The 56784-nt window shown below is 50.1% G+C and carries 63 protein-coding genes (2 of these 63 cut by a window edge); 46 read left to right on the top strand and 17 right to left on the bottom strand.

Annotated elements, in window-relative coordinates; translation table 11 throughout:
* From ABD843_RS08400 to ABD843_RS08415, 4 genes are all read left to right on the top strand, one after another.
* Window positions 1-460, top strand: partial view of a sigma-70 family RNA polymerase sigma factor gene (locus ABD843_RS08400; protein ID WP_345081410.1) — the 3' portion only. 122 nt of this gene lie to the left of the window's left edge; 460 of the gene's 582 nt are visible here — the last part of the coding sequence; its start codon lies off the left edge, out of view; the stop codon is at window positions 458-460.
* 58 nt (window positions 461-518) lie between these two features.
* Complete coding sequence (locus ABD843_RS08405; protein WP_345081413.1) at window positions 519-1199, top strand: RsmE family RNA methyltransferase; 681 nt, start codon at window positions 519-521, stop codon at window positions 1197-1199.
* On the top strand, window positions 1199-1882 hold the full coding sequence (locus tag ABD843_RS08410) for a DUF4159 domain-containing protein (protein WP_345081416.1): 684 nt from the start codon (window positions 1199-1201) through the stop codon (window positions 1880-1882). Before ABD843_RS08405 ends, ABD843_RS08410 begins: the two co-directional genes overlap by 1 nt.
* A 78-nt stretch (window positions 1883-1960) precedes the next feature.
* Window positions 1961-2515 carry a DUF4468 domain-containing protein gene (locus tag ABD843_RS08415; RefSeq protein WP_345081419.1) on the top strand — a complete coding sequence of 185 codons (555 nt, stop codon included), beginning with the start codon at window positions 1961-1963 and terminating at the stop codon, window positions 2513-2515.
* 109 nt (window positions 2516-2624) lie between these two features.
* Here ABD843_RS08415 and ABD843_RS08420 read toward each other — a convergent pair whose 3' ends face one another.
* The 3 genes from ABD843_RS08420 to ABD843_RS08430 form a co-directional block, all read right to left on the bottom strand.
* Window positions 2625-3023 (bottom strand): DUF4783 domain-containing protein, encoded by a 399-nt coding sequence (locus ABD843_RS08420; protein ID WP_345081422.1) that lies wholly within the window; start codon window positions 3021-3023, stop codon window positions 2625-2627.
* 321 nt (window positions 3024-3344) lie between these two features.
* A complete protein-coding gene (locus ABD843_RS08425) occupies window positions 3345-3533 on the bottom strand; it encodes a hypothetical protein (protein ID WP_345081425.1) in 189 nt (62 codons plus the stop codon).
* A 148-nt stretch (window positions 3534-3681) separates the two neighbouring features.
* A complete protein-coding gene (locus tag ABD843_RS08430) occupies window positions 3682-4584 on the bottom strand; it encodes a rhomboid family intramembrane serine protease (RefSeq protein WP_345081428.1) in 903 nt (300 codons plus the stop codon).
* A gap of 138 nt (window positions 4585-4722) precedes the next feature.
* On the opposite strand from ABD843_RS08430, the gene ABD843_RS08435 reads away from it, so the two are divergent.
* Both ABD843_RS08435 and ABD843_RS08440 read left to right on the top strand, forming a co-directional pair.
* Window positions 4723-6153 carry a glycine--tRNA ligase gene (locus tag ABD843_RS08435; RefSeq protein WP_345081431.1) on the top strand — a complete coding sequence of 477 codons (1431 nt, stop codon included), beginning with the start codon at window positions 4723-4725 and terminating at the stop codon, window positions 6151-6153.
* 112 nt (window positions 6154-6265) lie between these two features.
* On the top strand, window positions 6266-7411 hold the full coding sequence (locus ABD843_RS08440) for a hypothetical protein (RefSeq protein WP_345081434.1): 1146 nt from the start codon (window positions 6266-6268) through the stop codon (window positions 7409-7411).
* Between the two features lie 7 nt (window positions 7412-7418).
* Here ABD843_RS08440 and ABD843_RS08445 read toward each other — a convergent pair whose 3' ends face one another.
* A complete protein-coding gene (locus tag ABD843_RS08445) occupies window positions 7419-8543 on the bottom strand; it encodes a hypothetical protein (RefSeq protein ID WP_345081438.1) in 1125 nt (374 codons plus the stop codon).
* 117 nt (window positions 8544-8660) lie between these two features.
* Entirely contained in the window at window positions 8661-10124 is a 1464-nt protein-coding gene (locus ABD843_RS08450; RefSeq protein ID WP_345081441.1) for a T9SS type B sorting domain-containing protein, read from the bottom strand.
* Between the two features lie 699 nt (window positions 10125-10823).
* Between ABD843_RS08450 and nadA the strand changes: the two genes are divergently transcribed.
* Together nadA and ABD843_RS08460 are read left to right on the top strand one after the other, a co-directional pair.
* Window positions 10824-11828: a quinolinate synthase NadA gene (gene nadA, locus ABD843_RS08455; RefSeq protein ID WP_345081444.1), complete on the top strand. Its 1005-nt coding sequence runs from the start codon at window positions 10824-10826 to the stop codon at window positions 11826-11828.
* 106 nt (window positions 11829-11934) lie between these two features.
* On the top strand, window positions 11935-13905 hold the full coding sequence (locus ABD843_RS08460) for a T9SS type A sorting domain-containing protein (protein ID WP_345081447.1): 1971 nt from the start codon (window positions 11935-11937) through the stop codon (window positions 13903-13905).
* A 294-nt stretch (window positions 13906-14199) separates the two neighbouring features.
* Here ABD843_RS08460 and ABD843_RS08465 read toward each other — a convergent pair whose 3' ends face one another.
* Window positions 14200-14871 (bottom strand): hypothetical protein, encoded by a 672-nt coding sequence (locus tag ABD843_RS08465; RefSeq protein ID WP_345081450.1) that lies wholly within the window; start codon window positions 14869-14871, stop codon window positions 14200-14202.
* Between the two features lie 274 nt (window positions 14872-15145).
* Between ABD843_RS08465 and mnmG the strand changes: the two genes are divergently transcribed.
* The 5 genes from mnmG (at window position 15146) to ABD843_RS08490 (ending at window position 21884) form a co-directional block, all read left to right on the top strand.
* The gene (gene mnmG / locus ABD843_RS08470) at window positions 15146-17014 is read left to right on the top strand and encodes a tRNA uridine-5-carboxymethylaminomethyl(34) synthesis enzyme MnmG (RefSeq protein WP_425575706.1); all 1869 of its coding nucleotides are present in this window, start codon (window positions 15146-15148) and stop codon (window positions 17012-17014) included.
* Between the two features lie 85 nt (window positions 17015-17099).
* Window positions 17100-17543, top strand: a complete 444-nt coding sequence (locus ABD843_RS08475) for a regulatory protein RecX (RefSeq protein WP_345081457.1) — start codon at window positions 17100-17102, stop codon at window positions 17541-17543.
* Window positions 17544-17750: 207 nt separating this feature from the next.
* Entirely contained in the window at window positions 17751-19466 is a 1716-nt protein-coding gene (locus tag ABD843_RS08480; protein ID WP_345081460.1) for a glucosaminidase domain-containing protein, read from the top strand.
* On the top strand, window positions 19463-20017 hold the full coding sequence (gene hpt / locus ABD843_RS08485; protein ID WP_345081463.1) for a hypoxanthine phosphoribosyltransferase: 555 nt from the start codon (window positions 19463-19465) through the stop codon (window positions 20015-20017). Before ABD843_RS08480 ends, hpt begins: the two co-directional genes overlap by 4 nt.
* 58 nt (window positions 20018-20075) lie before the next feature.
* A complete protein-coding gene (locus ABD843_RS08490) occupies window positions 20076-21884 on the top strand; it encodes an NHL domain-containing protein (RefSeq protein WP_345081466.1) in 1809 nt (602 codons plus the stop codon).
* Window positions 21885-21898: 14 nt separating this feature from the next.
* Here ABD843_RS08490 and ABD843_RS08495 read toward each other — a convergent pair whose 3' ends face one another.
* Complete coding sequence (locus tag ABD843_RS08495) at window positions 21899-22492, bottom strand: DUF2480 family protein (protein WP_345081469.1); 594 nt, start codon at window positions 22490-22492, stop codon at window positions 21899-21901.
* 21 nt (window positions 22493-22513) lie between these two features.
* Between ABD843_RS08495 and ABD843_RS08500 the strand changes: the two genes are divergently transcribed.
* Together ABD843_RS08500 and ABD843_RS08505 are read left to right on the top strand one after the other, a co-directional pair.
* Window positions 22514-23512, top strand: a complete 999-nt coding sequence (locus ABD843_RS08500) for a cytochrome-c peroxidase (protein ID WP_345081472.1) — start codon at window positions 22514-22516, stop codon at window positions 23510-23512.
* A gap of 1 nt (window position 23513) precedes the next feature.
* On the top strand, window positions 23514-24287 hold the full coding sequence (locus ABD843_RS08505) for a TIGR02757 family protein (RefSeq protein ID WP_345081475.1): 774 nt from the start codon (window positions 23514-23516) through the stop codon (window positions 24285-24287).
* On the opposite strand, the gene ABD843_RS08510 is transcribed toward ABD843_RS08505, so the two are convergent.
* Entirely contained in the window at window positions 24281-25933 is a 1653-nt protein-coding gene (locus ABD843_RS08510) for a glycosyltransferase family 39 protein (RefSeq protein ID WP_345081478.1), read from the bottom strand. The two genes, ABD843_RS08505 and ABD843_RS08510, sit on opposite strands and share 7 nt — an antisense overlap.
* A gap of 76 nt (window positions 25934-26009) precedes the next feature.
* On the opposite strand from ABD843_RS08510, the gene ABD843_RS08515 reads away from it, so the two are divergent.
* A complete protein-coding gene (locus ABD843_RS08515; protein WP_345081481.1) occupies window positions 26010-27053 on the top strand; it encodes a dipeptide epimerase in 1044 nt (347 codons plus the stop codon).
* 2 nt (window positions 27054-27055) lie between these two features.
* On the opposite strand, the gene ABD843_RS08520 is transcribed toward ABD843_RS08515, so the two are convergent.
* On the bottom strand, window positions 27056-27292 hold the full coding sequence (locus ABD843_RS08520; protein WP_345081484.1) for a hypothetical protein: 237 nt from the start codon (window positions 27290-27292) through the stop codon (window positions 27056-27058).
* Between the two features lie 34 nt (window positions 27293-27326).
* Entirely contained in the window at window positions 27327-28145 is an 819-nt protein-coding gene (locus ABD843_RS08525) for a helix-turn-helix domain-containing protein (RefSeq protein ID WP_345081487.1), read from the bottom strand.
* 188 nt (window positions 28146-28333) lie between these two features.
* On the opposite strand from ABD843_RS08525, the gene ABD843_RS08530 reads away from it, so the two are divergent.
* From ABD843_RS08530 to ABD843_RS08540, 3 genes are all read left to right on the top strand, one after another.
* Window positions 28334-28780, top strand: a complete 447-nt coding sequence (locus ABD843_RS08530) for a helix-turn-helix domain-containing protein (protein ID WP_345081490.1) — start codon at window positions 28334-28336, stop codon at window positions 28778-28780.
* Window positions 28781-28822: 42 nt separating this feature from the next.
* A complete protein-coding gene (locus ABD843_RS08535) occupies window positions 28823-29047 on the top strand; it encodes a hypothetical protein (RefSeq protein WP_345081493.1) in 225 nt (74 codons plus the stop codon).
* 113 nt (window positions 29048-29160) lie between these two features.
* Window positions 29161-29544: a hypothetical protein gene (locus ABD843_RS08540; RefSeq protein WP_345081496.1), complete on the top strand. Its 384-nt coding sequence runs from the start codon at window positions 29161-29163 to the stop codon at window positions 29542-29544.
* Window positions 29545-29968: 424 nt separating this feature from the next.
* On the opposite strand, the gene ABD843_RS08545 is transcribed toward ABD843_RS08540, so the two are convergent.
* Complete coding sequence (locus ABD843_RS08545) at window positions 29969-31654, bottom strand: S41 family peptidase (protein WP_345081499.1); 1686 nt, start codon at window positions 31652-31654, stop codon at window positions 29969-29971.
* Between the two features lie 150 nt (window positions 31655-31804).
* Between ABD843_RS08545 and ABD843_RS08550 the strand changes: the two genes are divergently transcribed.
* The 5 genes from ABD843_RS08550 (at window position 31805) to ABD843_RS08570 (ending at window position 35077) form a co-directional block, all read left to right on the top strand.
* Window positions 31805-32455, top strand: coding sequence for a hypothetical protein (locus ABD843_RS08550; RefSeq protein ID WP_345081502.1), 651 nt, complete (start codon window positions 31805-31807; stop codon window positions 32453-32455).
* Window positions 32455-33159 (top strand): L,D-transpeptidase family protein, encoded by a 705-nt coding sequence (locus tag ABD843_RS08555; RefSeq protein WP_345081505.1) that lies wholly within the window; start codon window positions 32455-32457, stop codon window positions 33157-33159. Before ABD843_RS08550 ends, ABD843_RS08555 begins: the two co-directional genes overlap by 1 nt.
* A 68-nt stretch (window positions 33160-33227) precedes the next feature.
* Entirely contained in the window at window positions 33228-33938 is a 711-nt protein-coding gene (locus ABD843_RS08560; protein WP_345081508.1) for a CoA transferase subunit A, read from the top strand.
* Window positions 33939-33999: 61 nt separating this feature from the next.
* On the top strand, window positions 34000-34344 hold the full coding sequence (locus ABD843_RS08565; RefSeq protein ID WP_345081511.1) for a four helix bundle protein: 345 nt from the start codon (window positions 34000-34002) through the stop codon (window positions 34342-34344).
* Window positions 34345-34420: 76 nt separating this feature from the next.
* On the top strand, window positions 34421-35077 hold the full coding sequence (locus ABD843_RS08570) for a CoA transferase subunit B (RefSeq protein WP_345081514.1): 657 nt from the start codon (window positions 34421-34423) through the stop codon (window positions 35075-35077).
* Window positions 35078-35193: 116 nt separating this feature from the next.
* On the opposite strand, the gene ABD843_RS08575 is transcribed toward ABD843_RS08570, so the two are convergent.
* The 5 genes from ABD843_RS08575 to ABD843_RS08595 form a co-directional block, all read right to left on the bottom strand.
* Window positions 35194-35697, bottom strand: a complete 504-nt coding sequence (locus tag ABD843_RS08575) for a hypothetical protein (RefSeq protein ID WP_345081517.1) — start codon at window positions 35695-35697, stop codon at window positions 35194-35196.
* A 221-nt stretch (window positions 35698-35918) separates the two neighbouring features.
* Complete coding sequence (locus ABD843_RS08580) at window positions 35919-37181, bottom strand: phage portal protein family protein (protein ID WP_345081520.1); 1263 nt, start codon at window positions 37179-37181, stop codon at window positions 35919-35921.
* Between the two features lie 146 nt (window positions 37182-37327).
* A complete protein-coding gene (locus tag ABD843_RS08585) occupies window positions 37328-37759 on the bottom strand; it encodes a hypothetical protein (protein WP_345081523.1) in 432 nt (143 codons plus the stop codon).
* Window positions 37760-37816: 57 nt separating this feature from the next.
* Window positions 37817-39352 carry a hypothetical protein gene (locus ABD843_RS08590; protein WP_345081526.1) on the bottom strand — a complete coding sequence of 512 codons (1536 nt, stop codon included), beginning with the start codon at window positions 39350-39352 and terminating at the stop codon, window positions 37817-37819.
* Window positions 39353-39418: 66 nt separating this feature from the next.
* Window positions 39419-39862, bottom strand: a complete 444-nt coding sequence (locus tag ABD843_RS08595; RefSeq protein ID WP_345081529.1) for a hypothetical protein — start codon at window positions 39860-39862, stop codon at window positions 39419-39421.
* Between the two features lie 145 nt (window positions 39863-40007).
* Between ABD843_RS08595 and ABD843_RS08600 the strand changes: the two genes are divergently transcribed.
* The 22 genes from ABD843_RS08600 (at window position 40008) to ABD843_RS08705 (ending at window position 56517) form a co-directional block, all read left to right on the top strand.
* Window positions 40008-40973: a phage protease gene (locus tag ABD843_RS08600; RefSeq protein ID WP_345081532.1), complete on the top strand. Its 966-nt coding sequence runs from the start codon at window positions 40008-40010 to the stop codon at window positions 40971-40973.
* A 213-nt stretch (window positions 40974-41186) separates the two neighbouring features.
* The gene (locus ABD843_RS08605; RefSeq protein ID WP_345081535.1) at window positions 41187-42095 is read left to right on the top strand and encodes a hypothetical protein; all 909 of its coding nucleotides are present in this window, start codon (window positions 41187-41189) and stop codon (window positions 42093-42095) included.
* A gap of 158 nt (window positions 42096-42253) precedes the next feature.
* Window positions 42254-42505, top strand: a complete 252-nt coding sequence (locus tag ABD843_RS08610; RefSeq protein WP_345081538.1) for a hypothetical protein — start codon at window positions 42254-42256, stop codon at window positions 42503-42505.
* Entirely contained in the window at window positions 42471-42704 is a 234-nt protein-coding gene (locus tag ABD843_RS08615; RefSeq protein ID WP_345081541.1) for a hypothetical protein, read from the top strand. Before ABD843_RS08610 ends, ABD843_RS08615 begins: the two co-directional genes overlap by 35 nt.
* Before the next feature lie 90 nt (window positions 42705-42794).
* Window positions 42795-43394 carry a hypothetical protein gene (locus ABD843_RS08620; protein ID WP_345081544.1) on the top strand — a complete coding sequence of 200 codons (600 nt, stop codon included), beginning with the start codon at window positions 42795-42797 and terminating at the stop codon, window positions 43392-43394.
* A complete protein-coding gene (locus ABD843_RS08625; RefSeq protein ID WP_345081547.1) occupies window positions 43388-43924 on the top strand; it encodes a CHAP domain-containing protein in 537 nt (178 codons plus the stop codon). Before ABD843_RS08620 ends, ABD843_RS08625 begins: the two co-directional genes overlap by 7 nt.
* A gap of 89 nt (window positions 43925-44013) precedes the next feature.
* Complete coding sequence (locus ABD843_RS08630) at window positions 44014-44562, top strand: hypothetical protein (protein ID WP_345081550.1); 549 nt, start codon at window positions 44014-44016, stop codon at window positions 44560-44562.
* Between the two features lie 71 nt (window positions 44563-44633).
* Window positions 44634-45821 (top strand): DUF2586 family protein, encoded by a 1188-nt coding sequence (locus ABD843_RS08635; RefSeq protein WP_345081553.1) that lies wholly within the window; start codon window positions 44634-44636, stop codon window positions 45819-45821.
* A gap of 174 nt (window positions 45822-45995) precedes the next feature.
* Complete coding sequence (locus ABD843_RS08640; protein ID WP_345081556.1) at window positions 45996-46427, top strand: hypothetical protein; 432 nt, start codon at window positions 45996-45998, stop codon at window positions 46425-46427.
* Window positions 46428-46668: 241 nt separating this feature from the next.
* Entirely contained in the window at window positions 46669-46983 is a 315-nt protein-coding gene (locus ABD843_RS08645; RefSeq protein ID WP_345081559.1) for a hypothetical protein, read from the top strand.
* Window positions 46984-47024: 41 nt separating this feature from the next.
* Window positions 47025-47177: a hypothetical protein gene (locus ABD843_RS08650; RefSeq protein WP_345081562.1), complete on the top strand. Its 153-nt coding sequence runs from the start codon at window positions 47025-47027 to the stop codon at window positions 47175-47177.
* A 9-nt stretch (window positions 47178-47186) separates the two neighbouring features.
* The gene (locus ABD843_RS08655) at window positions 47187-48899 is read left to right on the top strand and encodes a tape measure protein (protein ID WP_345081565.1); all 1713 of its coding nucleotides are present in this window, start codon (window positions 47187-47189) and stop codon (window positions 48897-48899) included.
* A 68-nt stretch (window positions 48900-48967) separates the two neighbouring features.
* A complete protein-coding gene (locus tag ABD843_RS08660) occupies window positions 48968-49558 on the top strand; it encodes a DUF6046 domain-containing protein (RefSeq protein ID WP_345081568.1) in 591 nt (196 codons plus the stop codon).
* 64 nt (window positions 49559-49622) lie between these two features.
* Window positions 49623-50648, top strand: a complete 1026-nt coding sequence (locus ABD843_RS08665) for a hypothetical protein (protein WP_345081570.1) — start codon at window positions 49623-49625, stop codon at window positions 50646-50648.
* Window positions 50641-51186: a hypothetical protein gene (locus ABD843_RS08670; RefSeq protein ID WP_345081573.1), complete on the top strand. Its 546-nt coding sequence runs from the start codon at window positions 50641-50643 to the stop codon at window positions 51184-51186. Before ABD843_RS08665 ends, ABD843_RS08670 begins: the two co-directional genes overlap by 8 nt.
* Window positions 51186-51503, top strand: a complete 318-nt coding sequence (locus tag ABD843_RS08675) for a hypothetical protein (protein WP_345081576.1) — start codon at window positions 51186-51188, stop codon at window positions 51501-51503. Before ABD843_RS08670 ends, ABD843_RS08675 begins: the two co-directional genes overlap by 1 nt.
* A gap of 85 nt (window positions 51504-51588) precedes the next feature.
* Window positions 51589-52629, top strand: coding sequence for a hypothetical protein (locus tag ABD843_RS08680; protein WP_345081579.1), 1041 nt, complete (start codon window positions 51589-51591; stop codon window positions 52627-52629).
* Window positions 52630-52690: 61 nt separating this feature from the next.
* On the top strand, window positions 52691-53656 hold the full coding sequence (locus ABD843_RS08685) for a hypothetical protein (RefSeq protein ID WP_345081582.1): 966 nt from the start codon (window positions 52691-52693) through the stop codon (window positions 53654-53656).
* A gap of 20 nt (window positions 53657-53676) precedes the next feature.
* Entirely contained in the window at window positions 53677-54504 is an 828-nt protein-coding gene (locus ABD843_RS08690; RefSeq protein ID WP_345081585.1) for a hypothetical protein, read from the top strand.
* A gap of 6 nt (window positions 54505-54510) precedes the next feature.
* Entirely contained in the window at window positions 54511-55011 is a 501-nt protein-coding gene (locus ABD843_RS08695; protein ID WP_345081588.1) for a hypothetical protein, read from the top strand.
* A 72-nt stretch (window positions 55012-55083) separates the two neighbouring features.
* Window positions 55084-55899 (top strand): hypothetical protein, encoded by an 816-nt coding sequence (locus ABD843_RS08700; protein WP_345081591.1) that lies wholly within the window; start codon window positions 55084-55086, stop codon window positions 55897-55899.
* 108 nt (window positions 55900-56007) lie between these two features.
* On the top strand, window positions 56008-56517 hold the full coding sequence (locus ABD843_RS08705) for a hypothetical protein (protein WP_345081594.1): 510 nt from the start codon (window positions 56008-56010) through the stop codon (window positions 56515-56517).
* A gap of 84 nt (window positions 56518-56601) precedes the next feature.
* On the opposite strand, the gene ABD843_RS08710 is transcribed toward ABD843_RS08705, so the two are convergent.
* Window positions 56602-56784, bottom strand: partial view of a nucleoside recognition domain-containing protein gene (locus ABD843_RS08710; RefSeq protein ID WP_345081597.1) — the 3' portion only. The gene runs 1257 nt beyond the window's last position; 183 of the gene's 1440 nt are visible here — the last part of the coding sequence; the start codon falls outside the window, past its right edge; the stop codon is at window positions 56602-56604.

A 56784-nucleotide genomic window follows, 5' to 3' on the forward strand; every position in this document is an offset into this window, starting at 1 on the left:
GCTTGTAAAGGACAAGTACCTGGCCGAGGACCTCTTCCAGGATACATTTCTGAAAATAGTAAAGACCATAAAGGAAGGCCGCTACTGCGAGCAGGGCAAATTTCTGCAGTGGGCCGTACGCGTGGCGCGCAACCTGTGCATGGACCACTTTCGCCGTACGAAGGTGCAGGTGCCTGTGACACTGCCCGATGGCCAGGACATATCGGCCATATTTGGCCAGAGCGACCTTGTGGCCGATGCCATAGAGCGCCGCCAGGTACACGAAAGTGTGCGCAAACTGGTAGAAGGCCTACCTTACGAGCAGCGAGAAGTGATAGTATTGCGCATGTACTCTGACCTAAGCTTCAAAGAGATATCGGAGCTGACGGGAGTGAGCATCAATACCGCCCTGGGCCGTATGCGGTATGCGCTTATCAACCTGCGTAGGTTGATAGCTGACAAACAGTTGGTTTTGCGTTAGATATTTTTTTTATCTTTGCGCAATGTCTGAGTCGCACCGCTTTTTTTACCCTGGCGCCATGTCGGCGCATAGTGTTGTAACCCTGGGTTCCGATACTTCAAAACACATATGGCAAGTGCTGCGTATGGATGAAGGAGACCGCATATCGCTTACCGATGGCAAGGGTACGGTGGCCTCCGGCATCATACAGTTCGCAGAGCGTCATAAATGCAATGTGAGGATAAGCGATACATCGTTCGAGCCACGAGTGGGTGGCAAGCTGCACCTGTGCGTGAGTTTCACGAAGAACAACGGCCGTAACGAGTGGCTGCTGGAAAAAGCCACAGAGCTGGGCGTAGCATCTATCATACCTATAGGCTCGGCACGATACAACAAGACACACATACGCCACGACAGGTGGGAGAAGATACTACAGTCGGCCATACTGCAATCGCAGCAGAGCTACCTGCCAGAGCTATCGCAGCTGATACCTGTGACAACGGCGCTGGAACAGTTCAAAGATGTGCCCCAGAAATTCATAGCGCACTGCATGGACGACGAGCGCAAGAAGAACCTCTCTGAAATGTTAAAACCCGGCCAGGATGCAGTGGTGTTCATAGGGCCCGAGGGCGATTTCGCGCCGGAAGAAGTAAATTTGTGTATCGGGCACGGATATACTGCAGTGGCCCTGGGCGCACAGCGGCTCCGCACCGAGACAGCGGCCATATCAGTGGCCGCATACTTCAATATGCTTTCCTGATGAGGACATTTTTTATTGCCACCCTATTGCTGATGGCGGGCCATATGGCCACGGCGCAAAGCGTACGGCTGGGCCTGCTGGTATATAATGGCGGCGGCGACTGGTATGCCAACCCTACTGCGCTGAGGAACCTGGCCAACTTCTGCAATGAACAACTGCATACCAATATAGACCCGCGCGAGGCACATGTGGAAGCCAATAGCCCCGAGCTATTCAATTACCCATTCGTACATGTGACAGGCCACGGCCGCTGGGTGGTGAGCGATGAGGAGGCCAGGAACATGCGCAAATACCTGGAAAGCGGCGGCTTCTTGCACATAGACGACAACTACGGGCTAGACCCCTATGTAAGGCCTGTGCTGAAAAAGATATTTCCCGAGCTGGCACTGGTAGAGCTGCCTTTTTCATACCCCATCTACCATCAGAAATTCAACTTTGCCAATGGCCTGCCGAAGGTACATGAGCATGACGAGAAACCACCAAAGGGCTATGGCCTGATATATAAGGGCAGGCTGGTATGCTTCTATAGCTATGAGACCGACCTGGGCGATGGCTGGGAAGACCCCGATGTACATCATGATGCACCGGACAAAAGGCAACTGGCGCTACAAATGGGCGCCAACATCATACAGTATGCCTTTACCGTGAATGGCGATGGTGGTAAGGAGAACAAGGTGCAGTAGCCCCGTCGAATAATGCATTTTCTTTGGGTGGGTATTTGCACCCGCTTTGCCTACATTTGTAGCAATATTATGATACTTATGAAAAATATCCTTTTGGTGCTGGTGGCGCTGGTAGCTTCATTTTCCAATAGCTTCTGCGGCGAGTTCAGATCGGCGGTACTAACCAGAGAGGGCGAGCATGGCCCATGGCATTATGAAAAAGTGATAGATGTGCCAGGCACATCGAAAGAGGAGCTATACCGCCGTATGAAACTGTGGGTGGTAGGTAACATCAAGACCACGGACCTGAACAATACGTTTGACGACAAGAGCATGGACCTCATCATCTCTACGCCAACTATAGCATTTCCCGATCTGAAATGGAAGTCGCTGGCAGACCAGACGATGAGCTTTAAGATGCAGATAGAGATAAAGGACAATAAGATAAGGGTAGGCATGAACGGTTTTGTATACTCGGGCTACAAGAACGGCGGAAGTGTGCAGATACTGAAACCGCTGGAAGACCTGGCACTGGCAGGCAATAGCGGCGGCCAGTACAAACAAATAGGCGAGGGGTTCGATAATTCTTTCCTGGGCTTTATGGAAACACTTGAAAAAGCGGCAAAGACCGAAAAGAAGAGCAGTGAATGGTAATATACCTACCTATTGGATCTTTCAGATCACTAGCCAAACTTCAATTTACTCTTCAAGAAATAAAAAAGCCCCAAATGGGGCTTTTTGAATTATGTAGAGAAGGAGTAGTTTATTCTTTGTTCAGCCTTATCTCCTGCAGGTAGAAGTCCATGTTCTTCTGCTTCATAAGGATGTAGATATTGTACTTGACACCGCTGGGGGTAAGGAGCGTACCTATTATGAACTTGGTAGAGGCATTGGGCGAACCATTGTCCATTATCAGCAGGTCTTTGGGTACGTTCCTGTCGAAGAAGTCTTTCAGCACCACTTCGGCCTGGTTACGGCTGTAGATGGTCTGATTATTATTTATCGTTATGGGTACAATATTGTCGAAATATCTCGACAGGTCTTCTATGCGGTTCGTTTTGATGGCGTTCACCACGTCTTCCATGGGCGGATGACCTGTTTGTGCCTGAACCGTAAAGAATAACAGTGTACAACTAACGACTAATAGTAACAGCTTTTTCATATCAATTAAAATTCAAACGCACCACTTCATAATGCCTCCGGTATGATACCGCAAAAATGAAGCCAAAGATCCCCGAATTGTTAAACTTACAGAAAAAATTTTCCTTTTCCAGCTTTTGGATAATACCATATACTAAAAAAGGGAACCAAATATACATAAAAACAATTCAAAAAAGATATGGTAGGGGTATTTTTGATAGCTAAAAAAGAACGCAACACAGATATAATATATTCGTGTTGCGTTGTTGTATAACCATCATCTATTTATTCTTTCACAAAGAAGGCTGTTCTCTGCGCAGGTATATCCTCACAGGTTAAAATTCTATGCTGTCAGCTTATAGGCCGGCTGCTCCAGTTGCAGCAGTGTATTCTGAATATGTTTTCTTACTATACGGCTATGCGATATGGCGAATGTGGCGCTAAGCAGGGTCTTCAGGTCTACCTTCAGCGGGCTTTCCAGTATCTTCAACGCTCTGCTTTTGCTGAAGTAGGTTACGGTGCGTTTGTTCATGGTACAAGTATTTGTATAGGCTAATACAAAAGGTGTGCCAATGATGAGCGCGAACATATGCGCACAATTACGTTAACATTATTTTGTGGAAAAGATCAGCTCCCTCCTAACCTTCCCCGAGGGGAGGAAATGTGTTGCGGGTGTGCGGTCAGTTCTTATCGTGACCTACTTTTTTCAGGAACTCTTTCTCGTCCTTAGAGAGCGAGTTGTAACCGGCACGGTTTATCTTGTCCAGTATCTCGTCTACGCGGCTCTGCTGCTCGCGCTGGCTCTGCTCCCTGGGGTCGTAGTATACCTGCTTTGCCCTGCGGCGCTGTATGGCTGCGGCATCGGGGGTGACCATGCGGCTGAGCGTACCACCAATATCGTACATCCATGCGCCGGGGCGGTAACCGGCGTTCAGCATTTTTACATAGGCAAAACCCATAAGGCCGCCACCCAGTACCATCATCACTACGGGCATGTAATAACCTGTGCCCATAAGGGTGAGCACAGCAAAGATGCCGGCCAGCAGCATGAGGGGTATGCTGAAGGTATCGCTGAGGTAGAGGCGATAGCCAGGCGATAGCGTAACGGCCGCCACGCATATACCCATAAGGCCCGCGCGTGGACCCATAATGTATGGCGGGCATTTGCCCAGCTCGCCGGGCAGGTACTGTGCGGCCAGGTAAAAGAGACCACCCACAAGCACACTGTAGAGGAATAGTGGAAGTATCTGCTTCTTGCCTATCAGCATCTGCACTATAGAGCCGAAGCAGTATAGCCACAGCATATTAGTAAGCATGTTCATGAAGCTATTGGGCACATGCAGAAAACCATAGGTGAACACGGTCCACCACTTGGCGCCGAAGGCAGATGTATGCGGTAGCGAGAGATTGGGGATGAGGTATACATTGAAATTGGTATCGGTGATGTTCACCATCATCATCACGGCCCAGGTAAGCGCAAGTGCCATATAGGCCCCCGCTATAAAGAAGACCAGCTTCAGTACTGCATTGTTGTCATAGCCCGGCACATACGGTAGTAGCGATCTTCTTTTGCCCTTGTTCATGAGGCGTAAAATTAATAATAAAGATCCGTTCACCTGTTCTACCTATCGCACAATGGCAGTTATAAATATGTGAAGGCCCTTTGCCGCTGCGCTGCCTACATATAACTGTCAACTATTCACCATATTTTTGCCGCAGATATGGCAAATGAGAACAAACTGCAGGCCATCATAGGTCACTGCAAAGAATACGGCTACATATTCCAGTCGAGCGAGATATACGATGGCCTGAGCGCGGTGTACGACTACGGTCAGTACGGTGCCGAGCTGAAAAGGAACATACGCGAATACTGGTGGCGCAGCATGACCCTGATGCACGATAATATAGTGGGTATAGATGCTGCCATATTCATGCACCCTACGGTATGGAAGGCCAGCGGGCATGTGGACAACTTCAGCGACCCGATGATAGATAACAAGGATAGCAAGAAGCGCTACCGTGTGGACCACCTGATAGAAGGCCATGCCGAAACACTGGAGAAAGCTGCTGCCGAGGCCATGCTGGCACAGATGGACCAATTGCTGGCCGCCAACGATCTCGCAGGGCTAAAGCAACTTATATACGACAACAAGATAAAATGCGGTGTGAGCGGCACTGTGAACTGGACCGATGTGCGCCAGTTCAACCTGATGTTCTCTACCCAGCTGGGCTCTGTGGCAGAGGACGCGAGCGAGATATACCTGCGCCCCGAAACGGCGCAAGGCATATTCGTGAACTTTCTGAACGTGCAGAAGACCGGTCGCATGAAGATACCCTTCGGTATAGCGCAGACCGGTAAGGCTTTTCGCAACGAGATAGTGGCGCGCGGCTTCATCTTCCGCATGCGCGAGTTCGAGCAGATGGAGATGCAGTTCTTCATAAAGCCCGGCACACAGAAGGAATGGTACGAATACTGGAAGGAAGCACGCATGAAATGGCACCTGGCACTGGGCATACCGCAAGACCACTACCGTTTTCACGACCATGTGAAACTGGCGCACTATGCCGATGCGGCATGTGATATAGAGTACGATTTCCCTATGGGCTTCAAAGAGGTGGAAGGCATACACAGCCGTACCGACTTCGACCTGACACAGCACCAGCAGTATAGTGGAAAGAAACTCACCTATTTCGATACCGACATCAACCAGCACTATGTACCCTATGTGATAGAGACATCGATAGGACTGGACCGAGCAGTGATGATGGTACTGAGCGAGGCATATGAAGAGCAGGACCTGAGCGCCGATGGCAAGGAAGATAGCCGCGTGGTGCTAAAGCTGCCCGCAATGCTGGCGCCCATAAAACTGGCCGTGCTGCCACTGACCAAAAAAGACGGCCTGCCCGATATAGCCCGAGACCTGATAAACGAATGCCGGCCATACTTCAAATGCTATTATGAAGAGAAGGACAGCATAGGCAAGCGCTACCGCAGGCAGGATGCCATTGGCACACCGTTCTGCATCACCATAGATCACCAGACGAAGGAGGACCAGACCGTGACCATACGCTACCGCGACAGCATGACGCAGGAGCGCATACCACTGGCCAGTGTACGAGACCTGGTGATGGATAAGATAAAAATGTTCTGATGATACACACAAAGCCATATGCCCTGCGTATGGCTTTGCTGTTCTATACTGGTACTACCAAAAAAATAACGCTATGTGCAACATGCGATATACCGTTCTTCTATGGCGATGCATGTTGTTGCTGTGTATGTGCGCAGGGCACTACAGCGGCATGGCGCAGCAGAAAGACAAATACGCAGTACTCTTTGGCAAGCACAACAGCCGTATGCGCAAACCACCAAGCAATGTGGTGCGCATGTTCCTGGATAAGGATGGGAATTACTACCCTGATATTTCGATAAGTAGGCGCAGCCTGCGCAAAAGCAATAGCAGCCTGCGCCAGTGGTATGCCGACCATACCGATAGGTTCGAGGAGCTGTGTAAAAAGTATAGTATAGGTGAGGGCAGCTTTGATAAACGCCTGGAGCTATTGAACGCGGCCATCGCCAAAGAGATAGCAGACCGTATAAATACCCGCAGCAAGGAATATGATGTAGTGGATGTTTCGATACACGGGTTTCGCAAGAAGGCTTATGGCATCAGCCTGGGCAACAGGCGGTCGGTAGGCGACAACAGGAAACTGGAGGCGGCCATCGATCGCTACAGTACAAAGAAACATTTTTATACAGAGGTCTATTGGGATTCGAAATACCTGGGGCCGCTGGAAATGATTCGCAAGGATAAGGGATACCATGTATTCGCAGAGCAGGGAATACCGGCAGCTTTGCGCGTGGGCCTGGCAGCAAGAAGGGTGGTAAGCAATATAAAGCGGCAGCGCATCAACATCATCACACATAGCCTGGGCGCTGTAGTGGGCGCAGAGCTATTGTTCAATGCCGATACATCGGAACCTGCCTTGCAGAGCCGGCTGCGTACGCCTGCACAGCCCGATGTGCGCACCTGCCTTATAGCGCCTGCCACATCGCCATACCTTTTTCGCAACTATGATGATCGCGGACCGCGCAAGGCTCCTGTGCCCGATAACTACTCGATGGCTGTTGTATATAACACGAACGATTTTGTGCTGAACAAGAACCTGCAACTACTGTTCTTGCATATAGGGCGCAATACTGCCGACAGCATATCGTCTACAACGCTGGGGTGCAACTGCGGCTCGGCCATAGACACTATAGCGCAATATGTATCGCCGGGCAGGTTCACTGCCTTTGATATGTCTCTGAAGAGGAAGAGCAAGCGCAAATGCCATTACCTGAACCATTGCTACATCCGCAATAAGCGGGCCTTTCGCAATGTAGTTGCGACCTTCCTGGACAAGTAGCTTTTTATTAGTGGTCGTGGTGGTGACGGTCGTCCTCACGCTCTTCGGAAGTGGGCGCAGAGGTGGTCATGTGTGCGAGGCCCTTGAACAATTTGGGCAGGTAGAAACGCTTTGTGAGCAGCACATTGTACACCGGCACATTGCGCGGGAAGGTACCGCGGATGTTGGCAGTGATAGATATATTGGTGTGCGGCTCTGTGAGTGATGCATCGAACAGGTAGAAGAATTTGTTGGTGAGCAGTATGGGCGCTGCAAGGCTATTGGCATTGCCCTGCACAGACATATCGTAGTAGCCGCGTATCGCATCGTTCTCCTGGCCCAGCACTATGCTGCCGAACGTCATTTTGAAGCGAGCCCTTATATACTTCTGCTCTACATGGAATGGTATGGATATACCAAAGTAACCATAGAAGTTGGGCACGCTGAAGGTATCCTGCAGAGAGGTGAGCGGGCGGCGAGCATAGAAGGTATCGCGCGATACGGTGATATCCTGTGTGTCCAGTACTGTCGTATTGTTGTAAGAGAAGCGGTAGTTCATCTTATACATCTCGGCATGCAAGCCTACACCTATGCGTATATTGCCTTTGTCGTTCAGGCTCCAGAAGGTGTTGGGGTTCACGAAGAGCGATAGCTGGTTCACATAAACATTCAGGTTCTGAGTGGAGTATTTTCTTGTGTACCTTATGCTATCGGCGTTCACCTGTGTGGGGTTCACATTCTGAAAGGTGCTGAAGTTGGAGAAGTTATAGTTCTGGCTGGTAAAGTAGCTGGCGCCCATATCTATGCCCAGGTACTGGCGTGTGTGGCTACCATGCGGTGTAAGGCGTAGCAGCCTGTCGTCATAATAACGTACACCTCCGTATATGATGTCCTCTATACGGGCATCGGCATTCAGAAAGTTGAAATTGGAACCTACCTCGAAAAAGAAACCCGCATACCTGGGTATGGTATCTATATACTCGCTTTCTGCAGCACCGCCTTTTGCGCCCTCTTCGCTACCATCATCATCGGTCTCGCCGGCATCGGCCGAAGGCAGAGCGTGAGATTCGCGTGGGGCCTGCTGTGCGGCGACCTGCTGAACGCCAAGAGTGAACAATGAACAAGCGGTGAGGTAGACGAACTTTTTAAGCATATGGATATGTATGAGGTGTTCTGTTAAAAAATGAACCTTATCATGTATACCCGTAAATATAATAACAGCTTTTAAGAAATAAAAGCATTCTCATTTGTTTTTCCTTAACATTCTCTGTTATCGCAACAGGGTGGTATTTCCCCGCTCTGTTCTTTCTTCGCCAAGGTTGTCGGTATACTCTATCTGCCATAGATATACCCCTATATCCTGCTCTTTGCCATCCCAGCCTATGCCTGCCATCAGCTCGGTGGTATAGTATACCCGTTTTCCCCACCTATTGTATATGCTGAAGGACCTTAACCTGCTTTTGCCTACAGGCATCGGTATCAATCTGTCGTTGATGCCGTCTCCATTGGGGGTAAATGCATTGGGGGCCGTATAACCAGAGTGTTCGCGTACGAATATGGTAATGGTATCATAGCCCTTGCAGTCATTATTGGTCTCGCCATATAGTATATAAGTATGGTCTCCAAGTTCTGTAAAAGTGCCGATAGGATCGGGCGACCCGGCATCGCTGAGGAATGTAGCGGGGTTCCAGGAGTACCTTATCGCTCCCTTCGCATGAAAATGTATGGTGTCGCCCTGAAGGACCGTACGGTTCACTCCGGCATTGGGCTTGTAGCTTTCTATTAAACCATTACAATTTATTACGGTCCACTGGAACTCCCTGTATACTTTATTGATGAGCACCCCGTTTCGCCATTCGTTGCAGCATATACCTACCTGGTACCGGCCTATCTTGCCGGGTACTACGGTCACAATGCCCGCGATGGGATCTATTTGTATGGGCTCTGCGACAAACACAGGCGCAGCATGCCAGTAGGCCGGTTGGTACTGCACGGTATCGAACGGAGGAGCTGTAGTCACTTTCGGTTTTATATCCGGGCCGGACGCACCTTCGTATATGTTGGAGAATTCATAGGTGAGCGAGTCTCCATCGGCATCGGTAGCGCTAACGTCCAATATCATTTTTTCATTCATACATATGACCGGTGTGGGATGGTCTTTGAATACCGCGCTGCTGTTGCGCATGCCACCACCCGCGCCGGGTATGGTACAAAAAAATGTTACTCCCTTTTCGCCGGCATCTACGAGGTTCTCTACCGATGCTGTACGGCAACATCTTTGGTATACCACTACATAACCAGCTGTATTTTGCGGCAGATAATATCTTTTCGAGAATTTTTTTCGGAGCAGGCAGGGCCGGTTTCCCTGCAAAGGCACAATTCCGCAGCCGGTCGTTACCTCCTCTTGTGGAATTGTTGTAGCGCCTCCGCTGCCCGGTGTGGGATCGTAATATATATTGGTATCTACCCTGAGCAGTGAACCACCGTTCTCATATACTGTAAAGAAGGCAGGGTTATCTTGCTGGATGGCATCGGACACGCCGTCCTTACAATCCTGGTATAGCAGAAGTGTGACCGTATATACCTGGAAGAGGTTGCCACTTATGGTGGTATCTTTTATAAAGGTGTAGGTCATATCGCCACCGGTGGTATGCGAGGCATGGGCATAGATACCCTTCAGGCATAGCATGGGCAGGAAAAGGCATACAATAAAAAGGTGTTTTACTGGCATCATAAGGTATGGTTTTTGGGTATGTACAGGGAATAGAACACGAGCCACGGTACAATAACCAAGACGTAATATTTACCGCATCACTTGGGTTGGGAACAGTACTTTTTGTTCCTGCATCGGGGTAGTGTTGTATATTGGTAACGCTGTTATATCGAATATTATTATTCTAGTTATTGCATTCTTAGTAATGCAAGAGTTGCGCTTCTATACGGTCTTTACAGTAAGATAATTCATTTGTGTTGTGGGTAATTACCTTATAAGTGTTGGTATCTTGCTATAAAGCATTGTAAAACAAGCTGTGATATCTTTAAAAACGAACGAGCTGCGTAGCAGCGGAAATTTTTTTAGACCTAAAAGGCGGTCTGTCCACATCGTTCTACGAGATCAACAGTGAGGTATTTACCCACAGTGCATGTTACTCACAATTAACGTTCTGCTGTTACAAGTGCTTGTTCTACCGCTTTTCTGATGTTGATAACCGTAGAGTGAATGTGTATAAACCCGAACTTTGGAAAATGCAAGTCTGATCGCATTTTTTATTCCACGAACTCCCGATCCTAATAGTAATAGTCCTTTCTTTTAAAAAATTTTACTTTACTATTATAAGGAATGTGGAATTCTTGTTGAAAATGGTATGAAATTTGCGTTATAGATTTGACCTTAGAGTTTTCTTGTTATTTTATATCATCTATCAAGGTAAGCATGGATAGTGTTCTGGCAGAAAGTATAGAAAAGAATGGTTTTCTGGATATAGACGTGGACCCGTCCATGGACCTATTCAGCGAGGTGGACAAGCTGCGCAAGGAAAAGAACGCCATCATTCTTGCGCATTACTACCAGGAGCCTGATATACAAGATATAGCCGACTACATAGGCGACAGCCTTGGGCTGGCTGAAAAGGCTGCAGAGACCGATGCCGATATCATAGTTTTTGCAGGTGTACACTTTATGGCAGAGACGGCCAAGATACTGAACCCAAGTAAAAAGGTACTGGTACCCGATATGAAGGCAGGCTGCTCGCTGAGCGATAGCTGTCCACCGGCACTGTTCGGCGCATTCAAGAGCAAGCACCCCGACCATATAGTTGTTTCCTACATAAACTGCTCTGCGGGTATAAAGGCACTGAGCGATATAATATGCACCTCATCGAACGCACGCAGTATAATAGATAGCTTGCCTGCCGACCAGAAGATCATCTTTGCGCCAGATAAGAACCTGGGTGCATACCTGAACAAGGTGACCGGTAGAAACATGGTACTGTGGAACGGCGCCTGTATGGTACACGAGATATTCTCTCTGGAGAAGATAACCAGGCTGAAGCAACGTCACCCTGATGCAAAGCTGATAGCGCACCCGGAGTGTGAGGATGCAGTACTGCAGATAGCAGACTTCATAGGCTCTACCACGGCCCTGCTGAATTATACGAAGAAAGACAACAGCAATACCTATATAGTGGCCACAGAGGCGGGCATACTGCACAAGATGATAGAAGCATCTCCGCATAAGACGTTCATAGCTGCACCGCCCGATAACTCGTGTGCATGCAATGAATGCCCGCACATGAAGAGGAATACACTGGAGAAGATATACAACTGCCTGAGATACGAACAACCTGAGCTGATAATGGATGAGGACCTGTGCCTGGCCGCAAGGAGACCGATAGATAGGATGATGGAAATAAGTAGAAAAGCCGGTTTAATAGCCTGATGATAAAATATTAGATGATCATTAGGATCTACCCCGTTTGGCGTTATTTTTTGTTTATGTTAATAATAGTTCTTAACTTGTCAAATTAAATTAAATTTAATTATTTATGAAGCAGATCATTACACTGAAAAAGCTAATGCTGGCCGCATGTGTAGCAGGTGCTAGTATCGCCAATGCGCAGATACATCCGCTCGCTTTCGGTCCTTTCCCGTACGGTACCGGTACGTCTGACCCTAACTGGTACAAAGATTATGTAGGCTTAAGGTTCGTGGTGAATAGCCCGGCATCTGTAGCAGGTGATAAAGTCTATACTTATCCAGGTACGGGTACTACTCCATGGGGTGGTATCGTAACAACTGCGATAGTAAATGAACAGATAGTAATGCCGGTAGGCGATACTGTTGTAGCATCGGCGCTGCCAGCAGGTTCTATGGCAGGCAAGATAGCTTTTGTGTACCGTGGTGGTGGCATAGAGTTCGTATGTAAGGCTCAAAAGTGCCAGGACGCGGGCGCTATAGCGTGTGTGATAGTGAACAATATAACAGGCGGCCCTATAGGTATGGGTGCAGGTACAATATGCCCTGCAACAGGTGTTACCATACCTGTATTCATGATATCAAAAGAAGACGGCGATCCGATAGCAGCAAAATATCATGCTCTTGATACTGCCCGCATGACCATCACTCCATGGGGTCTTGGTCTTGGCCATGACATAGGTTTCGTACCTGGTGGCGCTGCCAACTGGCATGGTTATGCCATACCTTCTAACCAGCTAGGTTCCAGCGGCAATCCGTTCGAATACAAGATGGCCGATGGTGCATTCATAGCCAACTATGGTACTAACGCTATGACCAATGTGAAGGTGGATGTAGCTACTACGTTCACTCCTTCGGGCGGTTCTCCTGCGGCTGTGCATACCAGCAGTGTATCTGTAGGTAACTTCACTGTAGCGGATTCTATCTATGCGATGTTCCGTACCGATGGCGCCAACATCTATGATGTGAACGCGAGTGGTCCTGGCCGTTTCGATGTGAAATATGACATCAGCAGCCCTGACTTCACTGACGACAACATGGCGGATAACAGCATGACCACATCTTTCTATGTTACAGACAGTACATACTCTAAAGCCCGCTATGACTTCTCTACCAACAGGCCTGTAAAGACCATAGGTTACGCTTTCGGTGGTGGTGCAGACTTCCTGTGGGGTCCTATGTACTTCGTAAGGAATGGTGGTACTGCTCTTTCAAGGGTACAGTATTCTCTGTCTACCAACACTGCCGGCCCTCTGGGAACACCTGCTAACATATTCCTCTTCAAATGGGTAGATGGCTCTAACAGCCTGCCTAAGGATTCTGTACTGCAGAACGGCGAAATGGAACTGGTATCTCTGGGTCAGCACAACTATGATGGTGTACAGGATACATCGGGCGCTGACCTGAACTTCTGGGGCATGGGCGATCCTGATGGTAACCCTGCTACAGTGATGCTGGATGCTAACTCATGGTATTACCTGGCGGTATATGTACCAGGTGGTCACTTCCTGGGTTCAGATGGTATCTACAATCCTTATCCTCGTATTTATGGCCTGTTCCAGAACAACCAAGCCGTACTGGATTACTCTAGCATGGTAGGTACTTCTAAGGATGACATCCTGGCCAATCCTTCTTCTGCCAACTCTCCTCTTCCCGGCGCTTTCATCAGCTTCGTGAATTCGATAGATTCAGTGAACTACAACAACACTCGTGGCCTGATACCTGCAGTAGCTATGATAGCTAACAATTCTCCTGTTATCAGCGTGAAGGGCAGTCCTGTAGTGAACAAGAACAAGGTGAGCGTATTCCCTAACCCTGCTAAAGATCAGCTGAATGTGAATGTAGAATTCGAGAACGCTACCAAGAAGGCTACTTATATGATAATAGATGGCCTGGGCAGGTTCGTATCGAAGGAAGTACATAACAATGTTACTACCGACAACTTCTCTATCAACACTAGCAGCCTGCCTTCCGGTAACTACTACCTGATAGTAAGTGACGACGTAAGGTCTAAGTCTACTAAGTTCGTTATAGCTAAGTAATAGACCGATACAGTAAGTTATAAATGCAGGAATGCCACCCGATGAAGGGTGGCATTTTTGTTTTATCGGGCATTGTCATTTTTCTTTTCAGCGTACATGAACCTGTTGCTCTTTTCCTTGGATAAGATGGGGTTGCAGGAAAGTGTGCTGCAGGAGTGATGTAATGCGCTCTATTGAATACTCTTGAATGTTCATATACAGACAAGGGTAGTTATTCCGGGATGGAATAATAGATGCCTTTTGCAGCAATGAATAAGATGGAATTGCAAACCTACCTATGAAGTAGCAGGTAGTTTATTTGATGCGGTAACCCACACCTATATTGATGCCTATTGGTTTGATACCATTCTCGGGCGCAATGTGCAGCGATTGAGATATCTGCAGGTCGGGATTGATGTCGTATATGATACCCTGTGTGAAGATGATATTCATATACCTGAGGTTAGAAAGCGTGCGGTTGTTATACTCGCTGCTTACGGCATCTTTGCTACCGGGTTCGGCAGGTATGCCATTGGCTGATATGACCTGCTGTGTATACTGCACACCTGCACCAAAGTAGGGACGCAATCTTTTATAGTCGCTACCAAGCTGATACTGTATAGTAAGCGGCACCGATAGTTTGCAAGGCTGGAAAATATTGAAAGACCTGTTGTACCTGTGGTTCAGTATCCTGTCTATGTCTCTGAAACTAAGGCCGGTCTCTATACGGAAACGGGTAGTAAGGCGCATCCTGAATATGAGGCGGTTACATTGTTCTTCGGCATTGCGGGTCTTGTGGCTTAGTTGTACAGGGCGGTTGGCGTATACAGAGTATACCTGCCTTTCGAAACCTATAGTGTATTTGTGCCCCAGCTTTGTAAGGCTACTTCTGTCGAAGTTCTGCGCATGAGTATGCGTACATGCAGCCAAAGAGAGGGCTGCAGCTACAGAAGCATACAATATGTTCTTTACAAAACTCACAGACATTTACTACTTATAACGTACAAAGCTATACTGTATTGTTAAAATTACAAAAAAATATTTTCTTGTTCCACATGGAACACAATAATATTCTGTTGCCAGAGTTCACCTTTTTGTTGCGTAGATAGTTATACTACTTTAACAATTCTTGTGCCGATCTCTTATTGGGTATATCGTGGTATCCCTGGTAATGTTACAGCAATTGCAAAATATAGGAGTGCAACGACCATCCATTGAGGGGTAGAATATGTTATTCGTTGGCCGTTCGTATCTTTGCGGCATGTTTCCTGAATATGATGTAATAGTGGTAGGAGCAGGCCATGCAGGCTGCGAGGCTGCTGCTGCTGCTGCCAATATGGGTGCCAAGGTGATGCTTGTGACCATGAATATGCAGACCATTGCGCAAATGAGCTGTAACCCTGCCATGGGTGGTATAGCCAAGGGCCAGATAGTAAGAGAGATAGATGCCCTGGGTGGTTATAGTGGTATAGTGAGCGACAAGAGTACCATACAGTTCCGTATGCTGAACCGTTCTAAGGGTCCCGGGATGTGGAGCCCCCGTACCCAGAACGACCGTATGCTGTTCGCAGCTACCTGGCGGGAGATGCTGGAGGCTACACCAAACGTAGATCTTTGGCAGGATATGGTGAAAGGTCTGATCGTTTCACGTGGAACAATACAAGGAATAGTGACAGGGATGGGGCAGGAGATACGCGGTAAGGCCGTAGTGCTTACCAACGGAACCTTCCTGAACGGGGTGATACATGTAGGCGAAAAGCAGTTCGGAGGGGGTAGGATGGGAGAAAAAGGAGCTACAGGCATTACCGAACAACTGGTAGAACTGGGGTTTGAAAGCGCCCGTCTCAAAACCGGAACACCTCCACGCATAGACGGCCGTAGCCTGGACTATACCAAAATGGAGGTTCAGAATGGCGATGAAGAGGTGGTAGGCTTCTCTTATATGCCTGTAGAAAAGATAAGGCCTGAACAACAACGCTGCTGCTGGATAACCTATACCAGCCAGGAAGTGCATGATATACTGAAGACCGGCTTTGAAAAATCGCCGATGTACCAAGGCAGGATAAAGGGCAGTGGCCCCAGGTATTGCCCCAGTATAGAAGATAAGATAAGCCGTTTTGCCGAAAGGGAACGCCACCAGCTATTTGTAGAGCCGGAAGGGTGGAATACGGTAGAGATATATGTGAATGGTTTCAGCACCTCTCTGCCTGAAGAAGTGCAGTACAAAGCCCTGCGCATGGTACCGGGTTTCGAGAATTGCAAATTCTTCCGCCCGGGCTATGCTATAGAATATGATTATTTCCCGCCTACACAGTTGAAATTCACGCTGGAGACCCGCCTGGTACGCAATCTTTTCTTTGCCGGGCAGATAAATGGTACCACAGGATATGAAGAGGCCGCTTGCCAGGGATTGATGGCAGGTATAAATGCCGCCCGCAATGCCATGGACAAGGAACCTGTGATACTGAGGCGGAGCGATGCCTATATAGGTGTGCTGATAGACGACCTGATCAATAAAGGGACAGACGAACCTTACCGTATGTTCACCAGCAGGGCCGAATTCCGCACGCTGCTGCGGCAAGACAATGCCGACCTGCGTCTTACAGGCATTGGGCATGAGATAGGCCTCGCTTCGGAAGAAAGATATGCCCGAATGCTGGACAAGAAGGAAAAAGTGGCAGAAATAAAGCGAAAATTGGCCGATTTTTCCGTAAAAGCCTCTGCTAACGATTATTTGGAGCGTCAAGGGTCTGCTACGCTTATAGAGAAAACTCGTGCCGCTAAATTATTGCTTCGCCCGGGCATTGGTATCAAAGATATGATGGAAGGAATACCCGGATTGGCCGATGTGATAGGCCGCGATACCGACCCCCTGATACTGGAACAGGTAGAGATACAAGTGAAGTACGAAGTATACCTGGAAAAGGAGCAGGAGATGGTGACGAAGATGGCCACGCTGGAACACCTCATCATTCCCGACTCGTTCAATTATGATAAACTCACGGCCTTGTCTGCAGAGGCCCGCCAAAAGCTGAACAAGATACGCCCCGGAACTCTGGGCCAGGCCAGCCGCATCAGCGGGGTGAACCCGAGCGATGTACAGATACTGATGGTATATATGGGCAGGTAACTGCCGTTTTTCTTGTATTCTTCCATTTTTCTGTATTACATCTTATTTTACCTATTCTCCTTGATCTGGTGTCTTGCTATAGAACATGATAGAACCTGCTATACTCCATTATTGTAAATACCAGGAGCGCTGCCATAGCGAGGTGCGTAATAAGCTCTTTGAGCTGGGTATGTATAGTGCGGCCGTAGGTGAGCAGATAGCCCTGCTGGTAGAGGCCGGTGTGCTGAACGAAGAACGCTTTGCCCGGGCATTTGCGCGTGGCCGATGGCGGCTGAAGCAGTGGGGAAGGAACAAGATAAAACAACAGCTTAGACTGAAAAAAGTATCGGAATACTGTATAAAAAAGGGCCTTTCTGAGATAGACGATGAAGAGTATGCGGAAGTAATAATGAAAATAGCTGCAAAAAAGGCATCAGAATTGGCCAAAGAACGCAGCATTTTATCAAAAAAGGCCAAATTATCTCGTTTTTTACTACAGAGAGGCTATGAACAGGATATAGTGAGTGAATGCATTAAAAGCCTGCTATAATACATTGTATTTATTTTATATAATTATTTTGTTCCACAAGGAACAGGGTTAACTTATTCATATAGCAACTACAAAATATTATACTAAACAACCAAAAGTTAAAAATAAATTAATATATACAAAATATTGTTTTGTTCGACATTTTTTATATTTACTGCCGTATTTTTGCGCCATCCCGTTTTTATTACCGATCAAATGGAGTAGGCTATGAAGAAAAGCATACAAGGCATTATCATACTTATGTTACTCGTAACAGGCAGCGCACAGGCGCAAGACCAGGAGGGTGGCTATAATGACCGCGCAAAAAAATATGTGAAACAATATGCTGCCTTTGCCATAGCCGATCAGAAGATATCGGGTGTGCCGGCGGCTATTACCCTGGGACAGGGTATACTGGAGACCGAGGCAGGGATAAGCGAGCTGGTGACGGAAGCCAATAACCACTTTGGTATAAAATGTAAGAACGGCTGGAGCGGACCTACCTTTCTGCATACCGATGATGCCAAGGACGAATGTTTCAAGAAATACAAGAGCGCCGAAGAATCTTATAACGACCACTCTGCACACCTGCATCGCAATCCAAGGTACAGCCCCCTGTTCACATATTCTGTTACCGACTATGCCCGCTGGGCACATGGGCTGAAGAAATGCGGCTATGCCACCAACCCGCGTTATGCGCAGCAGCTTATAAAAATAATAGAGGACTTCCGGCTGCAGGAATATACATATGCTGCGCTCGATAGCAGTAATGAGTACATACCTGTGCAGGGTGTACTGGTAGAGACCATAACCACATCGGCACCAAAGGTAGAGACCACCATAGTAAAGGAAGCATTGCAGCCAGCACAGGCCACTACCGTTATCACCACTACTACCACCACTACCAAGACCATAAAAGTAGAACCACAAGCTGTAGCCGCCGGAGAGAACATGCCACAGCAGCCACAAGCCACAATGAACACTCCAGGCCGTGCGCCACAGCAACCACAGGTAGCTGCCATGCCCGCTGCGCCGCAGGATGTGAAGCCTATAAAAGAAACATCGAAGACGGGTATGGTGGCAGTATCGCCAACGGCTACTGCTAACGAAAGTCCTGCTGCGGAAGCTACGGTTGATACGGTGGCAGAGGCCGCATCGCCCTACCTGGCAGAAGAGCCGCTGGACGATACTACGGACAGGATACAGACCATACATGGCCTGAAAGCCATAAGAGGCCATAAGGACCAGCCACTGCTTTCTTATGCCGTAAAGTACAAGGTGCGCTATGCGCAACTACTGGAAATGAACGACCTGCCTGACGAGCCGCTGCAGTTCGATACATGGATATACCTGGAGAAAAAGAACCCTACAGGACCAAGGGATAAACACATAGTAAAAGCCGGGGAGAGCCTGCTGCAGATAGCACAGGAAGAGGGTATGCAACTGAAAAGGCTGGCGGCACTGAACCTGCTGAACCCATATGAAAGGCCAGCACCCGGCCAGACGCTGAATCTGCAGACACAGGCCGCTGCAAAACCCGTAGTGCTGGATTATTCTGCACCGAAGGAACTTCCGAAAGATGAGCTGGAAGGCAAGCGTGTAGCAGCCTATACCGAGCCGAAGAAAGATGTGAACTATGGTATGTCTTTCGGGGCACCGGAAGAAGAGCCTGTGGCCGTAGGTGCCTCTAAACAGCAGGACACAAGCCGCAAGGAGATAGTAAAGCAGCCCTTCATGAAAGAAGACCCTCCGCAGCGCCAGATGAGCCAGCCCGTTCCCGAGCCTGAGTATAAAAAGGGTGACAAGCGCTACCAGGTGAAGAAAGGCGAGACCGCATTCTCTATAGCAAAGAAGCACAACATAACAGTGTCGCAGCTTTTGGAATGGAACGATCTGGACCCACAGGACCTGAAAGCAGGACAGACGCTGATAATAAAACAATGATGACCGCAACGGAAGTAACGATCCTCGATAAGACATTCGTACCCTACATCACAGAGCAGGAGATAGCCGATAGGGTGGCCGATATGGCCGCACAGATAAACAAGGACTACGAAGGGCGCAAACCCTTGCTCATAGCCATTCTCAACGGATCGTTCATTTTTGCGGCAGACCTCTTTAGGGGTCTACATATAGATGCCGGTATATCCTTTGTGAAGCTGGCGTCTTACCTGGGCACATCATCTACCGGCAAGGTGGTAACGGCCATAGGTATGGATGCCAACATCACCGACAGGCACATCATCATAGTAGAGGACATAATAGATACGGGCAAGACCCTGCACGAATTTTTGCCGGAGATATATGGCCGCAACCCGGCATCGGTAAGCATAACCACATTCCTTTCCAAGCCATCGGCATTGCAGTACGATGTAAAGGCCCGCTATACGGCCTTCGATATAGAGAACAAATTTGTAGTGGGCTATGGGCTGGACTACAATGGCCTGGGCAGAAACCTTCCCTGCCTGTATATACTGAAGGACCGAAGTGAATAGTGCCGAATAGCCATAAAGCTGTTGTTATATGAAATGTTTCATGTAACTTTATAATACTATGAGACCGATATTCACCTATCTATTGATCTTCCTGTCTGGCGCCATTTCTGCGCAGACCATTTCTACAGTTGCCGGCAATGGCACATGGACCTGTTCGGGCATAGGAGGAGGGCCCGCATCTGCTGCGGCAGTTGGCCAGCTCTATGCGACGACCACGGATGCCAGTGGCAACATTTATATAGCAGCCAGCTCATGCAGCAAGGTGCTGAAGATAGACCCTTCGGGCACCATTACCACATATGCAGGCTCGGGAACAAGCTGGGTATCGGGCGATGGCGGCCCCGCCACGGCGGCAGAAATAGGTATACCCACATCGCTGGCTATGGACAAATTCGGCAATTTGTTCATTTCTGATAACAGCAATAGTGTGATAAGAAAGGTGAATCCCGCAGGCATCATCAGTACAGTAGCGGGCGATGCAATGGTGATAGGCGGTGGGTATGCAGGTGATGGCGGCCCTGCCACAGCATCTTTGCTGATGTGGCCAGAAGGTATAGCTGTAGATACATTTGGCAACCTGTATGTGGCCGACAATGGCAACAACATGATAAGGAGGATATCTACCACCGGCATCATAACACGAGTAGCGGGCACAGGGTCTTTGACCTATTCGGGCGATGGAGGTATGGCGCTGGCAGCAGGCCTGTCTACCCCGAGAGGTATAGCCGTGGATGTGAGTGGCAATATCTATGTTTCGGACAACATGAACCATCGTGTAAGGAAGATAAGCGCAGGTGGTATCATCACCTGCCTGGCGGGTAGCGGAACGATGGGGTATTCGGGCGATGGCGGCCCCGCGACCGCGGCCGAGATGAAATTTCCCAGGGGCCTTGCTGTAGACAAGTATGGCAATGTATATGTGGCCGATTGTGCCAACAATGCTATCCGCAAGATAGATGGCAGCAACACCATTACCACATTTGCGGGTGCAGGCACGCCCGGTCACAGTGGCGATGGGGGATCAGCGTTTGCAGCGGAGATCAACCATCCATATGATATAGCAGTAGACAAGAACGGATATAAATACATAGCCGAGCTGAATGGCGCCTACCTGCGCAAAGTAGACACCTGCCTGCCCATAGTGGTATCGGCTATCACAGGTGATACATCGTTGTGCCTGGGAGACGTAGAGACACTGGAAACATTGACCACTGGCGGTACATGGAGCATCAGTGACCCGGCCGTGGCTACTATAGATGCCTCGGGTACTGTGAGCGCGGTAGCAAGGGGTACTGCTACTGTTACTTATGCAAAAGATAATGGTTGCGCCACTACTCTGCGCATACGAAATATAGTGGTAGGGCCATTTGCGGGATCGATACATCGCTGGTCGGTAGTGGTAGGTCCGTCAGGGGTAGATACGTTCGCATATGCTACCCTGTCCACAGCAGGTGCGCCGGGCGGTACATGGGGACTTACCAATACTACTGTGGCCAGCATATCCTCCTGGGGCAATATAACACCCATTGTATTCTTTACGGCCGATACTGCCTTTTATACCATCACAGACTCGTGTGGCACAGAGACCGCATATTATCCCTTCTACCTGCGTCCGGAACCGGTAGGCCTGGCCTGGCAAGCCAATGCAGAGAACAGCACAACATTATATCCTAATCCTGTGACCGCGACATTACATATATCATCGCCGGTGCGCATTGGCAGAATGGTGATAGTGAATATGCCTGGCAAAGTGGTGTACGAGACCGAAGGTGGGAGTGAGATGAGTATAGATGTTTCTACCCTTCCACCGGGTGTGTACATCGTAAAGGGAGAAGGTATTCCTGTGCGGCGATTCGTGAAGCAATAAGACGGCTATTATCGTTACCCTTTTTTCTTGTATACCGGCACGGTAGAGCAGGGTTCGCCATACATGAGCGACTTGACAACAGGGCGCAGATGCGCAGTTACGGCCAGGTAGGCGGCATCGGGTATGGGTGTATCGCCACAGCCTTTTATCACTACACGTTTGTCGGTATACTCATCCAGCGGAATAGCATCGATATTCTTGTTCAGCAGGTGTTTCGTAAGCTCATCGGGCGTACCGTGGAACACCGATGAGGCAACGGGCTGCAGATAGGATGCAGCCAGCATATAGGCCCATACGGGTATGATGGCATCGGTACTACAGAAAACGGCCACATGCTTGCCGGTATACTGCTGCCAGTCTACGGCCTGTAGTGCAGTGCGGTAGTCTTTCTCGCGCAGTATCATCTCGCGGAACAGGAATGGCTTGAGGTCGAACGCTACTACCTCGCTTGTAGGCAGGTATGGTGCGAGGTCCAGGGTAATGATGCCGCTCTCTGCTACTTTGTTGATGATGGTCTCCATGATCGTGGGGTGCTTTCGCTGTGTAAAGGTACACAAACGCCATACGCTGTGGTCTATAAGGCAATGTGTGGTATCTATAGCGTGCATATGCCGTAATTTTGCACACGAATGAATGGCAGGAAAAAGGATAGGGCTAACCCATATACTCTTCGCATCAAGGTTCTTTTTCTTGTAGTGATGGTAGTATGCGCTGCTTTCCGTATGGCCGAAGAGACCGACCAATTATCTTTCAGTGGCGCACCCGCTACCAAAGAGCAACTGGGTGAAAAGCTTTTCTTTGAGAAAATGCTGTCGGCAGACAGATCGGCAAGCTGTGCATCCTGCCACATACCTGCATATGGCTTTGCCGATACTGCTGCCCTAAGCAGGGGCGTAGGTGGCCACTTGGGCGTGCGCAACTCGCCATCGTGCGCCAACATGAGCGAGAGGCCCTACCTGTTCTATGATGGCCGAGCGGCCACGCTGGAAGAGCAGGTGCGTTTTCCGATAGAGGACACCAACGAAATGGCGCTGCCTATAAATGAGGCAGTAAAAAGACTAAGGGCCAACAAGCAGTATGTAGAGTGGTTCAAAAAAATATTTGGCGAAGGGCCGACAGAAAGGAACCTGAAAGTGGCCATAGCTGCTTTTGAGCGGACACTGGAAACATCGCGTACACTCTTCGACAGGTATATGGATGGTGATAGCATGGCCATATCGGCATCGGCCATTCGTGGCCGGGAACTGTTCATGAGCAAGAAGGCAAAATGCTTCGATTGTCATTTCTCGCCCGACTTTACAGGAGATGAGTTTCGCAATATAGGCCTGTACGATGGCGTACGGTATACCGACAAAGGCCGCTATGCGATAACAAAGAAAGAAGAGGACATGGGCAAGTTCAAAGTGCCGGGTCTGCGCAATGTGAGTGTGACCGCACCCTATATGCACAATGGCATGTTCCGCACGCTGGCAGAGGTAATAGAATATTATGACGACCCTTACAAAGTAGTACCCGCGCCGGTGAATATGGATACACTGATGGTAGAGCCGCTGCACCTGACAGCAGAGGAGAAAAAAGACCTGGAGAATTTCCTGCTGACACTTACCGACGACCGCTTTAAAAAATAGCATGCAAGACAAAGACAGCCTAAAAAAACTACTGGATAACAAGGCCGCGCTATACGACCGCCCGGGTTTCATAGCCGGCGACCCTGTGTGCATACCACATTCGTTCTCGCTGCTGCAGGATGTGGAGATAGCTGGTCTGTTCGCAGCCACACTGGCATGGGGAAACCGCACGACCATCATCAACAATTGCAGGAAGCTGATGCAATGGATGGACAATGCGCCATACGATTTTGTGCGCCACCACCGCGATACCGATCTGCGACCTTTCCTTGGTTTCGTGCATCGCACATTCAATGCCACCGACCTGCTGTATTTTCTTTCTTTCCTGCAGTATCACTACAGCACGCACTCATCGCTGGAGAGCGCCTTTGTGCCGGGCAAGCGATATGATAAGCAGAATGTGGAGCAGGCGCTTATTCATTTTCACAACTACTTCTTTTCTATAGAGCATCCCGAGCGTACCCGCAAGCATGTGGCCACACCACAGCGGAACTCGGCCTGCAAGCGGCTGAACATGTACCTGCGGTGGATGGTGCGCAAGGACAGGAACGGAGTGGACCTGGGCCTGTGGAAGAAGATAAGGCCGCACCAGCTGATATGCCCGCTGGATGTGCATGTGGCGCGTGTGGCACACAGACTGGACCTGATAGACAATAACAAAGCAGACTGGAAGAATGCACTGCTGCTCACAGAGCGGCTAAAGGAAATGAATGCCGCCGACCCAGCGTGGTACGACTATGCCCTCTTCGGGCTGGGGGCAGAGGAGCGCTACTGATGCGGCTCTGCAAGCCGAAGCAGGTAATAGTTCTTTACCTCTTTGCTGCGTGTGCGGGGATCGAGGAAGGGACCAGTAAGCTCACTCACTTTATAGAACACTCCCTGCTTATCTATAGTATAGCTGTAATGCCCTTCTATATCTTTCATACCCCTATCGGATGTGAGGATGTACCTATGCTGCAATTGTGGTAGCGTATCTATACCGGGTACTACACCCTGTGCATAGAAGTGTATGCTGTTGATGGGGTCATCTACCTTGTATGCGGCAACCTGCCTGGGGTCTATACCTTTCTCGTGCATGTATCTGCCTACTTGCGACCCTACCTGGTACTTCAGCAGCGGAACATAAAAATAATTGGTGAAGAATATGTTGACGATAATGATGCCCAGTGCAGGCAGGAACAGCAATTTGGCCTTTGTCTTTTTGGATATTGCCAGGGAAAGCCATGTTGCTACCAGCAATGCCCACGAAAGTATGACCACACCACCCGCAGGGAAAATGTAAGCTATGAAGGCCAGCGTAGCGGCCAGCAGCAATACAGTGATAACGATGTGTGCGGGCCGCATGATGCGATGCAGGCGCTTGTATTTACCGCCCATCATATCGGCTATGAGCTTTGCCGTCATTATAGCGGCCAGCGGGAAGACAACGAATATATAGTGCGGCAACTGGTATGCCGAAGAGCCCAGCGCAAGGTATGCCAGCAGGAAACCGCCTGTAGTGACCCATTCCTGCCCGGGCAGCAGGCGCAGCCGCTGGCGTACCAGCGTAGCGCAGTTGATAACAAGTGCGGTGACGAAGAGGAATATCCACGGCAGGAAGGACCACAGCATATTCATGAGCAGGAACTCGAAAGGAGCGCCGTTGTCCCAAGGGCTTTCGCCGGTGATACGGCCAAAGCTCTGTGACCAATAGAAGAAGCGCAGGCCCGATGTGCATGTGCTGCCATTCACTACCTTATGGGGCTGCATATCGAACTGCTGGTAGAGTCCTATGCTCATAGGTATGAGCAGTATGGCTATGACCACTATGGCCAGCAGGTGTGCAGGAGCAAAGATGTTCTTCCACTGCCGCTGCAGTGCCCAGTGGGTACCGAAGCAGAACACAGGCACCATGAGTGCTATGGGGCCTTTGGTCATCATGCCCAGCGCTATGGCCGCTGCGCCGCCCAGCAGGTAATAAAGCTTGCGGCTATCGGCCCACTCCTGTATGAGCCATAGAGATGTGACCACGCAGCTCATGAGTATGGTATCGCAGCGCACATCGTTCGTCATGAGGAACATACCTTGGCAGGTAGCCAGTATGAGCGCTGCCATGCGGCCCGTGACCTCATTGTACAAGCTCTTGCCCAGCCTGTAGGTAGCGAACACCGCCCACAGTGCAAAGAGTATGGAAGGCATTTTGTACCCCAGGTTGTTGATGCCGAATATGCGCATGCTGAGTGCGCCCGTCCAGAAGAGCAAGGGTGGTTTGTCCAGGTAGTCGGCGCCACGGTCGTATACATGCAGCAGGTCGCCGCGCTGCAGCATCTCGCGGCACATCTCTGCATATTGCGATGCATCTACATCCATAGTGTCCACACTTACTGAGGTAATGTAGAGCAGGCCTATGAGTATGAACATCCAGAATGGGACCTTTGGCATAGCTGATGTGGAAAGAGAGGGCCGCAAGGGCACTCCATGTTTTTCCATGCGCAAAAATAGTCGCAATTTTATGGCTATGCTGCAACTGAGACATTATTCCTTCGAGCTGCCCTTCCAGTACCCATTCTCTACGGCGCATGGTACCAAAACGCACCAGCCTACACTGGTGGTATCGCTGGGGCTGGGGCAGATGAGGGGATATGGTGAGGCCCCGGCCATAACGTATTACGATGTTTCGGTGGCAGATATGGTGGCGTCGCTGGAAAGTAAAAAGGCCATGATAGAGCGCTATGCCCTTACCGACCCGCAGCGTTTCTGGCATTTTCTGCACCACCTGATACCCGGGCAGCACTTCCTTACTGCCGCGCTGGATATAGCCGGGTGGGACCTATTTGCACAGTTGCGTAAACAGCCGCTCTACAAGCTGTTGGGACTAAGGTGGGAAAATATACCCTTTACCGACTATACCATAGGCCTGGATGATGCCGAGACCATGCTGGCCAAGCTAAAAGCCCACCCATGGCCCATATACAAGATAAAGTGCAGCCGCCCCGGCGATATAGATAAGATAGCGCTGCTGCGGACCGAGACCACAGCACGCATAAGAATAGACGCCAACGAAGGCTGGACCTTTGAAGAGGCACGACACCTGCTGCCAGAGCTGCACAAGCTGGGTGTAGAGCTGGCCGAGCAACCCCTGCCGCGCGATGCATGGGAGGAGATGAAGGAACTAAAAGCGATATCGCCCATACCGATATATGCCGATGAGAGCTGCCGCACCGAAGACGAGGTGAGGCGCTGTGCAGAGGCATTTCATGGTATCAACATAAAGCTGACCAAGTGCGGAGGCATAACACCTGCACTACGCATGATAAAAGAGGCGCGTACACTGGGCCTAAGGGTAATGATGGGCTCTATGAACGAGAGTACTATAGGCACTGCCGCCATAGCCCATATGCTGCCCCTGCTGGATGAAGCAGGTGCCGATGGCCCCCTGCTGCTGCGCGAAGATGTGGCCGATGGCCTGCATTACGATAATGGAAAAATGACCGTGACCGACAGGCCCGGCCTGGGTATACGCGCAACAGGTGTGCGCCCTGCCAATTACTTTGGAGCATAATACTATTCATCCATCTGCTGGCGGCGCCGGCTAAGCCAGTATAATGTGAAGAACACCAGCAACAGTATAATGTAATTGACGACCACGAATGCCAGGTATATCTTACCCGCCGCTGCGCTGGCAAAGGGTATGCCGCGCAGGTGCGTGAACCGCCACATGAACAGCAGGCTCAGCGGCAGTGCGAATACCAGGCAATTGACCAGCACACGGCGGTTGAAGAATTCTTTGAGGAGGGGCATATCTCAAATATAGATCAACAGGAGAAGAACGGTATCACTTTCCCATCTTCCGTTTCATTTCCTCTATGTCCATTTCCATATTGGCGAGGCGCTCGTATACTTCGGCAGGTTCGCTGAAGTCGCTGCTTATCTTCATTCGGCCATACCATACTTCCTTTATATCGGCAGGGTCTATCTCTACCGTGGGGAAATCGTGGCGGTGTACAATGGTATCGGATTTCAGGTATAGTTTGCCGCGCTGGCTCAGCCTGTTCACCAGGCGCTTTACGGCCACGCCGCCGCTATGTACTATCACATATACTCGGTTGTCGCGTATGTCTTCCAGTTTTTCCACCCATTCACCTATTATGCGGTCGCCATGCAGTATGTTGGGAGCCATAGACGGGCCATCCACTTCGAACATGCGATAGGTGGCATTGCTGAGGCCCGGCAGCCGGAAGGTAGGCAGGCTCTCCATGAACTCGGCATCGCCATAGCCCAGCAGGTAACCTGCACGGGCCTTTACCGGTACATATATGATGTTGTCATTGCCCTCGTTGTCTACAGTGACCACGCGGGGCATACTGCTGTATATGGCGGGTGGCGGTGCGGCGAATGCGCCACGCAGAGCCTTGTCCTTCTCGTCGCTTTTTTTGTCATCCCTTTCACCGGATTCCATGTTGTTTGACAAAAGGTCGTCGAGCGACACGCCAAAATACTTGGCAAAGGCATGTAGGGTCACCACATTGGGCTCGCTGATGCCAGCCTCGTAATTGGCTATGGTGGTACGGCCTATACCCATGTCGGAGCTAAGCGTGCCCTGCGTTTTGCCCATTTTCTTGCGCAGGTATTTCAGGTTGTTGGCTAAGTGCATGGCACAAAAATAAAATTATTTTTCCAAAAAATTTGGATTTGTCAAAATAATTGGAATATCTTTGTCTTGTTCTTTGGAAACAACGACACATCGAAGATACGAAAAATATAGTTGTGTCAAAAAAGTTGTCGGGCCGGGGAATACACAAAAAAAGAAAGATCGCTAAACAATATAAAAAACACAGGAATATGCAATATGTAACATTATCTCCGACCAGCACCGCACAGACCATAGCAATACCGGCACCCAGCCAGGTAAATGAGGGTAAAGGAATATCGATAGCGTTCCTGCAATACCCTACCGAGACCGTAAACCGTACACCCCAGCGCATGATGCATGTGATAGCCCTGGCGCTGGACATGAATCCCGAGTGCTACCGCTGGCGCACCCGCGTACGCCACATAGTGGAGATGCGCTTCATAGCCAGCATGATGCTGCGCCAGTATTTTCCGGCCCTTACGCTGCAGCAGATAGGCGCCCATTTTGGCGGGCAGGACCATACCTCTGTTATCAACGGCATCAGCCGGGCGCACGAACTTATTTATGTAAAGGATGCTTCCTTCCTGAAAAAATACAGCGCAGCCTCAAAGGCAGTGACAGCATGGCTGGGCCAGGATATGAAAGAACGCGCCTAGAAGATACGAACACCATTGAATGACCAACTCAATAAAAGCTATATGGAACAGTATGAAACGGAAGATATGCTGATAGGCCACGAGGCGCCACGAGCGGTGCATTATACGCGTAGCCGCGAACGAGCCACCCGCCGCCAGCACAAGCACGAAATGCTGCTAACCTTCATCACTCATGTGAACACCCCACCCTCCCGAAAAAGAAAACGCAGAACAGCCCCCATAAGAACGGCAGGCATTTTAAAGACCTTCCTTTCCCTGTTCGTATAGCCTCTTTGTTCTATCATATACCCTGCTGCCTGTACCTGTTGGTATGGGTGGCAGGGTTCTTTTTTGTGGGTTAGGCGGCGTTATTCTCCTATCTTTAAAAAAATATACATGCCGTGCACGAAAACCCTACCGCCAATATAGAAATAGGTATAGATGTAAAGAGCACCTTGCTGGATATAGCCCGCTGGCTGGTGTTGCTGGCTATAATATGCATCATACTTTTTGTGGGTGCGGCCATAGTATTGGGTATAGCAGGCGGTGTATCTATCACAGAGATAGGTGCGCCCGATGATGATGGCATTTCACTAGGTATGGCCATAGTGTTCGTTTCCATGGCTGTGCTGAGTGCGGGGCTTGGTATATACCCCGTTGTTGCGCTGATAAAATGCAGCACATGCATAAAAGAAGCCATAGACACCAATGACGGGACACAATTTCACCAGGCCATGGTATACATGCGCAACATGTTCAGGTATATGGTAATCGTCTTGTGGTGACCGTGATATTTTATGCGGGCATGGCATTTGTCTTTGTAATGTACAGGGATATAGCTGCGATGCTGTAATAGAATGTAGCAGAAGAACACCCATTAACATTTTGTTATCATCGCGAGCTATCAACGATGTGTATGGTAGTGGTCTATCCTTATATGGCCGAACAGATGGGCTGAATGCATTACACATCATTTTTACAAAAATGTCAAACAGTATTATGACGTAAATGCCTAATTATCAACAAAATAATTTGGCAGTACCAAAAAAAGGTATAGATTTGTATCAATGAACATTAAATACACAGAAAGGCTTATCAACGACAAAGATGTGACCACTTATATATTAGTGGCATTTGTTGTTCTTACTGTAGTAGTAGGTTCGCTGAAGATCCTCTTCTTTTAACCGTTACTTCCTGCTACGGTACGCATTATTTCCCGGCTTTCAACAAGGCATTATACTCTGCAGGCGTGCTTATGATAGCTATAGCTTTCGCAAGTTCTTTATCGTATTGCATGGTCTGCGCCATACGGCCGCGGGTGTAGTAGTAGCGCGATGCTATCTCGCTTTCAAGCACATGCCTAACCTGTTCTTTGTGTTTCAGCAGGTCTTGCTTCTTATCATGCGAGAGCTTGTTCCTCAGCGCTTCGAACTCTGCCTTTACATTGTCGTAGTACTTTTCCTGTACCGCGATCTTCTTCAGAGAGTCCAACTGCGATTCGGTCTCTGTCTTGTATGAAAAGTCCTTGTTCTCTACCCATTTTGCAAAATCGTTGAACTCGGCCTCGGTAAGGGAGAATTTGGTGGGATCGCTTATGGTCTTGTGTTTGGATGCATATAGCGTAGCATAGTCGAAGATATAGTTCTTGCTGTAGAGTGTTACGGCAACAAGGCTCATAGGATCGTCCTTCACGGTGACATCGGGTGTTACACCGCCACCGCTCTGCACTTTGCGGCCACCTTTTGTTGTGAAGGTCTTTTTCAGCGAGTCGGCTATCACACTCACACTGCCATCGGCATTGCGGTGCGTATAGTCGAGCGCCTGTATGCAGCGGCCGCTGGGTGTGTAGTAACGAGCCACAGTGAGCTTGAGGTGCGACCGGAAGCCTACAGGGCGTGTTACCTGTACCAGGCCTTTACCGTATGAGCGCTCGCCTATTATGACACCACGGTCCAGATCTTGCACCGAACCAGCGACTATCTCTGATGCCGATGCCGAAGACCTGTTGACCAGCACTGCCAGTGGCAGGTCTTTGTTCCATGCAGGCATGGCGGTCTTATACTCCTTATCCATCTCGGACTTCTTATAGCGCGTGACCAGTACAGACCGGCCTTTATCCATAAAGATATTGCAGGTCATTATGGCTTCGTCCAGCAGGCCACCGGGATTGTTGCGCAGGTCCAGTACCAGGCCTTTGAGCTCGGGCTGTACTTTTTGCAGGCTATCGTAGGCATCGCGCACGAGCCTGCCGCACTGCTGGGTGAACTGTGTGAGGCGCACATAGGCAATATTGCCCTGCGGCCCTACAAGGCCCGCATATGGCACACTGGATATCTCTATCTCACCACGGGTGATGATGCGCTCTGAGGTCTCCTGCGTATAGGCATCCTTTACCTTCATGCGCAATTGCGTGCCTGCAGACCCCTTGAGCAGTACGCCCAGGTCGTCTACGTTCTTTCCCTTCAGCGACTGGCCGTCTATAGATTCTATAAGATCGCCGGGGTGCAGGCCTGCCAGCTGTGCAGGACTGTTCTCGTACACATCGGCTATGTATATCTCGTCGCCTTTACGCTGCATATTGGCGCCTATGCCGCCATACTTGCCGGTGGTCATGAATTCGTACTCTTCTATATCGGCCTCGGTGATGAAGTTGGTATAAGGGTCAAGGTCCATAAGCATGGCATCTACGCCGCTTTTCACCAGCTTGCCGGGCTCTATAGGGTCTACATAGAAAGAGTTCAGTTCTTTGAAGATGTTAGTATAGATATCGAGGTTCTTGGAGATCTCGAAGAGAGGGTCGGCGGTACGCGCCTGTATGAAGAAGAATGCCGTACCAGACAACAGCGCACCGGCAAGAAAGCCCCTGGCGCTGAATATCTTTTTCTGTCGTTGCATAGATACACTTTGTAGCGGTACGAATTTACGCTATTTCGCAACGAAAGGGCAATAATAAATAGGCACACGATGGACGGAATGTTGTTATAATAATGGTAATTTGTGTCGCGAAACCCGGGTATTGGCATAACGCTTGTATCCCATATGCTTATGAAGATGTACCGTATAGTGATACCGGCATATTGCGCGCTGCTGAGCGTGGGGAAGGCTTTTGCCCAGAAGCCATTTACAGAGGGTACCATAGTGTATCATGTAGAGCTGACCTCTGCAGATAACAGGCTGTTCAAGGGGACATACATATTCTCGTTCAAGAACGGGCAGATACGCAAAGAACTAAGGCTGGACAATGGGTATTCTGACGTGACACTTATAAATGCCAACCGCAACACCATATACTCGCTGCAGGAAGGAGATGGCCGGAAATTTGCCATACAACTGAGTATGGATGATATGCTGAACAAGCAGAGAAAATTCAAGGGGTATGTGCTGGCCGGAGAGGCGAAACAACCCCAGGCGATGGCCGGGCAAAACGTGTATAAGGGTACTGTAGTATATAGCGACAGCTCTATGACCGAGATACTATATAGCAAAGACTGGCGCCCCGAAGTGCCCTATACCTGGAACCGTTTCCCAGATGCACAGTTCGTGCCGCTGCGTTTTGCGTACAAGGAAGACAATGGCATCAGCATGGTGTTCACTGCCGACAAGATGGAACTTAGCCCCGTCGTCACTTCGATATTCAATGTACCGAAGGACTATAAAATGATATCGTACGACGAATACAAGCAGCTAAGTAAATAATGGCCTTACAGCAAATGCACCGCCATATACCCCGTTATTACATACAGGCCTTGTTGTGTGTTATCTGCATCCTTTGTGCGCATACTGTGTATGCCCAAGGTACACCCGCCGACCTGAGAGTACTGGAAGAACATAAGAATGCCAGTGGCGACTTGGTGCGCACCATTCAATATACCGAGAACGGCAAGCGTATAGTGGAAACACGCGTGATACGCCCTATAGCCAAGCTGAACATACCCATAAAGCCCGATACGCTGGACCAGCAGCAGATGATGCTGGTGATAAATAAGACCCGCGCTGTGCTGGATGTGTACTACCGCCGCACAAAGGTGCGCTCATACAAGGTGGTCTTTGGCCCCAAGCCGCAGGAGAATAAAGTGATGAAGGGCGACCGACGCACACCCGAAGGGTGGTTCCTGGTAGAGAACAAACATGCCAGCGCCCGGTACAACAAGTTCATGCAGCTGGATTACCCGAACGACTCATCGCGCGCGCGGTTCAATATGCTGAAGGCAAAAGGCCTAATACCGCAGAATGCCGAGATAGGCGGCGATGTGGGTATACATGGCGTGTGGAAGGGCGGCGACGACATGATAGAGATGGGCGTAGGCTGGACCGATGGCTGCATAGCCCTGAAGAACAAGGATATGGACGAGCTATACAGCCTTGTGGGTATAGGTGTGCGTGTACTGGTACGCAAATAGCCCCCAGCAAGGCGACCACCGGCAAGCGGTCAGTTTTTTCACTAAATTCGCACACAAATCAGAACAGAATGAACAAAGTAGTGGCAGGCGCAGATGTAGCCGTGCAGGACATACCATCGGGCGCTACCCTGATGCTGGGTGGCTTCGGCCTGTGCGGCATACCGGAGAACTGTATAGCTGCGCTGGTAAAAAAAGGCGTGAAGGACCTTACCTGCATATCGAATAATGCAGGCGTAGATAATTTTGGCATAGGCCTGCTGCTGCAGCAGAAGCAGGTGCGGAAAATGATCTCTTCGTATGTAGGCGAAAATGCCGAGTTCGAACGCCAACTGCTGAGCGGCGAGCTGGAGGTAGAACTGATACCACAGGGCACACTGGCCACGCGCTGCATGGCGAGCGGCTACGGTATGCCCGCAGTGTACCTGCTGGCAGGTGTGGGCACCGAGGTGGCAGAGGGGAAGGAGGTGCGCGAATTCAACGGGAAGAAATACCTGCTGGAACATGCGTTCGACTCTGACTTCGCTATAGTGAAGGCCTGGAAGGGCGATACACAGGGCAACCTCATATTCAAGGATACGGCACGCAACTTTAACCCCATGATGGCCATGGCCGGAAAGATAACCATAGCCGAGGTGGAAGAACTGGTACCCGCAGGCGAGCTGGACCCGAACCATATACATGTGCCGGGTATCTACGTCCATCGCATCTTTCAGGGTTCTGACTACGAAAAGCGTATAGAGCAGCGTACTGTGAGAAAAAGGGGTAATGCGGTAATGTGAGAAATGCGACAATGTGGTTCTACTGGATCTAAAATACAAGAGCTAAGCGATGCAAAAATTCATGCAGAACCCATTGGTGAAACATGCTGTAGAGTTCTCACTTATGGTCATAAAATATGTAGAACTACTGGAAGCGAATAGAAAGTTCGTTATCGCAAATCAAGTTCTTAAAAGTGCCACAGCTATCGGTGCAAATATCATGGAGGCGCAAAGTGCAGAGAGCAAAGCGGATTTTATACATAAACTGAAAATAGCAGACAAGGAAGCATATGAAACAATGTACTGGTTCTATCTGTGTGAACAAAGTGAACAATATTGTTTTGACAGATCATTGTCTGTAAAACTGGATGAAGTGATGAGATTGTTGAACGCAATAATTTTGTCTGCAAAAAGAAACAATAACTAAATAATTATAGAGATAGCGTCTTTGACCAACTGGCAAGCGCATTATCGCATTTTACACATTATCGCATTATTATAATATGTCACTGAACAAAGAACAAATAGCCCAGCGTATAGCACAGGAACTGCAGGATGGTTATTACGTTAACCTGGGTATAGGAATTCCTACGCTCGTAGCCAACTACATACCTGCGGGTGTGAACGTAGTATTGCAAAGCGAGAACGGCCTGCTGGGTATGGGTCCGTTCCCATGGGAGGGAGAGGAAGATGCAGACCTCATAAATGCCGGCAAGCAGACCATCACTACCCTGCCGGGGTCGGCATTCTTTGACAGCGCGATGAGCTTTGGTATGATACGCGCCGGCAAGGTAGACCTGACCGTACTGGGCGCTATGGAAGTGGCCGACAATGGCGACATAGCCAACTGGAAGATACCCAACAAAATGGTGAAGGGTATGGGCGGCGCTATGGACCTGGTGGCCGCGGCCAAGAACATAATAGTGGCCATGCAGCATACTAACCCCAAGGGAGAAAGCAAGCTGCTGCCCAAATGCTCGCTACCGCTTACAGGTGTAGGCTGTGTGAAGAAGGTAGTGTCTGACCTAGGTGTGTTCGATATAACGCCCGATGGTTTCTGCTGCATAGAGTATGCACCGGGTGTGACCATAGATGAGATAAAGGCTAAGACCGCAGGCCGCCTGACCATAGCGGATGATGTAAAGGAAATGACCTTTTAAGAAAAGCTAACAATATATAGTACAAGATAAGGGGGGCGTAATGCCCCTCTTATCTTTGATAAGGCTGTATGGATAAAAAAATAACTCCCTGAATAGGAGCTATTTTTTGAGTGCTGTTACCCTGGCTGCGAGAAGAAAAGCTGTAGATCGAGTTCTGCGACGTGACGCTGGGGGAAGCGGCCGGTGGAAAGATCCTGAAGGGATATCTTGTAGGTGAGCTCGCGGATGCGGAGGTCGGTACGACGACTGTCTGTACGGGCAGCAATGCGGCTAAAAGAACCGAAGAGATCGGGCGGCATGATATCCTTGGCCGGATCGGCGGGAGTGGATAGGGTGGGTGTCCAGCCCTGCAGAGCCTGGTGTATGATATGCTCCAGCTCGAAGTAGGCGAGACCTTTCTCAGCGACAGAACGGGGGCTGAGATTATCGGTAGTGGAGTGTGCGCTGAACACAAGGCGAAGCCGCACTGTGATATCACCCAATTGTGTGACCATACCCTGTTGAGAAAAAGTGCCATCGAGGTCTATAAGAACGGCAGGATATGCGAGTGCCGGCACATCATCTTTGAGATAACCATGGTCGAGGTCGGTGAAGCGTATGTATCTGGTATGCTTAGCCATGAGGCCATCGATGCGCTGCTGCAGCGCCAGAAAAAGTAATGAGAATGGAGATTCCATTTGTGTAGTAGTTGGTCGTTAGTAGATAGTCGTTAGTCGCGAGTAATGAGTTGTTGGTGATCGGTGATGGTGGTCGGTCGTTAGTAGATAGTCGCGATCCCGGTTCGGTAATTATGAACAGGAAAGACGGGCCGGTCGGTGCACATGCACACCGGCCCGTCTTTCTATTTTAATCCTATACGCTTGAGGATGCGCTGGAGCACAGAGAGCTCTTGAGCTGGCGCGATGTTATGTGCAGTCGTAAGAGGTGATGCGGGGATGTGGGCGTGTGTAAGCGGACGGGTAGGTGCATCGGGCTGGGAGGGCCGTGGTATGCCATAGGTATCGTAGAAGTAATCGTTACTGACGGGTACTATGGCAGCCACTTCCTTATCTATAGCTATACGCTCGCGCAGGTGCTCGGTATCGAGCTCTTGCCCGAATGTGAAGCGACCACCTTCGGTCACAGGCAGGTCGTAGCTGCGGAGTATGGTGTGCATGCGCTCATCGTTCAGTATGTTGGTAGCATACACTATATCGGCGCGGGTGAGCTCTTGCTGCTGCGACAGGTGTACCATACTTTTTGCCTGCGAACCTGTACCACTGTTGCTGGTGGTCTCGGTATTGCCCAGTACCAGTACAGATAGCTCATCGTCGAGCGCCTTTTTGAAACCGGCCTGCAGCCTGCCATCGCCATTGGACCATTTACCATCCTTCATCTCGAAGTCGGCCTGCTTGGGTATCATCAGTGCCAGCGAGCTGCCCGACTCTTCGAGTACCTGCTTCAGCTCTATGCGTGTCTGCTCATCATAAGCATCGTACTTGATGACACGAACGGGCTGGCCAAAACACTCTATGTAGTTGGCCCAGTCGGCCATGGCATCGCGCTTGTAGATGACATAGGGGGCACAACGCAGCAGCAGACCCAGATCTCCATTGTCTACAATGAAGAGCGAGGGCTCGTTGTGATAACTGAACCCTTCACCGGCATCGTTCTGCTGGTAAGATATGATACCGCGTTCGGGTTTGATGTGCTTGCGAGGTATAGCGGCCACCTGCAAGCGGCTGCCAGGCAGGAACTCTATGCCTGAAAGACCCCACAGCTTTGCCTCTATGATGAGGCGCAATACATGCCGGAAGGGAGCGGACGAAATGATGGCATCCATACCATCTATGCGTTCGCCACCGGCATCGAGATAATGCAGGCGCTTGTTGAGCACGGCGCTGATGCGCTTATCTATGATACCTGACAGATGACCATCGAGCAGGATATCGTCGTAGATGTCGTAGAGACGTGTGCGATCGGGATTGGTGGCGCTTTCTGCAGCGCGGTGTGCATAGCGCCATTCGGCTATGCTCTTCTTGTTTCGGCTTACCTGTGTGATGCGGATATCATTCATCACAAGGCTGTCTTTGGTGTATCGTTTACCTTTTGTTTCTGTTATCATGTTGAGCTGTTTGAACCTTGATGTAAAAGAGGGTGTTGTGTGATATGCTGCCTGTAATACCGTTCGAGTAACTAAATGATGGCAATGTGAGCCCCTCCCGGCCTCCCGCAAGGGGAGGTGGTGGGATCTGTGTGCTGTGCGGCATGTCAGAAGTCGTTCTCGCGTTTGGCGTTGTAAGCGGCAGATACAGTGCTACCCTGTGGCGCGGTCTGGCCTGTGGTATCGCGGTAGGGCCATCCGGCGGGGTCGGCACGGAGCTGCTGTATGTCGCGCAGCTGGCGCACTGCGATGTCATAAGCATCACGGGCCATTTGATAGTTGATGGCCGGCCGGCCGACCTGTACCAGTTTCCATATGGCTATATCGAGGCAAATGGACATGAGCAAGGGATCGCGAAAGGATGGTTCTCCACCTTCGGGGCCGAACAAGGCCGTGGTATCGTAACGGGATAGGTACATTCTGGCCTCGCTTTCGGCGGCTACGATAGCGGCAAGGGCTATGTTCTCATCTTCGCGGGTGATCTCTGTGATATTCTCTTCGAAGATGCGGTAATAAAGGTCTCTTACGGATAGTAACATGAGTTTTCTGAATTAGGAATTAGGAATTTGGGGGTTTGGAATTTGGATTTGGGATCTTTAGAAGTCGCTGCTGGTGTTCCTGTCTTTCTTTACCAGGTGCAGGGCATCGGTGGTGCGGGCCACTTGTTTGTTGATGAGTATCCAGATGGCGCCTTCTACTGCATCGGGGCCATCGTCATGGGCATGGCTGCCAGGGGAAAAGGCGAGGAACTGCTGTTCCAACATCATCATGCCGGGGTTGTGGCGTTCGTCCTCGTTCAGAAATAGCTCGCCATTTTTCACCAGTGGCTGCAGTAGGCTTTCTATGCGGGTATATTTATCGGGCTTGGCCCGGGTGTCGCCCACTATGGGTATGGGACGGCCCAGGCGTTTGCCGGCATCGGCTATCTCTTTTTTTATGGTGTCTTGCAGAAATACCTCTTCTATATAGTAGTAGCATGCATGACCGCCTACATACTGCATGATGTGGTGATGCCACTCTATGAGACGAGCGGTGGTGGTCTGCTCGACGTATGCGCGAAGTACATGATACTCGTTTTGCCAGCGCCCTATAAGCACGGTGGCTTTGTAGTCGGCCGTGCTCTTGTAAGATGGGTCGGTGTAGCATACGAGCATGCTGTACTCCTGCAAGGGCCGAATGGGCTTGTAGTACATGGCCGAGAACACGGCCCCCTCGGTAACGGGGTCGTTGTAGTATTCTTTTTGCTGTGCTGCATAGCTTTTTTGTTTCAGTACACGGTCTATATGTGCCTCGGTGTTCTTCTGCGGCCATGACGAAAGGCCATTGGCGTCGCGTATGTTCACGAGGTCGGTATGGTCGGCAAAACGGGAAGCGCGCTCTACACAGCAATCGCGTGCTATGCGATTGCCGCAGAAGAGTATGGTGGTGGGCTGCGATATAGAACGTGTACCGATAGCGGCTTCTTCTATCCACCGCCATTTGCCGGCCATGGTAGTGGGGTTTCGGCAGTCGATGTCGGTGTCTATGTCGTCGAAGAGAAGTATGTCTGGCCGGGCCTCTTCGTGACGCGCACCACGAGGCGACTGGCCCGCGCCCAGCGCACGAAAGGCCACACCACTGCGGGTAATGAACTCCTCGGCCTGCCAGAAGCCCGGGCGCTCCTGTATGCCATAATCATTGATGATGCGCTGGTTGAATTGCAGATTGGCACGGTAGGGCATCAGCAAGCGTGTGGCATTTGCCAGGCTATTGCTGATAAGCATCACATACTTTTTGCGGTGACGCGCACCCTGTGCGGGATGACCCACAAGGGTGAGGTAGAGGACCTCCATCATGGTGCGTGTACTTTTGGCCAGCTCGCGGCTCCACATGCGGATCTCGTACCATTCGGGATGGTCTATGATGCGACGGCTGGCATCTATATGGAAGGGCGCCGGCTGTGCAAAGGCGTATTTGGGAAAATAGTAGGCGAACCACTCTTCGTGCGCGGCCTCCAGCCGTGCTATGCGTTCTCTTTTGGTTACCTCGTTTTCGGTAACATCTACCGGTGTAGCAGCACGGGCATTGGCCACATGTGCCTGCCATATGCGCTGCAGCTTTGCTTTCAGTGTAGTGGTAGTGGCTTTATCCATAGGGCATGTATGATGGGCTGGAAAGAGGGCTGGAAATTTTAAGGTGTCGGCTATCTTGAATTCAGCTTAGAGATTCGACCGTACGAACTCATCGGAGATATCGGTAATGAGGCGGTGATGCTGCGGGTGGTGATGCTGTATAAAATCCATGAACTTTATCATCACTTCTACGATCTCGGCGATGCTGGTATCGGTCTCGAGATTGCGAATGGCGGCCGTGTATTTTATCATCATATCGGCCAGCTTTGTATCGCCTATACCGTTCTGCTCTTCTATCTTGTCGGTGATGGCCCGCAGTATGTTGTAAAGACGTGCTAACTGGTCGGCGCGGCTCAGTATCATGCTCAGGCGCAGGCTTTCCCATTTGCCCTTTTTTATCCATCCTACCACTGCGCGCTCACTCGCACCTACACGCTCGGCAATTGCTTTTGAGGTAAGGTTCTTGTCGTAAAAGTAGAGCACGCGTGCGTGGTCTTCTTGCTGTGTTGTGTATGTATTTCGGCCTGCCATGGACACAAAGGTCATATAATAGCGTGCGGTCGAAAATATGTGCTCACATGGTGTGTGGGATAACTGCACATGATGTGCAGATGTAGTGCGCATGATGGAGCGATGATTTTTTTTGGGCTCTGCAGCGATGCAATTTTACATCGAAATGAGCGCACAAAGGGTAGATAAGAAGTATACACTAAGCGATAGCAGCCTGAACTGCTACGGCTTTCGCCTGCTGACGAGCGGCTACATGCTGGAAGAGTTCCAGCGCAATCCGATAGGATATTATATGCACGACCGTGACGGCGGTGTGCTGGTGAGCTGGGCCGACCTTTCTATAGAAGATGACACGGTAACAGGCCACCCCATTATAAACATGAGCCACGAGCGCGGCCAGCAAACACTGGACGAGGTGCAGGATGGTTTTCTGAATGCGGCCAGCATGGGACATATAGTGGTGCTGGAGTACAGTATGGACCCGGAGCTGATGCTGCCCGGACAGACAGGCCCCACCATCACTAAATGGTACAATAAAGAGTGCAGCCTTGTGGACATACCCGGCAACAGCAATGCACTGACCACGCTGTATGACCGCGACAACAACATACTGAACCTGGCCGATATGGGAACACAGGCCGCAGTGAACGCATTACCAAATACCAATGATATGAAGCTGACAGAACTGAGCGAAGATGCGCTGAGCGCATTGGGCCTGACACTGGCCGACACAGAAAAGGCAGGCACAGCGATAGTAGCGCTGGCCGCCAGGGCCACACAGGCCGAAAAAGACCTGGCCGACCTGCGATGCCAACATGCCGAAAAAGAAGTGACCGCATTGCTGGCCGATGCGCTGGCCGCGCGCAGGATAACAGCTGCACTGCGCACCACACTGGCGGCAGACTATGCAGGCAGGCCCGAGCAACTGAGGACATTGCTGGCCGCTATGCCGGCATATGTGCCGGTGGCCGACAGGCTGGCCACCAATAACAGCGAAAACCAGGCTAGCTGGGAGTGGGACGACTATGACCGCAACGACCCGAGCGGCCGCAAATTGCAGGGCCTTCGCAACAGCGACCCTGCGAGGTACAGGGAGCTTTTTGAGAAGAAGTTCAACCCTCCGACCCCCTAAAAGGGGAGTACCCTAAAATCTAAATTCCAGATCCCAAATTCCAAGTTTCAGATCCCGGATCTCAAAGGAGCACACCGATAGCAAATATCATTTTTTCAAAGATGAATGTCTGACAGCTAATTCCTGCAGGGTATGGTATGCTCTTTTGAAAGGGTAATAACAGATCATTATTTCGTAACGGTTCAAAAGAAAAGTTCAAACCAATAGTAAACTATGGCAATACAGAGAGAGATATGGCAGAGCCATATAGAGGGAAACCTCTTCAAGAACAATGAGTTCCTGCTGGCGTCGACAGATGCGAGCCACCATGTACTGAACGGGCATATGGTGCATATACCACAGGCCGGCGCTGTGCCGGGTGTAGAAAAGGACAGGTTATCGCTGCCTGCAACGGTGACACAGCGTACCGATGTGGACATCACCTACACCCTGAGCGAGTACACCACCGACCCCATACTGATACCCAATGCAGAAAGCTACGAGCTGAGCTACAGCAAGCGTGAAAGTGTACTGGGCGAAAGCCAGGCTGCGCTGAGAGAACGCATAGCAGAGGGCCTGCTGAGGGAATGGGCGCCATCGATGGCTGCACGCATCATACGCACCAGCGGAACAGATATAGATGCTCACCTGGATGGTACAATAGGTACACGCAAACGCTTCCTGGCCAAAGACCTGAAGACGGCACAGCTGACCATGAACAAGCAGAACATACCCATGGAGGGCCGCTATGCGCTGATGAGCGCAGATATGTTCGAACAACTGACGAACGATATAACGGTGGCAGAGTATCCGGACTTCGGTACTGCGTATGATGTGAAGAACGGTGTGCTGGGGAGGCTTTTCGGTTTCAACATAATGCTGCGCAGCTCGGTACTGGTGTACAGCGACGATGCTACACCAGTGGCCAGCGCCTATGGCGCAGCGGTAGCCGATACCGACAACGATGCCGTGCTGTGCTGGCAGGAGCACTGCGTAGAGCGCGCACTGGGCACTGTAGACTTCTTCGAACGTCTGAAAGACCCTACATACTATGGCGATGTATATAGCATAGCCGTGCGCATGGGCGGCCGCAAACGCCGCAATGACCAAAAGGGCACACTTGTGATAGTACAGGATGCATAAGCGGGTCTTGAATAGCTCCTGTTACATTCCCTCCTGCGACCGACCACTTGTCGGCAGACCCGCAAGCCTGATCCTATGCCGCTCCATCACGATGATGGCGGCATAGGGGAGGCTAAAAAGAAAAAGAAAAAATAATAAAGCAAAAATGCTGATGGGCTATGGCCTGTGTATCTGATATGGATGTGAATATGAACGAACATAATAGCCTGTACCTGAGCATTGGCAGCTTTCTGGGTAGTGTGTGCAGTTTTCTGTACGCCTATGTGACGGCAGGCAATATAGCATGGCTGATAGGTTGTGTGGCAGGCCTGGTATCGATATGGGCGGGCGTACTGACGATAAAGGAAAAACGCATCAGGATAAAGAACCTACGCCATGAGAACAATAAAGGAGATACTGACGGGCAATGATGTATGGTGGGGCCCACTAGTGCTCATTATGCTACTGGCCCTTATAGGCTTCGGCGCCTACAGCCAGGCACACGACAAAAGTATGGACAACGCCAACCTGGTGATAGGCGGACTGATGACGAACCTGGGTATGCTGCTGTCGTTCCGATATGGGTCATCGAAGGGGAGCAAGGATAAGGACAAAAAAGGAGAACCCTGATGCAAGGGATGAAAGGATGGGCATGATGCCGTAGTACCAGATAATAAAAGTGACACAAGGTTCAAATAAGACACCTAAACCCTATACAAAATGAAACTTCTGATACCTATGACCATACTGATGTGCATGGTGGCCTGCAGGCCGCTAAAGCAGCAGTATAGACAAAGGGAAAGCACTAATAGCAGGACCGATAGGGTAGCGACCGTAAGCGCTACGAGGCAGGTCGAAGCAAGGGGCAGCACAGGTATGATGAGTGAAGAGGTAAGGCCGGTGAGTGGCAGCGCGTCTCTGACCCTGACCACCACCGACCTGCTGCCCACTACTGATGCTGAAGGGCATAAACAGGGCCGCCTGTACATGGCCGATAGCGGTGGCGCACGCGCTATAGTACGAGTGAGCAGCAACGGCCGTGTGCATATAGAATGCAATACGCTAGCCCTGGCCATAAAACGCTACCGCATAGATAGCGCCTATATGACACAACGCTACGACAGCTTAGTGGCTGCGAACATGGCGACACACCATACATCGAATACCGATAGCCTGACGGAGGTAGTACGAAGAACCAATGCGGGTTTTGCGGGTATGATACGATATGGGCTGGCGTTGCTGATAGCCTTTGTATGCGGTATGCTGGCGCAGAAGTATGTACTACCTATCATCTTTAAAAAGACCTATCATATATGGTAACACCAGATCAGCAGGGAAGACCTTCCATATCGCAGCTGGCACTGCAGATAGCACTGGCCCAGGTGGGCCAGCGGGAAACGCCGGGTCGTGAGAACAGCGGACCCATGATAGACAAATACCTGGCCGCTGTAGGGCTGCCACCAGGATATGCGTGGTGCCAGGCATTTGTGAACTGGTGCTACGAAGAAGCCGCACTACAGCTAAGCACACCCGAACCGGTACCCAATACAGGGGGTGTACTGGAATGCTGGCGGCGCACGCCCGACAATATGCGCATCAGCGCAAAGGCTATACAGGCAAGACCTGAGATACTGTTGCCAGGTGACCAGTTCATAATGAAAGTGGGCACAAAGGGAGCAGGCCATACAGGATTGATAGTGAACGTGCGCGGCAACAAGCTGCTGACAGTGGAAGGCAATACCAACGATGAGGGGAGCCGGGAGGGCTATGAAGTAGCCATGCGTACACGCAATGTACTGATGCCCGAACTGCTGGGCGCGATAAGGTACACTACTCCCGGCTTCTCTTAGCGAGTGCCGGCATACCGAATGCAACTAGAACATGACCCATTTGACCTTTTACTTTTTTGACCATTTGACCTCTTTAACCAAAAAAACACATGAAAATATCAGAAACACTGCTGGCGAGGGCCAGGAAGATCTTTGAGCGGAACGAAGCTCGGGACAAGCTGTACATAACTGCCGATGGGCAGATATTCGTAAGGGAGAGCGATGCCAATGGACAGGCGACCAACCTGGGCCGAGCCGGAGGCATCAAAGATGTGGCAGTATTGCTGCGCACTACTGTAGGAAGCCCGGCAGAAAAGACCTTGCCAAAGGCCGGGGATAAGGCTGATGTACCTGCTACACACCGTGAGCTGACAGCGCAGGAAATAGCCGCAGACCTGGCAAAAGAGGCAGCAGCCAAACTGAACAAGATGCTGAAGGCACTGGTGGAGACCGAGGCAAAACACAAAAAGCTGAAAGAAGAACAGGCCGCACTGCCCATTACCGCCACTGCAAACAGAAAGACCGGCATAGCCAACAGGATAACAGCCGCAGCAGAAAAAATAAGCACGCTAACGACAGATATAGAGGCAGCAAAAGCAAAGCAGGCAGAGACCGATACAAAGACCGAAGATACCCAGGAAGACGAAACGAATGGATGAACGATACCGGTAGTACCGGAAACGATCTTTTGAAAAACAATATTCAATAAGCATTTAAAAGAACCCAATAAATGAGTGGTGTAAGTATAAATTTAGCGAATGGCGGACTGGGAGGAACACTGCAGACCGCAGATGGTATAGCAGGCCTTGTGCTGACAGGAGGTGTAGATGCCGGCGGCTATGTGCTGGGCACACCCAAACTGGTGACAGGTCTCTCGTCTCTAACCGCAGCGGGCATTACCGAAGATGATAATGCATTTGCCATGAGGCAGATAAAAGACTTCTATGCCCTGGCGGGCGATGGTGCGCAGCTGTACCTGATGCTGGTGCCGGATACGATGACCGTGGCCGACATAGCCGACATAACCGAGCCGAACGGCGCACAAAAACTGCTGCAGTATGCAGATGGCAAGATAAAACTGCTGGGCATAATGACGGACGATACTGCAGTAGACACCCCTACCCAGGAAGATGCACTGAACTCGGACATTCCGCAGGCGCTGGTGAATATGGGTTTCCTGGCCAACGAATGGTTCGTTGGGCACAAGCCATTCAGGGCTATCATAGGAGGAACCTCGTATAGTGGTGTGCCCGCCGACCTGGCCGACCAGACCGCTGACAGCATGAACCGTGTTGCCATACTGATAGGTGATACCAGACCCGCACCCACAGGTGGTATAGGTGGCGCAGCCTGCCTGGGTATGGCGCTGGGCCTTGCGGCCAGCCTGCCTGTACAGCGTAAGCTGAGTCGTGTGCAGAACGGCAGGTTGCCTACGGTATCGGCCTATGTGGGGCAGTATGCAGTGGGTGCCGTAGGCAGCGATGAGGGTGTGATAGCCGGCAGGGGCTACATTACCTTCAGGCGTTACCCAAATGTAACGGGCTTCTTCTTCAGTAGCGATACTATGTGTACCGCACCTAGCGACGACTACCAATTCCTGTCGCGCGGGCGCATCATAGACAAGGCCCACGTGCTGGCATATGCCACATTCGTACAGGAGGTGGATGATGAGGTGCTCATAAACACCGATGGTACACTGAACAGCGGCTACTGCAAGGGCCTGAGCCAGCAGATGGAGAATGTGATAAACAACACCATGACGGTGAACAATGAGATAAGCAGCGTGACCTGCTTCATAGATCCTGAACAGAACATACTGGCCACCAGCAGGCTGGAGGTATCGCTGAGCATAATACCTGTGGGCTATAGCAGCAACATCACCATATCGCTGGGCTTCATCAATCCGGCGAACAACTAACTGAGTGGGAGGCCGTGAGTCGCTGGTGATGAGTAGCGGATGCGTGAAAATATACTATGTGTACCGATGAAAAGGAATGAGATGCAACGATACTTATGACCAGCGACCAGGACCTACCGCCAGCAAAGAGATAGATACTAAATAAATAAACCTCAAAAAAATCATAGATACCCGATGGGACTGATCTCGTTTTTCAATAGCAAAGAATGCGAATGGGCGGACATGGATGTGATGGTGGGCAATGCGCCACTGACCAAGATACGCGCCATAAGCTATAAGGCCAGCAAAAGCAAAGAACTACTGCATGGCGCAGGTGATATGCCCATAGGCATACAGAGCGGCAACCGAACATACGAGGGAGAGATAAAAGTGCTGAAAGGCGCCCTTGACGCCATGAACCGCGCTGCGGTGGCACTAAAGGGCAAGGATATACTGGATCTCGTTTTCGATATAGTGATAACCTACAAACCGCATGCTACACGCGTACTGCAGACAGATGTGCTGGTAGGTGTACAGGTGAAGGACTGGGAAAAAGGATGGGAACAGGGCGCCACACAAATGGAAATATCGCTGCCTATCATTTTCATGTCCATTGGCAGCGAGTAACACTTACTGACCTCATATGAATAGAGGCACATATGCCGGATAGGTTGTGGAGCCAGCCGCAAACAGATGGTTGCTGGTGGGATAGCGCGGCTGGTGGCTTCCTTGGGGCAAGAACCCTATCTATAACTGTTGTTAACGAGGCAGCCTTTACCGGGCCATATACATGGTTATGGGTATCGCAACTATCCGGCATTATTTTTTCTACACAAGATCTTCTTCACTCATCAAATACAAATAAAAAATGGAAACACCACTAAAAGGCCAGGCCGCGCCAGAGCAGGTAGCCGCCTGGAAAGCCGAACACCCGATAGGTATTTATAGCATAGAGATAGATGGCCATGTGGCCTACTTCAAAAAGCCGAATCGTAAGGAAATGAACTGCGCCATGAGCAAGGCCAGCAAAGAGTCGGCACTGGACCTTTTTGAAGAACTGGCCAACCTGACCTGGATAGGCGGCAGTAACGACGTACTGGCAGTAGATGAACTGTTCTATGGTCTTGTAGACCAGCTGAAGCTGGTGATAGAAGGCAAGAAAGCACGCCTGGTAAACTTATAGAGGGGGCCGTAGGCGGACCGGGTACAGACCCCCTTGGATACATGGAAACGGTAATAGAAATGTATGCGCCCGGCTGCGATACCACATTGCTGGACGAAGAACAGATGGTACAGAAACTGGCACATATACGGTATGAGCGCGAACGGGCAGCGGCCCAATTCACAAAGTGGCCGTATGGCAACAACAACAGATAAAACAACACTATGAGTGCAGGAGCAGGAGCCGCCGCAAGTGGTGGTGCAGTAGCAAAAGGCGCCGGTGCGGCCGTAGAGGTAGCGAAGAAAGTAGCCGAATGGGGCTACGAGCTGGGCAAGATGTCGGTACAGGCGGCGCTGGAGCAGGAGATGCGCGTGCGCAGTTTTCAGTCGCTGACGGGTAGCCCTACGGTAGGGTTGCGAGTAGCCGAGCAGTTGCGGCAACTATCGGCCAGCAGCGGTATGGGTAGCGATGTGTATGATCCGGCCAAGACCCTGCTGCAGTATGGCATAGGCGCCGATGAGTTGGTAAAAGACCTGCATCAGATAGGCGACATAGCGAAAGGAGATGCTGATCGTATGAAGACCCTGGCCAAAGACTACGGACATGTACGCGCTATAGGCAAACTGATGGCCGAGGACCGGGTGGAAATGAGCCAGATGGGCTTTGACCCGCTGCAAATAATGTCTGAGCGATGGGAGGATTTTGGCTACAAACAAAAGATGACCGTAGGGCAGCTAAAGCAACTAATGGACCAGGGGCGCATCAGCGCTATGCAGGTAGCCAGGGCCTTTGACATAGCTACCGAAAGCGGCGGTAAGTTTCATGGGGTACTAGAACAGATGGCCGGTACAGGTGGCGGTGCACTGCAGCAGCTGAAAGTGAGACGGGAGAACTTCCTCACTGATATAGGTAACTCGATAACACCCTACCTGCAGGTAGGCGCTGATGTGGTCGAAGACATGCTGCAGGGAATGGGCATTCACAAAACCACACCGGATATACTGCGGTCAGAAATGACCGAGGCACAAACAATGGTGAGCAGTATAGTGGGTAGAAATGAGGGCGATGGTACTCGTGCTGCGATGCTAGATATGCTGCGCTCGAAATACCCACAGACCTATGGGGGTATAAATAGCAGGACGGTGACCAACAAAGAGTTGCTGGCCATGCAGGGTGGAGTGAACGAGGGGTATAAAGATCGCATACGGCAGGCAGACTATCAGGACTCGAAGGCCAGGTACACACAAGACCAGATGGCAGCTATAGAGCTGGCCAACAAGCTGAGAAGCCAGGCGAAATATGAGCGGGGACAGGGCGATGTAGGTCTTTTCGATGACAGGGCATTGAAATACCTGGGAGGCGCAGACAGGATAAAGTTGCGCCGTATGAATGTGGATTTCACGAACACATTTGGCGTAGCTACACCAACTGCTATGGAAGCCGCTGCGGACAACCTGATGCGCCGGGCAGGCATGGACCAGGAGCGCAAGACCGCAATGGATGAGGGACTAGCAGAGCAGCGGCGTGTGCAGCTGGTGAGCAAATGGCTGGATCTGAACGCAAACCCAGCTGCCCGAACAGCTATATGGGGTGCTAACACCACAAAAAAATGGCCTGTCTTCGAGAGGTCGGTAAAGGATATACTGGGAAAGAAAGGTATAGATGTGTTAGGTCAGATGAGTGATATACAACAGCTACTGACCCCGGCTACCATGTTGGCAGGAAATACACCTGCAGGCGATAAGCTGGCACGCGCTGTGGAAGGTAGGACCGATGCGGTGACCAATGGCGGAGAGCGTGCCCTGCACATATCTATAGGCAATGTGGTAGGCCGTATGGAGAACCATGTGGCCGATGGCAAAGATCTGGTAGAGACCATAGAGCCAAAGCTGGAAGAAATGATGGGCCGCATACTGGCAGGTGTACCTACATGGTAATGAATAAGAAAAGGCTATTGTTTCATTTCAGTACTACATAATTCATACTTCATAACTCATACTCAATAATGGCAGAGATAAATATTAGCGCCATACTGGCGGCGGCAGGTTACGAGAAGATAAAAGAACCGAAGATGAACCTGGGTCTGTTAGATCTTGAGGATCCGAAAACCCTGGTAAAACGTACCGGCAAGACAGGTTCCCCTTATTACAAGAGCAGCCCTATCGTATATGCAGAGCCCTACTACCTGCCTGTAGAGATAAAGTATGAAGGCAAAAGCTATCACCTTCCTTTTCCCCAGGTCACCTTAGAGGCAAAGAAGCATTTGGTACAGACACCTCTTACCGAGCGCACCGGGCAGGTAATGGAGCTGGTATATACCGATGCCTACAAGATAACGGTAAAGGGGTACATGATAGGCCTGGACGGTGAATATCCCGAAAGCGACCTGGACATGCTGAACGAACTATACCGCATACAGGCAGCTGTGGACATAAACAACGTGATAACCGACGTATTACTCACCACTACGAAAGGAAAGAACAATGTGGTGGTGAGCGAATGGAAACTGACAGATACAAAAGGGGTGAAGAACGTAAGAGAATACGAGCTTGTCCTGCTCAGCAACGAGCAGTTCAATCTTGATGACATATCGTAGTTCATATAACAGATAAACGATACCACATCCTGAAACAGCAACACTAAAACACCAGACATTCACCGTGGCCCTTTATACTTTAAATAGCGAGATCACTATAGACGACCTGCAGTTTCGCGGGGTGCACGAGGTGCGCATAGAGCGTGGCATACATGGCTACGAGCATAAGGCATTCATAAACGTGCCGCATATAGCGCATATAATGAAGGGCAAGCGCGCCGTGCCCGCAAAGAAACCGATCGGCGACCTTTTCAAGGATGGTGCGCGCGTATCTATAAAGCTGGGTTATGACAAAGACCTGCGTACAGAGTTCGAAGGTTTTGTGGTACGCCGGAATGCAGGTATGCCTACCGAGATAGAGTGCGAAGGCTATTGCCGGCAACTGCGAGAACAAAAAGTGACCGCCAAACTGAGCAAAGGCATGACCGTAAAAGAACTGCTGGAATTAGCATGCAAAGGCACTGACGTGGCGGTAGAATGCAAAGTAGACCTTACGCTGTATGGCAAGACGCTCACTGACCATACGGGCCTGCAGATACTGGACGAAATAAAAAAAAGCAGCGATGGCGCACTGAACATTTTTTTCATAGAACCCCGGAAACTGTGGTGCGGCCTTTTGTATACACCTTTCCTGGCCGGTACGGACGTGTTCTCTTTACCTACGGTCAAGTATCGCCTGGGATGGAACTGCCTGAAGGAGAACGACCTGCGGGAGCGTGTACCCAACGAGCCTGTGCAGATATATTTCAACGGCACGCTTGTAAATGGTGATACCGTGCGCGTGACCAGCGATGACGACAAAGCAAAGCGAAAGGAGAAAGCATCGTTCCATGGTATAAAGCAAGAGAAGATGATCACATCTTTCGTGAACGAAAAAGCAAAGAAAATGAACTATACGGGATATGAAGGTTCGTTCACATCTTTTTTGCAGCCCTTTGCCCTACCGGGCTATACAGCCATGGTAAAGGATGGTAGCTACCCCGCGCGCGATGGCAAGTATATGATAGAGAGCACCGTGGTGACCTTTGGCGTGAATGGCGCACGGCGCCATATAGAGTTAGGAGCAAAAATGGGAGGTGCCAATGGCTAACCAGATAAAACGCCGTATAGGCGAAGAGATACGTCGCATAGCACATACACAGGACACCGTAGCGCTTGTGAGCGGCGTGGTAAAAAGCGTGCAGGAGGGTGATGGAACCTGTGCTGTGCTGCTAAATATGGATGATGCCGAAATGACCGAAGGCATATTGCTGGACATCACTACCGGCAGCGTTGATGGCATACATGCCATACCGGCAATCAATAGCAAGGTGTGGCTGGCCGAGGCCGATGAACCGGGCCGCTGGTGCATGGTGAAGTGTGACAAGATAGAGAAGCTCTACATCACCGCTGTAGATAAGATAGCACTGAACGGCAATGGCTTTGGCGGACTGGTGAAAGTAGATGCCCTGGTGAGTAAGTTGAATGCGATAGAAGAAGCTTTTAACACGCATCTTAGCAACTATAATACCCATACACATCCTGCACCTGGCGGAGCTACCACTGCACCGGTTGTGCTTGATAATGGCACCATAATGCCTCTTACGGAAGCAAGCGATATCGATAACCCTAAAATAACTCACGGATAATGGCAAAACGAATGATGGATATAGCCCTTGATAACGAGGCAGATGACGATATGCTGATAACAGGACCGGCTGATGATGGCGACCTGGCAGTGATAGAGAGCACACGCGAACACCAGCGACAACTGCTGCTCAACAACAAGGGCGATTTCAAAGAGAATCCCACTGTATGTGTAGGTGTGATCAATTATATAGATGACGAGGAAGATACCGGGGCACTGATGCGCGAGATAGCCGCCCAATATGCACTAGATGGTATGACCGTACAAAAAGTGATTCGGGAGGCCGGAGATATAGTAAGTAATGCAGAGTACAAGTAGAAGGTAAAAGACCAGAGAGAAAGCAGAACATCACAGGAGTATAAGCCAATATGCTCGTCCAGTAGCCACACAAAATATCGACCCAATGTCACAAGTAACAGTACAACCCAACCAGAACATACTGGATATAGCAGTGAGCGAATATGGCAGTCTTGAGGCTGCTATGGAACTGTGTGCCGCCAATGGTCTTACTCTCAGCATGGTGCCCGCTGCGGGTAGCATGCTGAATGCCCCGGCAGTACCAGAGGCTATGACCGATGCCGACACACTACTATACATGCGCTCTCGTGGTATACAGATAGGTACCGCAGGAATAACAATACCACCTCCGGCCCCACCTACGATGATGTTGCGCAAGGTTCTGGTACCTGACATGCAAACGACCGTAGATGTATATTATCCGCACATAGAAGGTACACCTATCATGCGTGTAAATATGGTAGGAACTGAGAATTTCTACAACCTGTATGATCTGCAGGAAAACTGGCCAGAGCTTACGGCATACTATGTGCGTGCACAACGTTACAGTTTATTCTCGGTACCTGATCCCGGAGGAATAACGTTACCAATGCCGGAATATATAATAGGCTTCATGGAAGACAAAAACCTGATATATCCCATACACGACCCGGCAGGCCCAGCAGAAGAGAGCTATATCATTTACTCTGCACCTGATGCATATATGGGCAGTACAGGTCATGTGGCACGCCTCATAGATGTACATGGCAATAATACAGTGTGTGCCCCTATGATACTGGTGCATTATGTTGGCTTCGATATGCTTGCGCCATTCAATTCTTATGTTATTATGGGAAAGATAGACGTAGACCCCAGCACATGGATATGGGATGAAGAGGCAGGTGTGATGAGAGGTGGAGTCATATATATACCACCTATAGAGCTACCGCCTGGTATATTGGATATACAATTTCCACTTACGGTATTACGCTATCGCAAGCAAAGCGAAATGACCTATACATTTCTGTTCGGGACATGGGAATTAGCGCTGGAGCCAAATGAAGTATACGAGATAATAATAGATACAGGCTTCAGACCATCGGGCATTCTTGATGTGTCATGGCGATCTGCTCAATACAGTATAGCGGTAGAGGTAGTACCCGTCTAGGACTTTATTTACAGCATACTATCGACCGATACAAAACTTACAAAGACCTTTTTTCAATAACATGGTGACCGTACAACCTAATCAAAGTATACTGGATGTAGTACTGAACGAATATGGTAGCCTGGAAGCGGCCATGACTTTTTGCACAGCCAATGGCATATCCCTTAGCACTATACCTGTAGCCGGAACCACATACCAAGTGCCAGCTAGTATCGAAGGTAATGCAATATCTTTGGCATACCTGCGCAGTCGAGACATTACGATAGGAACTGCCGATGTGAACGTCGAAATTCCTGGGCCACTTATTGCGTCTATAGTATTGCGGCCATACGAAATGAGCATAAACTTGAATGGATATCATTTAGGAGAGTTCGGACTCCGATGGGTAAGTCATGTTGCATTTTACAATCGATATCCCTTATTAGAAGATTGGGTAGTTCCGCCAAAGCTCATCCTTACCTCGATTGAACAATGGGATATACCCCCATCTGGATTGGCGGGAGCTGAGGCCGAGTTGCTACTCTCTGCAGGTCAGATGTTCGAAAAAATATTAGAGTTCCCACCCACTACAGAATCTGTAGGAGCAGGAGTTCACTTTTGGTATTCAGACCCATCTAGTTTTTGGGAAAATGCAGTAGCTCGATTCGAAGATGTTGAAGGCAACTCTGCCGTATGTGCACCAGTAGTGGTATACTATTCTCCTACAGCGACACTTTACACAATTATAGGCCAACTCCAATTACATATCGGCACACAAATAGGAGAATCCTACATACAGCCCATTACTATTTTACACCCGCCAGATAATCCTGTTTTCAATGTGCTATATCATAAAATAATCTACCAGACCAGTAGTGGAGAAGAAGTATCTACCGGGGCCTTGGCCACAGGCGATACAGTGGAACTTCACCTGACCGCCGGTATATATCACATCATACTCGCCACTACTTATACACGTCCTTTCGAGGGGGTAGACCCCGGGCCTTATTCTTTCAATAGCCTGGTACTGGAAGTGACCAACTCCTAAAACAATAAAAACAAAAATTTATGGCAAGAACAATAACTCAGATACAGGACGAGATAATTAGCACCAGGGAAACACAGTTGCCAACCCTTAATAGCGAGAGCCGAGTGGCCGTATGGCGCTTGTGGACCTATGTAATAGCTGTTGCTATATGGGCAGTGGAAAAACTATTTGACACACACAAGGCCGAGGTGAATGATATAATAGCCCGGCAAAAACCGCATAGCCTGGCATGGTACAGAGAAAAAGCGAAAGCATTTCAATATGAAAATGACCTGCCCGATGGTAGCGACACTTACTCGATCATAAGAGAAGAAGACCGCATAGTGAAATATGCAGCAGCCATAGAACGTACCAACACTGTGCGGTTAAAGGTCGCTAAGATCGGAGAACCCGCCGAGCCGGGCGGAGAAGAAGACCTGGCGCCACTGAGTGGAGCCGAAATGGACAACTTTGAGCCGTATATGCACCGGGTAAAGGATGCCGGGGTACGCCTTATCATAAATAGCGCCACGGCCGACCTGTTGCGGCTTACTGCCACCATCTATTACGATCCGCTGGTACTGGCTGCCGATGGCTCACGGCTAGATGGAACATCGGCCACACCGGTGACAGATGGCATACGCGCATACCTGAAAGGCATAGACTTTGGCAATGGCCTGATGGTGGTGAACCGCCTGCGCAATGCCATAGAGGCAGTAGAGGGGGTGCGCATTGGCCATCTGACCCTTGTAGAGACAAAATATGCCGAGTTCGATTATACAGAGGTAGAAGTAGAATACCTGCCCGATGCCGGCTATATACGTTTAGATACCACTACACTTACTTACATACCTCACGAACCATTCTAATGACCTATGTTCAATATCGACCTTTTTTCTCTGGGCACACAACTGCTGCCGGTACGCTGGCGCAAGCCGCGCATGAGCGCGTGGATCAGATGCCTGCTGACACCGCTGAACACACTCTATACGCTGTTCCTCAACAACCGGTCTGGCAACCACTACCGCCTTTCGCATACAGGCCAGGTATGTAGTTTGGAAGCCCTGCTGAACGATGCATACGATCCCGGCCGCCACATTTCTATTGAGGACGGCCCCTTTCTGGACCCTCTATTCATATATATCCCCGACGAAGACAGGGATGTACCCATATCGCTTGTCAGCGAATTGCCGCACGATGATTACGAGGCGCCCATATACTTGCTTACCGTGGCCGAGACAGCTACCGAGGCCGAGCAGTTCGTTGTCCGTTACCCTACGAGCATATCTGCCTCGTTCGATGAGATACGCTGGCGCGCCCTTATAGACCAGTATAGGCTGGTGGGCAAGAATACCTATAGCTTCTCACCATTCTGATGAATGAACGAAACTATTGCTGTGCCTACCCTCAAGACCACTTTTATCACTTACAAAACATATACATAAGACATGAACTTACACAAACGAATAGACTTCGGACAGCCGGGAGGCTTTCCCCTTACGCAGAACAGGCTGGCCGACCTTCAGACGGCCTACACCGAAGCGCTGCTTGCTATTATAGCGGCCGGTGGCGACATCGTCGGTCCCTTGCGCCTCAGTGGCATGGAGCTCACTACCCCCTCACCCGGCACCACGGCAGTATCTGCAGGTTACTTCGTATATAATGGCAACCTGGTGCGGTTCGAAGGGGGGAGTGTGACGCCCGGAGAGGACGATGAGGTGGCTATCGTCATATCTCACCCGGCCGAGGACCTTACATACAATGATGGTGTAGAACGTCCTGTGCTGCTGCGTACCATAGCTACACTTGTCGCCGAAGAACCTGCAGGCATGGATGACACCCGTTTTCCCATTATGCTTTTCAACCCTTGGGGACGTATCGGTTGGGCCGGAGGCTACATGATGAGCAGCCCGCTGGAGGGTACCGTGCTTTACCGTAAAGACCTCTTCTCTAACGTAGTAGCGCTGAAGGGTAATGTATCTATCAGCAACATATCGCCGGCCACAGAGTTACCTGCTATAGGTTTCCTCACCTTCTGGACCCTGCCTGAAGGATACAGACCCGAGGAAGATGCCTATTTCGTGGGCCACTTCATAGATCCCGCATCAGGCGGCAACTACCCCCGCAATAGTATGGACTATCTGCGTCACTTTACCTGCCGGCTCACTACTGCTGGTGAGGTACAGGTAGAATTCATAAACGATGACGGTGCCTTCCCTGCCGGCTACAGCGTCACCTTTAACGCACGCCTGAACCTGGGCTGATGAGCCGGCCCATTGCCGGTTTACGGGCCCGCCCTTCCCCTTTCTATTTGCATATCACCGAAATTGGTCTTATATTGTACCTTTGTTTCAAACCAAGTTAACGCAAATATGAAAAGCGCTGCAAGCATTGTGGTGATGCTGGGGCTCACGGCGGGCCTGTTCTCCTGCAAAAAAACGATACACTGCGAAACGCAGACCATAAAGAAGGTATATTTTATCAGCTCGCTTTCATCAATGAAGGTGCCGGACTCGGTAGCTATGGTACGCATGTTCAATAAGACCGGCGGTTTCTCCGAGCTTTCCGAGATATTCCTGCCCATAAAGCTGGCCAAAGAGGGTATATCGGATAAGAGCATGGAGTTTCCATACAAGGGCCAGAAGACCTACGATTATAACTGGGAGGTGACCCTGCTGCCATCCAATAGGGTATACTACTTCTCCAAGATATCGCATGAGAGTGCTACCTCGAAAACGCACTACTGCACCAATGGTACCAGTTATACTGTCAGGTCGGGCCCCGGGGGCACACCCCTTGCCGATTCTACGGTACGCGTACCCGGCAATCCCTACTCCACTACACCCTACTTCGAACACGACATAGAGGTGCAGTATTACTAGTAGCATCATACATTAACAGCATAAAAGCAGCAAGGGATGTCCATATGGACATCCCTTGCTGCTTTATATGACCTAAGCGAACTGTCAGAAGAACATGCTGCACACCACTATGGCGGCAATAACGCATATGAGGTCTACCAGCAGCATAGACGATAGTGTATAACGGGTGTTCTTTACCTTCACACTGCCAAAGTACACGGCTATCACATAAAAGGTTGTCTCGGCCGAGCATTGGAACACACTGGCCAGCCGCCCGGCCATAGAATC

This window comes from Nemorincola caseinilytica (assembly GCF_039540515.1).
In the GTDB taxonomy this organism is placed as follows: domain Bacteria; phylum Bacteroidota; class Bacteroidia; order Chitinophagales; family Chitinophagaceae; genus Nemorincola; species Nemorincola caseinilytica.

Excerpts from the sequence above, each read along its gene's own strand:
- ABD843_RS08405 (WP_345081413.1), top strand. The coding sequence starts at position 519 with ATGTCGGCGCATAGTGTTGTAACCCTGGGTTCCGATACTTCAAAACAC.
- ABD843_RS08410 (WP_345081416.1), top strand. The coding sequence starts at position 1,199 with ATGAGGACATTTTTTATTGCCACCCTATTGCTGATGGCGGGCCATATG.
- ABD843_RS08415 (WP_345081419.1), top strand. The coding sequence starts at position 1,961 with ATGAAAAATATCCTTTTGGTGCTGGTGGCGCTGGTAGCTTCATTTTCC.
- ABD843_RS08420 (WP_345081422.1), bottom strand. The coding sequence starts at position 3,023 with ATGAAAAAGCTGTTACTATTAGTCGTTAGTTGTACACTGTTATTCTTT.
- ABD843_RS08425 (WP_345081425.1), bottom strand. The coding sequence starts at position 3,533 with ATGAACAAACGCACCGTAACCTACTTCAGCAAAAGCAGAGCGTTGAAG.
- ABD843_RS08430 (WP_345081428.1), bottom strand. The coding sequence starts at position 4,584 with ATGAACAAGGGCAAAAGAAGATCGCTACTACCGTATGTGCCGGGCTAT.
- ABD843_RS08435 (WP_345081431.1), top strand. The coding sequence starts at position 4,723 with ATGGCAAATGAGAACAAACTGCAGGCCATCATAGGTCACTGCAAAGAA.
- ABD843_RS08440 (WP_345081434.1), top strand. The coding sequence starts at position 6,266 with ATGTTGTTGCTGTGTATGTGCGCAGGGCACTACAGCGGCATGGCGCAG.
- ABD843_RS08445 (WP_345081438.1), bottom strand. The coding sequence starts at position 8,543 with ATGCTTAAAAAGTTCGTCTACCTCACCGCTTGTTCATTGTTCACTCTT.
- ABD843_RS08450 (WP_345081441.1), bottom strand. The coding sequence starts at position 10,124 with ATGATGCCAGTAAAACACCTTTTTATTGTATGCCTTTTCCTGCCCATG.
- nadA (WP_345081444.1), top strand. The coding sequence starts at position 10,824 with ATGGATAGTGTTCTGGCAGAAAGTATAGAAAAGAATGGTTTTCTGGAT.
- ABD843_RS08460 (WP_345081447.1), top strand. The coding sequence starts at position 11,935 with ATGAAGCAGATCATTACACTGAAAAAGCTAATGCTGGCCGCATGTGTA.
- ABD843_RS08465 (WP_345081450.1), bottom strand. The coding sequence starts at position 14,871 with ATGTCTGTGAGTTTTGTAAAGAACATATTGTATGCTTCTGTAGCTGCA.
- mnmG (WP_425575706.1), top strand. The coding sequence starts at position 15,146 with ATGTTTCCTGAATATGATGTAATAGTGGTAGGAGCAGGCCATGCAGGC.
- ABD843_RS08475 (WP_345081457.1), top strand. The coding sequence starts at position 17,100 with ATGATAGAACCTGCTATACTCCATTATTGTAAATACCAGGAGCGCTGC.
- ABD843_RS08480 (WP_345081460.1), top strand. The coding sequence starts at position 17,751 with ATGAAGAAAAGCATACAAGGCATTATCATACTTATGTTACTCGTAACA.
- hpt (WP_345081463.1), top strand. The coding sequence starts at position 19,463 with ATGATGACCGCAACGGAAGTAACGATCCTCGATAAGACATTCGTACCC.
- ABD843_RS08490 (WP_345081466.1), top strand. The coding sequence starts at position 20,076 with ATGAGACCGATATTCACCTATCTATTGATCTTCCTGTCTGGCGCCATT.
- ABD843_RS08495 (WP_345081469.1), bottom strand. The coding sequence starts at position 22,492 with ATGCACGCTATAGATACCACACATTGCCTTATAGACCACAGCGTATGG.
- ABD843_RS08500 (WP_345081472.1), top strand. The coding sequence starts at position 22,514 with ATGAATGGCAGGAAAAAGGATAGGGCTAACCCATATACTCTTCGCATC.
- ABD843_RS08505 (WP_345081475.1), top strand. The coding sequence starts at position 23,514 with ATGCAAGACAAAGACAGCCTAAAAAAACTACTGGATAACAAGGCCGCG.
- ABD843_RS08510 (WP_345081478.1), bottom strand. The coding sequence starts at position 25,933 with ATGCCAAAGGTCCCATTCTGGATGTTCATACTCATAGGCCTGCTCTAC.
- ABD843_RS08515 (WP_345081481.1), top strand. The coding sequence starts at position 26,010 with ATGCTGCAACTGAGACATTATTCCTTCGAGCTGCCCTTCCAGTACCCA.
- ABD843_RS08520 (WP_345081484.1), bottom strand. The coding sequence starts at position 27,292 with ATGCCCCTCCTCAAAGAATTCTTCAACCGCCGTGTGCTGGTCAATTGC.
- ABD843_RS08525 (WP_345081487.1), bottom strand. The coding sequence starts at position 28,145 with ATGCACTTAGCCAACAACCTGAAATACCTGCGCAAGAAAATGGGCAAA.
- ABD843_RS08530 (WP_345081490.1), top strand. The coding sequence starts at position 28,334 with ATGCAATATGTAACATTATCTCCGACCAGCACCGCACAGACCATAGCA.
- ABD843_RS08535 (WP_345081493.1), top strand. The coding sequence starts at position 28,823 with ATGGAACAGTATGAAACGGAAGATATGCTGATAGGCCACGAGGCGCCA.
- ABD843_RS08545 (WP_345081499.1), bottom strand. The coding sequence starts at position 31,654 with ATGCAACGACAGAAAAAGATATTCAGCGCCAGGGGCTTTCTTGCCGGT.
- ABD843_RS08550 (WP_345081502.1), top strand. The coding sequence starts at position 31,805 with ATGAAGATGTACCGTATAGTGATACCGGCATATTGCGCGCTGCTGAGC.
- ABD843_RS08555 (WP_345081505.1), top strand. The coding sequence starts at position 32,455 with ATGGCCTTACAGCAAATGCACCGCCATATACCCCGTTATTACATACAG.
- ABD843_RS08560 (WP_345081508.1), top strand. The coding sequence starts at position 33,228 with ATGAACAAAGTAGTGGCAGGCGCAGATGTAGCCGTGCAGGACATACCA.
- ABD843_RS08565 (WP_345081511.1), top strand. The coding sequence starts at position 34,000 with ATGCAGAACCCATTGGTGAAACATGCTGTAGAGTTCTCACTTATGGTC.
- ABD843_RS08570 (WP_345081514.1), top strand. The coding sequence starts at position 34,421 with ATGTCACTGAACAAAGAACAAATAGCCCAGCGTATAGCACAGGAACTG.
- ABD843_RS08575 (WP_345081517.1), bottom strand. The coding sequence starts at position 35,697 with ATGGCTAAGCATACCAGATACATACGCTTCACCGACCTCGACCATGGT.
- ABD843_RS08580 (WP_345081520.1), bottom strand. The coding sequence starts at position 37,181 with ATGATAACAGAAACAAAAGGTAAACGATACACCAAAGACAGCCTTGTG.
- ABD843_RS08585 (WP_345081523.1), bottom strand. The coding sequence starts at position 37,759 with ATGTTACTATCCGTAAGAGACCTTTATTACCGCATCTTCGAAGAGAAT.
- ABD843_RS08590 (WP_345081526.1), bottom strand. The coding sequence starts at position 39,352 with ATGGATAAAGCCACTACCACTACACTGAAAGCAAAGCTGCAGCGCATA.
- ABD843_RS08595 (WP_345081529.1), bottom strand. The coding sequence starts at position 39,862 with ATGGCAGGCCGAAATACATACACAACACAGCAAGAAGACCACGCACGC.
- ABD843_RS08600 (WP_345081532.1), top strand. The coding sequence starts at position 40,008 with ATGAGCGCACAAAGGGTAGATAAGAAGTATACACTAAGCGATAGCAGC.
- ABD843_RS08605 (WP_345081535.1), top strand. The coding sequence starts at position 41,187 with ATGGCAATACAGAGAGAGATATGGCAGAGCCATATAGAGGGAAACCTC.
- ABD843_RS08610 (WP_345081538.1), top strand. The coding sequence starts at position 42,254 with ATGGCCTGTGTATCTGATATGGATGTGAATATGAACGAACATAATAGC.
- ABD843_RS08615 (WP_345081541.1), top strand. The coding sequence starts at position 42,471 with ATGAGAACAATAAAGGAGATACTGACGGGCAATGATGTATGGTGGGGC.
- ABD843_RS08620 (WP_345081544.1), top strand. The coding sequence starts at position 42,795 with ATGAAACTTCTGATACCTATGACCATACTGATGTGCATGGTGGCCTGC.
- ABD843_RS08625 (WP_345081547.1), top strand. The coding sequence starts at position 43,388 with ATGGTAACACCAGATCAGCAGGGAAGACCTTCCATATCGCAGCTGGCA.
- ABD843_RS08630 (WP_345081550.1), top strand. The coding sequence starts at position 44,014 with ATGAAAATATCAGAAACACTGCTGGCGAGGGCCAGGAAGATCTTTGAG.
- ABD843_RS08635 (WP_345081553.1), top strand. The coding sequence starts at position 44,634 with ATGAGTGGTGTAAGTATAAATTTAGCGAATGGCGGACTGGGAGGAACA.
- ABD843_RS08640 (WP_345081556.1), top strand. The coding sequence starts at position 45,996 with ATGGGACTGATCTCGTTTTTCAATAGCAAAGAATGCGAATGGGCGGAC.
- ABD843_RS08645 (WP_345081559.1), top strand. The coding sequence starts at position 46,669 with ATGGAAACACCACTAAAAGGCCAGGCCGCGCCAGAGCAGGTAGCCGCC.
- ABD843_RS08650 (WP_345081562.1), top strand. The coding sequence starts at position 47,025 with ATGGAAACGGTAATAGAAATGTATGCGCCCGGCTGCGATACCACATTG.
- ABD843_RS08655 (WP_345081565.1), top strand. The coding sequence starts at position 47,187 with ATGAGTGCAGGAGCAGGAGCCGCCGCAAGTGGTGGTGCAGTAGCAAAA.
- ABD843_RS08660 (WP_345081568.1), top strand. The coding sequence starts at position 48,968 with ATGGCAGAGATAAATATTAGCGCCATACTGGCGGCGGCAGGTTACGAG.
- ABD843_RS08670 (WP_345081573.1), top strand. The coding sequence starts at position 50,641 with ATGGCTAACCAGATAAAACGCCGTATAGGCGAAGAGATACGTCGCATA.
- ABD843_RS08675 (WP_345081576.1), top strand. The coding sequence starts at position 51,186 with ATGGCAAAACGAATGATGGATATAGCCCTTGATAACGAGGCAGATGAC.
- ABD843_RS08680 (WP_345081579.1), top strand. The coding sequence starts at position 51,589 with ATGTCACAAGTAACAGTACAACCCAACCAGAACATACTGGATATAGCA.
- ABD843_RS08685 (WP_345081582.1), top strand. The coding sequence starts at position 52,691 with ATGGTGACCGTACAACCTAATCAAAGTATACTGGATGTAGTACTGAAC.
- ABD843_RS08690 (WP_345081585.1), top strand. The coding sequence starts at position 53,677 with ATGGCAAGAACAATAACTCAGATACAGGACGAGATAATTAGCACCAGG.
- ABD843_RS08695 (WP_345081588.1), top strand. The coding sequence starts at position 54,511 with ATGTTCAATATCGACCTTTTTTCTCTGGGCACACAACTGCTGCCGGTA.
- ABD843_RS08700 (WP_345081591.1), top strand. The coding sequence starts at position 55,084 with ATGAACTTACACAAACGAATAGACTTCGGACAGCCGGGAGGCTTTCCC.
- ABD843_RS08705 (WP_345081594.1), top strand. The coding sequence starts at position 56,008 with ATGAAAAGCGCTGCAAGCATTGTGGTGATGCTGGGGCTCACGGCGGGC.